Origin of the sequence: Pleurocapsa minor HA4230-MV1 (assembly GCA_019359095.1) — a bacterium.
Taxonomy (GTDB): domain Bacteria; phylum Cyanobacteriota; class Cyanobacteriia; order Cyanobacteriales; family Xenococcaceae; genus Waterburya; species Waterburya minor.
Genome location: JAHHHZ010000006.1, coordinates 1 through 50262 on the forward strand (window position 1 = coordinate 1; position 50262 = coordinate 50262).

Consider the following 50262-nt stretch of genomic DNA (forward strand, 5'->3'; position numbering starts at 1 on the left):
TTTGGTGACAACTGATTGAGTTTTTCTAGTTCGTTTAACTTAGGTTCTTGGTTCATCTTACCGTTACATTACCCAGTTTTCTTAACGAGTGCAACCTTATCTCTCTTTTTAATACCTGAATCCTTACTTAGAAAGCTATGTTCTGGCACAAAAAAACATAGAACAAAATCATCAGAATTCTTAAGGGACTTGTAAAAAATTTTGTAATTCAGGCAATCACTTTTCTTTTTGACTCGATTAATAATGCGATCGCCTTAATAATTTTCCTAATTAGATTATTCATGATTTTAATCTGTTCAATAAAAATAAAAAAAGCTAAGCAACTATTTAGTTTGTCTCAGCTTAAGTTAAATCAATAAAAATATAATAGATTAAGCTATAGTTACATACGCGCCAAAGCAGATATCTTTGATAATATTTCTGGTTTTAAACCTTGTAGATCATCAAGATACAACCATTTTTCTTTAACTAATGCAGCAAAATCAAATATAATAGTAGAAAAATCGCAGACATATTTACCATCTATTTCATATCTTTTAGTACTCAATAGATCGTGTAGATACCATAAATCTTCTAATTTTGTAATTGAATTGGCGCGATCTCGAACGTTAGCAATTAAAGCGGAAGTTTCTCTTTCATAGGCTTTTTGTAAGGCTCTTTGGGCTATTTTTTCCTCCATTTCAGAAAAAGTGTTTTTGCTGGCTTCTAACATTAAGGCAAATTTGAATTTAATATTTAATACATTTATTCTATCGTCAAAATCGTATCATTAAAACAGTCGATCGCATAGTGTTTTTAGCGATCGACTAATTACTAAACTAGTTATTACTAAAGTAATTTTAACGAGCTAGATTGAGTAATTCTTTAGGAGATGCTAATAAATCGATCGCCACAAAGAAAATTTTGTTTTCCGAATTCAGCAAAAATCTCCAAGACATATTCATGCCAACACCCGCACCAAACCAAGGAGTTTGGACTTTTCCTGTAACTTTGATTTGTGTGTAACCATCTTCTACTGGTTCTTCAATACCACGCTCTGGAGCTAATTTCAGATTAGGGCATTCTTCTTTAAAAAACCTTAACACTGCATCTTTACCCACGATTGGCTTTTTAAATGGAGGTTGTAGCGCACCATCTTCGCTAAATAATTTGATTAACTCATCAAAGTCATTAGCATTTAACAGATTCATATAGCTCAATACTGTAGGATTACTCACGCCAGTAATCGCCACCTTAGTTCGCTGAGAAATTTCTGTCGGCGGAGCAACAGGTTCACTCACCCTGTCAAAACTGCCCAATTTACCAGTATCAAAGCCCATATCTACTACGGTGTTACGTAATACGGTGATTTGTTGACCCGAATCTAATCCCTGGAGTGTAGTTAGTACTGCATTGGCATTAGCAGACAGTTTGTAACCTTCAGGAATAGGAGCGACAATTCCTTGCTCCATCCATTCCCCTAATCGATACCAAAAACCCAGCTTAATATTAGGAGTCCAAGTAGCATAAGTACGGCAAATTGGTGTATCCGCACGGTTAGCAAGATCGCACATTGTCTGAGACTGTTCTTGAAAACTCATTGCCTTAATTTGGTCAAGAGTAGGCTCAGCAAACTGCATATTGGCAGCTCCCGGAGCAGCAACGGTAATTGTTTTACCCATTTCCAAGTATGCAAACCAAATCCAGGCTAGTTGGTCTTCTGCACTAAGTTGATTAAATCTAGCTGTCAATGCTGGTACCGCATCAGCAGATAAAGTGTTGGCTGAGAATATATTACGTGCTGAGTCAATAGTGAATGGCATAGATAATTTTCCAATAGGTTATCGTGCAATTAGGTTAAAAACATTGATTGTTTAAAACACCGATTCTATTGTAAACATATATTGAGCAAAATTAATTTTTATTTAGAAACAATTAAAGTTATTTACAAATATCAATGCATATGATAGAGAAATATTTAAGTATAATTAAATAAAAACAAGATCTTTTTTGCTCATTCGTCACATCGAGCAGCATCTTTGATCGATCCACTGTTTAGCTTGACGAACAGCATCCATAGTTGTCATCGCACAAGGGACAGCAACAGCGCAACCTCGATCGTGATTGACCCATGCAGCATAAATACAATGTCCTTCCTCTAATTCATCGCGGTCTATTTCTACCTTGCAGTCACGATAAGCAAAAGAAAGAACAATCTGAGGATAATTTGGCTTCATTATAGTTTTTGCTCAACAAATGAGCTTGAGATTAGGAGTACAGGCGATCCCGAAGCTTATGCTAAAGCACATTGTCCTAAAGGATTAGGAGCTTCGCTCCGTCCGCCTGGGGGCGCGTCCCGCTCCGTATATGGTATATCGCTTTTTTAATCTAAATCTGGGAACAGCGGATATCTAGGAGTAGGATTTGGTTTGATATCCGCTGAAGATTAATTTATGCTTACGCAGCAGCTAGATTTTCAGCCACAAAATTCCAGTTGACTAATTTACCGAGAAAATCATCAATATAAGCAGGGCGTTTATTTTGGTAATCGAGATAATAAGCGTGTTCCCAAACATCCATAGTTAATAAAGGAACTTGGTCGCTCGTTAAAGGATTATCAGCATTAAGGGTTTTAGTAACTTTGAGGGTGTCTCCATCCAGCACTAACCAAGCCCAGCCGCTACCAAACTGAGTAGCCCCAGCATTTTTAAAAGCTTCGACAAACAGCTCGAAACTACCAAAGTCAGCCTCAATTTTTTGTGCTAATTCTCCTGTGGGAGTACCGCCACCATTGGGTTTCATACAATGCCAATAAAAGGTATGGTTCCAAGCTTGAGCAGCGTTATTAAATAATCCAGCTTGACTAGCATCGCCAGCGATCGCTTTAATGACCTCCTCAAGCGGCTTGCTATCTAAGTCTGTTCCCTTAACGGCATCATTGTATTTACTGACATAAGCAGCATGATGTTTGTCGTGATGAAATTCTAATGTGCTTTGAGAAATTGCTGGTTCTAAAGCAGTGTAATCGTAAGGAAGAGATGGTAATTCATAAGCCATGGTCGTTTGTTCTCCTCTCGCTATCAAAAATATTTGGACAAAATACAGGAATATTTCCGTTTGCTACAGTCGCGATCGCTAGCAAAAAACGGGTGTTGAGCCTATTCCTAACTCCATTTGTCAGAGAGACCCCGCCTTAAAAAGACGGGGCTTCCTCTGACTTTGTGATAGTAACGCAGTTTCGAGTAATAAAAAATACTCATCCCCTGGAGGGGGAATAGGTCTATGTGAGCATCGATGAATTGAGACTAACCCTGTTTTAAACAAGTAAAGACTGTACTATTTCCCCGCAGTTAAAATAAATAGGGTGTGTTCCTGCCCAAAATTTAAAATCTTTTAAGATTAAAGGGAAAATAGGCTAAAAGTAATGAAATGGGAATTCCACAACTAGTTATTGGCAATAAAAACTACTCATCATGGTCACTTCGTGCTTGGCTAATTCTGGCTAAACTAGGTATTGAGTTTCAGGAAATTCGTGTACCTCTTTTTAGAGAAGGATATCAAGCAGAAATACGGCGTTACTCTCCAGCAGGCAAAGTCCCCATTTATTTAGAAGACGATCTTACTATTTGGGATAGTTTAGCTATTGCCGAATATTTCGCCGAACAACATCCAGAATTATTGCCTAATGATACCAAGCAAAGGGCTTTAGCTCGCTCACTAGCTGCCGAAATGCACTCTGGTTTTTTTGCCTTGCGATCGCAAATGCCGATGAATTGTCGCGCAACCAACCGAAAAGTAGAACTTACTTCCGAATTAGCTGATGATATTCAACGAATTCAGGCTATCTGGACTAGTTGTAGAAACCAAAATACTCAAACTGGTTCATGGTTATTTGGTAATTTTACTATTGTCGATGCTATGTATGCACCAGTAGTTTTTCGCTTTAATACTTATGGTGTTAAATGCGAGCCAATAGTTACTGATTATATAAGCTGGGTATTAAACGATCCTGATATTAAACGTTGGAATGAAGCTGCCAAAAATGAAACAGAAATAATTCAAACAGCGGAAGTGGGAGTTCAATAACTTATACCTAAAGCGATCGTTTATCCTTTAGGGCTTTTTAATATTTTTGTTGCCAAATAAAAAACGCTCAGAAGCAATCTGAACGTTGGATTAAATATGTAACTTAGCTTAGAGCTTTAAAACTAGCTAATTCGCCTCTAAGATAGATTACAAAGCATTAGCACCTGCAACTACCTCGGAAAGTTCCTGAGTGATTGCAGCTTGTCTGGCTTTGTTGTAGGACAAGGTTAAATTACCCATCAGATCTGTGGCATTTTCACTAGCATTATTCATCGCTGTCATCCTTGCTGCTAGCTCACTCGCTGCTGCTTCCTGTAAAGAGCGCAAAATTTGGTTGTTGAGATACAGAGGTAGTAAAGCATCTAAAATCTGAACTGGATCTTGTTCAAATATTGTATCTTGAGGATATGATTCAACTTCTGAAGTGACGCTTTCTCTTTCTACACCAAACTTTCCACCTTTAGTAGTAAGACGGAAGATTTCATCATCTTTGACTGCTAACCCTTGAGTTGTTAAAGGTAGCAAGGTTTGAATTACAGGTTTAGAAGCAATTAAAGAAACAAACTTAGTATAAATTAGTTCTACTTTGTCTACTTCTTCTGCCAAAAATAAAGACAGCAATTCGTCACCAATTTCCGATGCTTCAGGCGCAGTAGGTATTTGCTCTAAACCAACAAAGCTTTTTTCGATCGGCGCATTGCGGGTTTCGTTACCAAAGTATTGAGTTGCTTTACGCCCAATGACAACGTAAGTATAACCAATACCTTGAGCGGTTAATTCTTTAGCTCTGTTCTCAGCCCTACGAATTACGTTAGCATTATAACCACCACATAAACCGCGATCGCTACTAACTACTAATAAAGCCACTTTTTTGATTTCTCTTTGTTGAAGCAAAGGCAGCTCAACATCTTCAAACTGAAGTTTGCCCTGAATATTATAAAGCACCTGGGCTAAACTGTCGGCAAAAGGACGAGTGGAGTTGACCTGTTCTTGAGCGCGACGAACCTTAGCAGCAGCAACCAGGCGCATTGCTTCGGTGATCTTCTTCGTATTTTTAACTGACGCGATGCGATCGCGAATCGCTTTTAAATTAGCCATATTATATAAAGGAATGAAGAACGAAGGATGAGGAAAAAGTCATAGGTAGTAGGTAGTAGGTAGTCCTAAAGGACGACGCGTAGCTAGTCCTAAAGGACAAGCTTCGCAAATGCTTTAGCATAAGCTTCGTGACCGTAGGGCGACGCGTAGCTAGTACTTTAGTGAATCCTTTAGGGCAAATAGGTAGTAAGTCAATATGATTGATTCTACATGTCCTGCTTCCCCGTTACCTATTACCTATTACCCATTACCCATTACCCTTAAAATCTAGGCTGTTGCCATGAAGGATTGTTTGAATTCGTTAATTCCTTCTTTAAGCAGGTTTTCCGCTTCGTCGGTTAGTTTTTTCTCAGAAGCAATGATCTCACCATATCTAGCTTTGCTACTACCGAGATATTCTTGTAATCCTTGAGCGAAATCACTCGCTTTTTCGACAGGAACATCATCTAAATAACCATTTAAGCCAGCGTATACTTTTGCTACCTGCTCGGCTACTGATAGAGGAGAACCTTGAGCTTGTTTAAGAATTTGACGTAGACGTTGACCTCTGGCAAGCTGATTTTGAGTAGCTGCATCTAAGTCTGAGGCGAACTGAGCAAATGCTTCTAGTTCAGCAAACTGAGCTAGTTCTAGCTTAAGTTTACCTGCTACCTGCTTCATCGCTTTGGTTTGAGCTGCCGAACCGACACGAGATACTGAGATCCCCGCATTGATCGCTGGACGGAAACCAGCATTAAATAAGTCAGAAGACAAGAATATTTGACCGTCAGTAATGGAAATTACGTTAGTCGGAATATAGGCTGATACGTCACCAGCTTGAGTTTCAATGATCGGTAGAGCAGTCATACTACCACCACCCAAAGCATCACTCAATTTGGCTGCACGCTCTAATAAACGGGAGTGAAGATAGAATACGTCTCCTGGATATGCTTCACGACCTGGTGGACGGCGTAATAACAAGGACATTTGACGATATGCCTGTGCCTGTTTGGTCAAATCATCGTAGACAATCAAAGTTGCCTTACCTTGATACATGAAGTATTCGGCGATCGCAGCACCTGTATAGGGAGCAAGGTACTGTAGAGTAGCAGGATCGTTAGCGTTAGCTGCAACAACTACAGTGTAGTCCATTGCTCCTTTTGATTCGAGGGTATTAACTACCTGAGCTACTGTAGAAGCTTTTTGACCGACAGCCACATATACGCAGATTACATCTTCACCCTTCTGGTTGATGATTGTATCGACTGCCACGGCAGTTTTACCTGTCTGTCTGTCGCCAATAATCAATTCACGTTGACCACGACCAACGGGAATCATCGCGTCAATCGCTGTAATTCCTGTCTGCATTGGTTCACAAACTGACTTACGGGCAATAATCCCTGGTGCCATAGATTCAATCAGGCGAGTTTGATCGCTCTTGATCTCACCTTTGCCATCTAGAGGCGCTGCTAAAGAATCGACAACTCTACCAACTAGAGCGTCACCCACAGGAATTGCTGCAATCTTACCAGAAGCTTTGACTGTACTGCCTTCTTGGATTCCAAAACCGTTACCCATCAGTACAGCACCGACGTTATCTTCTTCCAAGTTGAGGGCGATACCTACTGTACCGTCTTCAAACTCTAGCAGTTCTCCTGCCATTGCCTGTTCTAGACCGTAAACCCGTGCAATTCCATCACCTACTTGAAGTACAGTACCTACATTGGAGATCTGAACATCCTGTTCGTAAGATTCGATCTGCTGCTTAATAATGCTGCTAATTTCGTCTGGTCTGATGCTAACCATAGCTTTATTTCGTATGTAATTAGTTTTATTCTGTCTGACTGTTGAGACGCGATCGCTGAGTATAGCTACGTCTGGTTTGTAATTTAGGGATTTAAGCTGATACTAATACGACGGAGTTGTCCGCGAATACTGGCATCAATTACTTTCGAGCCAACTTTTATAATGACTCCACCAATTAAGTCAGAGTCAACGCTGGTTTTTAGCTCTACATCACTAGCATCAGCGATCGCTTTTACTTTCTCAATTATGTTCTGCTTTTGTGAATCGCTTAACTCTGTAGCGGAAGTGACTTCTGCTAGAACGGTTTGATTAAGCTTGCGCAGTAAATTTAGATATTGCTCGACAATTGGCTCTAAAAAGACAATCCGTCTCTTGTCAACTAGCAGCATCATGAAATTAACTAAGTAAGGGTTTGCGTCGCCACCCAACACCTGTTTTAGTACTGCTTTTTTATCTTCCCCTTTAACTACTGGATTAAGCACAAAGTCTTTGAATTCTTTGGACTCTGAAAGTAAAGAATCTAAAGCACGGAAAGTTTCACCAAACTGATTAGTTAAATCACGCTGCTGTGCTAGAGACATTAATGCCTGAGCATAGGGTTCTCCAACTTCACTATTGATTAGAGTTCCACTCATAATGATTAACCTCCTAATTTAGCGATACTGCTATCGATTAGCTTGCGCTGTACGTCGTCGTTGAGCATATTTTCCATTTGGGATCTGGCATTTTCTAAGGCTAATGCCACGACACGCTCTCTTAGTTGGGCGATCGCTTTTTCTTGTTCGGAACTCAGGTCTTTACCTGCAATCTCTTTAAGGCGTTGAACCTCTTTTTCTCCTTGAGCTAAGATCGTTTCTCTTGCTTTTTGAGCGTTTGTAGTTGCTTCAGAGCGAATTTTGGCAGCTGTTTGTTTAGCTTCCTCTAGTTTTTTCTGTTCGTTTGCTAGAGTAACTTCAGCTTGTTTTTTCTTCTGCTCAACTGCTTGAATTTGCTCGGCAATCTTTGAACGTCTTTCGGTCAAAATTTTGCTGAGAACTGGTTTACCAAAATAAACCAGTATTCCTACTAGGAGGGTAAGGTTGATCAGGTTTGTTTCAAAAATGTCTAAGTTTAAACCAAAACCACTTTCAACCTCTGAGTGTGCTTCTGCTAGAAATAATAAAGTCTCTATCATACCCAGTTGAGTTTTGTTATTTTTTTCATTTATGACCGCAATTAATCAGGTTTATTAAACTTATTTGACTAATTCTGGGTCGAGTATTTTTTCTAAGATTTGACGAGACAGAGAATCTACTTGCTGCTCTAAAGTTGCAAAAGCGGCTGCTTTCTGCTGCTCTATTTCTTGAGTTGCTGCTTCTCTTTGGGATTGAACTTCTTGTTGGGCTGCTGCTACTTTGGTTGTCGTAATTTCCTTAGCTTCTGCTTGAGCTTGTTGAATCAAAGCTTGAGATTCTCGGCGCGCTTGGGCTATTTGTCTCTCATATTCTTTGACAATGCTTTCAGCTTTAGCTAGTTTATCCTTAGAACCAGTGTCACCACTGCGAAGATAATCCTCCCGTTCATCCAGCACCTTCATTAATGGCTTGTAAAATACTGCGTTTAACAGTGCTGTTAAGAGCAAAAACTGCACTGCCATTAAAGGCAAAGTCGCATCAAAATCAAACATTTTTTATAGGGCAAATTGGATTGAACAATTAAACCTGTAGAGATACTCAAAGAGTGTCTCTAACAGATTTTAAGCTTAGAAAAATTTATACAAAAGGATTGGCAAATAATAGTACCAAGGCGACTACTAGGCCATAGATGGTCAAAGATTCCATAAACGCCAAAGTTAATAGCAGAGTACCGCGAATTTTGCCTTCAGCTTCAGGCTGACGAGCAATACCAGCTACTGCTTGACCAGAAGCATTACCTTGTCCAATACCAGGGCCGATTGCAGCCAAACCAATAGCTAATGCAGCAGCGATAACGGAAGCAGCTTGAATATCCATGAAATTTTACCTACTTTAAATTTACTGAAAGAACTTAAAAAACTGGCGTGAAGCTATATAAAGCTATATACTTCAACACTTAAACAAACAAAATTTAGAAGTTAGATTGCTTCTAAATTACACCTCTTAATCGTGGTGATCCACTAAAGCTTCGTGTATATATGCTCCAGCAAGGGTAGCAAATACTAAAGCTTGAATCGCACTAGTAAATAAGCCTAGCGCCATTACTGGTAAGGGGATGAATAACGGAACTAAGAGTACTAGTACAGCAACTACTAATTCGTCAGCCAAAATATTACCAAACAGACGGAAACTTAGAGAAAGAGGCTTGGTGAAATCTTCGAGGATTGCAATAGGAAGTAGAACAGGAGTCGGTTCAATATAGTGTTTGAAGTAACTCAGTCCTTTCTTCTTTAACCCAGCGTAAAAATACGCCAAGGAAGTAAGCAATGCTAGAGCCACCGTGGTATTAATGTCATTTGTAGGAGCAGCTAATTCACCCGATGGTAACTCAACGAGTTTCCAAGGCACTAACGCACCTGACCAATTTGACACAAAGATGAACAAAAACAAAGTGCCGATGAAAGGCACCCAGTCACGATATTCTTTTTCGCCGATCTGATTTCTCACCAAATCTCGAATAAACTCTAGGACAAACTCCATAAAGTTTTGAATACCACTAGGAATTTTTTGAATATTCCGCGTGGCAGCTAGAGAAGCTATTACTAAAAGACCGATGACGATCCAAGAATTGAGAAAAACCTGCCCATGAACTGTAAAGTTGCCGATTTTCCAAAGAAAATGTTCGCCAACTTCTAATTCTGCCAGGGTATAAGTATTTAGAAAAGTCAAAGCACCTAGAATTTCCATATGCCTAGATTGAACAAAACATTAAATTAAAACTGTTCTGGTAGTTTCTTTAAAAATCTCTTATTTTAAGCGTCATTTTCTGTTTCTGCTGACCAAAAGATTGACTTCACAGTGTAGATAATGATCGCTGGTTTATAAGTTAGAAATCCAAGAAAAACAGGAAGAATGTGTAACTGTTGCCATTTACTAGCGACTAGTATCAAGATGACAAAAACTCCTAACCCTTTAGCACCAAGACGTTGCTGACCTAGGCGTTCAACATCTTTGGCTAACATTCTCAAATATACAAGCCCGACAGCTGCACCCAATAAATAGTTGCCAGCAGTGTTTAGAGAGCAAAAATACCACACGGGGAAAAAAATGATTCCCATCAATACCAGAGTAGTCAACAACAGCGATCGCTGTAATTGATAAAAATCTGCCATTGAGTCATGAGCTTCTAAAGCATTAGCATCATCATGAGTAATCTGCTCGTCTTGAACTAGTAATGGTTCGGGAGATTGATTAGACAAAGGTACGTTACTCGAATGCGGATCCATTCTTATTTTTGGTTACTGCTACCACTAAATTTTTTTACATATATATAATGTAAATCAATTTAAGCAGCTATTTATCCATTAAAATAATGGAATTTACCTTAGTCCAACAATTGTTTACTAAGGCGCTACTGGGCAATACTACGAACCTTGCAGTAATGCTTTTCAGTCACAGTACCCAGAAATCATATCACGGTACTGTAACCAATTATTAAAAATTTCTGAATGATTGATCCAGAGAAATTTAGTTGAACTTATAGGTTTGAGTTTTTTACGTTCAAGTTCGCGCTCCAAAAACTTCAGCTCAATTTCGAGTTTTGAAAACAGATTACCCAAATGTTCGTTTCGCGATCGCTCGTTGCCGTATTTTTCGTTCAGGAATTGAAGCGAAACCTGTGCATTTACGAGTACTTGATGCGCTTTGATCAGCCAGAATTACGGCGATCGCTAATCAGACTGAATGTTCGCCACATCCAGGAGTAATGGGTTTTATCCAACTGAAATTCGCTGTAACAGAAGTAGTCAATACTATATTTTATTTACAAATAATCTCTAACTTAACAATTAAAATATTTCACAAATATGGAAGAACTATTAGAACTTAGGAACTGTATTCTTAGCCAGGAATACGCAAAAGCGTTATTAATTATTGATGAACTGGAAGAAATGAGTAAAGATGACAAATCAACCAAAATTTCTAGCTACATCATAATTTTGCTCATTCATTTAATTAAACAAGAAGCTGAAAATAGAAGTACTCGCTCTTGGGAAAAATCAATTTTAAATAGCTTAGATAGAATCAAATTCGTTAATAAACGAAGAAAAGCAGGCGGCTACTACTTAAATAATGAAGAATTAAAAGACTTAATCGAAGAAAGCTTTAATTATGCCTTGCGCGAAGCTAGTTTTGAAGCTTTTGAAGCAATTTATAGTTCTGACGAATTATTAGAAAAATTTGACCAAAATAAAGTTAAAGAAAAAGCTTTTGAATTAATTAAAAATAGTTAGCTTTATGGTCTTTCGTAGCTCTAATTACTTTGGATGATGAGTAAAAGCGATCGCTTTAAAGTAAAAATTAGTGGGGTAATTTTGAATTTTGATTGGCAGCTAAATCTGTCAAAAAAGCTGCGATTTCTTTAAAATAAGCTTTAAATCTAAGATAAGTTTTTAAACCATTTTTACAATTATGATGTTATTCTAGAAAAATTTTAAGGTGATAATGAGGTTGAGCTATGGATTCTACAGAACCACCCCAGCAGCGTCCTGAAGAAAGTGTGACTTTTGTTATCAGCAAGTCAACCAGGAACGTGTTTTTTGCGAAAATACTTATACTATTAGGCTTAACCCTACTGGGGGGTTATTGGTTTGCAAGAAAAAGTGCCAATGATTATGAAAGAGGTTGTGAACTAACACAGGAAAAATATTTAGAAAGATTTGACGAGTACAAAGGCGCTTTACTAAATGCCAAACAGTACGATAATCCCTTATATTCAACCTTCCTAATGCTTATAGTTGTGTCCTTCTTCATTGGTTCGTATGAGTTAACTACTTTAATAATTGGTTTTATTATTGGAAAAGTGATTAGAAGGTAAGCTTAGTTCTAACGTAAGTCGCGTGATCTAACAATCCAGTTGGAGCGGATGTGCAAAGTTTCTTTGTATACTGTGCATGTTGCTTAGCCACCGCTCAACCAGAACGTTAATTTATAAATATTTTCCCAGACAATTCTCCTTCGGAGAAGCTTCACCAAAGGTAACTTCAATTGCTATCAAAAAGCGATCGCACTATTGAAAAATAACTTATTTGTAGCGTTTAATGGTTTGCTAAATTGTGAGTATGATGATTTTAGTTCATGGATTTTGAGTGGGATGAAAGGAAAAATTATGAACAATACCTCAAGAACAAACTGGGATAGAATTGATGCAATGTCAGATGATGAAATTGATACATCTGATATCGTGCCTCTTACAAATGAGTTTTTCTCAAAGGCAAAATTGCGAATGCCTTCTTCTTCGTTAGATACTGTTGTTGTTCGTATTGATTCTGAAACTTTATCCTGGTTTCAATCAAAAGGGGAAGAAGCCGCACAACATATGGCTGCTGCTCTACGAATTTACGCAGAAGCACAGAAAAATGCTGCTAATATGCGTCAATCAGCATAACAATTTAAATGCAGCGGATAGTCAGAAATTGTTGGTGTTGAGTTTGAGATAATCTACGATCGAGTTTCATTGCTGCTTAAAATAATTAACTGTTGTTTAAAAAGCGATCGCTTTCAATAGATTACAAAATATTGAATTTAATAATTGATTAATATTTTGGAATCAAAGAAAAAATTGATGGTCGAACACCGAGATATTTGACAGCTAGATGATGTAGCCAAATATTCCAAACAATCATAGTTAGAGACGTAGCGATCGCTCCACCGAGAATTCCCAATAAAGGAATGAGAATTATAGATAAAACTAAATTAATTAATGTTCCGCAAAAATAAACATAGACACATTGATAATTGTGTCCTGTAAGTTGCATAATGTAACCAACACAACCAGAAGCTACATTAACTAATTGTCCAACTACCAAGACAAGCATTGACCATTTGGCTGCTATAAATTCAGTACCAAATAAAGCCAAGACATCATCACCAAAAAGAAATAAATAACAACTGGCAATTAAAGCAGGAAAAAAGATCCAACCGATAATTTTAGTTAGTAAATCTTGTAACTCTTTTTTCTTTCCTTGAACATATAAAGAGCTAAATGTAGTCGCTAAAACTGTAGTACTTGCTGTTAATAAAATATTGATCCAACAAGCCGTTTTAAGAGCAGCACTATAAATACCTACTTGTTTAGCATCTAAAAGAAATCCAATCATAAAAATATCAGTTTGATTGAGAATTAGATAAGCTCCATCACCAAGTACAAAAGGAAGAGATACAGACAACCATTCTTTAGGCACGCGAATAGACTTACAAGCAAGCCATTCTTGAGGTAATTGCTGACAAAACAACCATAATTGTAGAGCTAACAAAACAAAAAGACTAATTATAAAAATAGCGATCGCATCACTACTAGTTATAGGAAAAAGATAGTGTTGTAAACAAAATATCCCCATAACTAAAAATATCGGCAAGATAATAACGGATGGTAAATATGCCAAAATAAATCGATTCAATACTTTGGACATTTCCATTTGCTGTCTTAATAAAGCCAAAAGTGGAATCGTCCAAACTCCTATTAACATTGTTGGCAAATTAAGAGAATTTTTTTGTCCCAAATAAACAATAACTATAGTAACTACAATTGACAAGAAAACACCTGCGATCGCTACATATAGCCAACTGTGACAAATTATGCCTCGCGCTCGTCCCCAATCTTTTTTTACTTCGTATTCAGGAACCAGCTTTAACAAAGCATTTGGTAATCCTAATCCTGCTATATAACTTAAAAATATGCCTAAATTAAGAATATAGTCATATGTTCCGTACTCTGTTGCTCCTAACCAGCGAGCTAGTAGGATTTGAGAACTATAATTAACAACAATTCCTAAGATTTGTAATCCTGAAACTATTCCTATACTTGTGAATAATGGGACTATTGAAACTGGTTGTTTATAACCAGAAAACAGCCAGCTTTTCATATTCAATTGAAAATAAATATTACCTCACAAGTATAATCATCCTTTTAAAAACTGCCATTATTTTATATCTAAATACGCTTAAAAATTGCAAATTATTTTACTGTCAAAAATTTTATTTTCTAATATTCTTTAAGCATTAATTGTCAAGAGTATTTTCACTATACTTTTTTAAAAATTAATGATGAATTGTCGTGCATTTAATTGACTACTTGAAGCAAGATTCTATTCTAAAATTGCCAAAACCTAATTGACTGACAAAAAGTAGATAGCGATCGCTTTAAACTAAAAATTACATTAATCGCCAGGTTCAATTGCTACTTAAAATAATTAACTGTCATTTAAGCTGTGCATATAATAAGTTGTCTACTATTGCCTCACCTTCTGAAGTTAAATACTCAATGGTTGTGGGTATTCTACATAGAGGTAGCATTTGAACCCTGCTTGGGGAGAATTTAGGGGGCTGGTATAGTGGACATTGAATTTGGTTATGTTCAGGAATATAACGTAGAGCGAGGCTTCGGCTACGTGAGCCGTACTTTTGGTAAATCTAAACGTAAATATGGAGATATTAATCGAAGACATAGAGACGGCCTTTGGTTCCACATCAAGAGGGTTAAGCATGATTACCCTGATGTGGCAAAAGAGCTAGACGCTGGATTATTTACAAGCATTAGCTTCTGGTATGAGCTTGACAGGAGCGATAATAATCGCATAAACGTTGGTCAGATCTGGGTAGACCCTAAAGATATTCCCAAACAAAAACGTGACGATTTAATCGCTTACATTGAACAGCAATGGTGTGTTGCTAGTGTCTTTCCTGAATGGTTAGATTCAGTAACGCTCCTCATAGTTGGGGAGGCTCGTAGAAATGAGTTGAAACAACTTTATGACGAGCAAATCCGTCAACAAAAGGAAGCAGAAGAACAAAAACATCTACAGAGACAAGCTCGAATTGAACAAAGGAAGGTTCAAAGTAAAAACGACCTCCTATCAGCCCGCGATCGCTTTCGATCTGAAAGAAATAAGTTGAAAAAACTTTATGACGAGCAAATCCGTCAACAAAAGGAAGCAGAAGAACAAAAACATCTACAGAGACAAGCTCGAATTGAACAAAGGAAGGCTCAAAGTAAGAACGACCTCCTATCAGCCCGCGATCGCTTTCGATCTGAAAGAGGTGTAATTGAGGCAATTTTTGCAAGCAATGAGATGCATGGGTTGCCCCCTGAACTACAAAGAATCGTTCGTCCGTGTCCAAGACGTAGCAGAACAAATCCTCTTTCTCATCAACCTGGTGGTAATGATGTAGTAGTTGCTTATAGTCTCGGTGACGCAATTCTATATGACTGGATCAAAAATGTTAATTGGTATATTAGTTCTTTTGAGCGAGAAGATCCTGGTTTCCATTTGCGCATAACGTCAATATATGGACGTTTTTATGAAGATCCGAATGAACGTAGAATTGGTGTTTTTTGCTCAATATGGACTCGTGAAAGAGATGGGGCGTTACAATCGGCTGTTAAAGCCTGTGTAAGCAGATACCAAAGACAGATGGAGATTGGTCATACAACATTACATCAACAAGCAAAAGAATACTGGAAGAATAAGTACGGTCTTTCTGAGCAGGAGGTGGAAAGTTTGCCAACTCTTTATACGCAATATATGAAAGAGAGAGAAGATGATTTTCTCATTTAAGCAGAATTGTTTTGCACGTTTCACAACCTAACAATCGGGCTGCACCAGAACGTACAAAGTCTTCTAATTGAGTTGCAAGGTTATCTGTGTACGGTGAGCGCGAACGTTAATTTATAAATATTTTCCCAGACGATTCTCTTTCGGAGAGGCTTCTCCAACGCCAAGTTTAATTGCTGCTTAAAATAATTAACTGTCGTTTAAAGAGCGATCGCACTCCTGTTAAATCCAACTGACAATTAGTTAGTATTTCTTGCACCGTCTTTGCTTGGTTTTGTTCACAGGCAAGCATAAATTCATACTCAGCATCAGATAAGTTTGCCATCTGAAATTCAAAATCAAAGAAGGTTTTACTGGGAAAACCTTGCATACAGGGATGACATTCGGGAATGGCTTGATTTAAGACCGTATCATCTGACCAATCTTGTTTACTTAGGGGTGGCTTGCTCAAGAAAAACTCGTAATGGGTCAAACTGGGGTCTAATAATTCAATTAAACGATATAAAGCGCGATCGCTTAAATCTTTTGACCGAGACATCAAATCCTCAGATTCACCGACTAGGCGATCTAATTGCCAATATTTAGGATTAGAAAAGCCGACAAAATCTAACCCTGAAGCTTCAATCAGATCGAATAGCGTCTCCACGTTGTAATCAATTTCTTGGGGATGGACATACATATCAGCAAAGGATTCATCCCGATGATTTTCCAGCGACCAAAGTTTTTTCTCTTGCTGAAGCAAACGGTTGCTTTCAGGTAGGTTGGCAAAAATGTCTCGACCAACTTTTACCCCATCGCGATAGTCACCCCGCTTATTTCCCTGGAGTAAAGCGATCGCTTTTTGCATTAAGCTAATTTCCCAACGTCCTAATTCGGCATAAACGAAGATATGTAAAATACCTCCTGGCTTTAATTTCTGTGCCAACGCCTGAATTCCTTTGACTGGTTCTGGTAAATGATGTAGCACACCCACACAGTTAATAAAATCAAACTCGCCTTCTAGTTGGGTTGCTTCTTCCAATTTAAGGTTGAAAAACTGGACTGGTTTAGCGTGTTTAGCGATTACTCCCGAACGCTGACAACGTTCTTTGGCAACTTCTAAGGCTTTTTCACTCAGATCGATCGCTGTAACTGCTGCTTCTGGATTAAGGTGAATCAGATAATCTGTACCCGAACCTGTACCGCAACCTGCATCTAAAATACGGATATCTTGAGTTGTCGGTTTTATTCCTGTACAAAAACTATAAGCCGCCGTCCAACTCCAACGCCAGTTATAACCAGGAGGCTCTAGATCGGAAAGGGGATCGGGAGGAAAAGGATAGGTGTTGTATAAATTGGCAACGGCTTGGTTAATCGCTTGTGAATCAGACATTAAATAACTTATTTTTTATTGTGTTAAACCAAAGTAAGTACAATGTAATTACTCAAATTGTCATCATGAAAATTGACATTATCAAAACAGGTAATTCCCAAGGAATTAGAATACCTAAGACAATTATGGAGCAATGCGGTTTCAGTGAGTCAGTTGAGATAAACTTGTTGAACAACCTTTAAAATTAAAATGCGATCGCTCTATTCTGTCAGCAAAACCTGTATATCGTTCCAACCATAAGCTATTTCCGTAAATTCAATCCCGCTAATTTTAATCAGCTTTTGTCCTATTCTTTGACCATCAAGAGCCTGATAAAAATGAACCGCTGGATTACCTGCTAAAACCCAAACCATAATTGAGGTTAACCCAGATTGAGATAATCTCAAGGCGATCGCCTCAATCAGACTTCTACCGATACCTTTTCTTTGATAAGCTTCTAAAATATATAGAGCGTAAATCTCGCCTTGATAAGTAAAATCGCCTCTAACTAAACCACCATCTACAAAACCGACAATTTCGCCCACGGAATTTTCAGCTACATAAATGAAATAGTTTGTTTGGGCTTGAGTATTGTGGCTAAGTCTATTTTCCCAGTTATTTTTACGCTTCTCGTAAGATCGCTTTTCGATATAATCATGGGGCAATAAGTCACGATATGTAGTCTGCCAAGAGTCAACATGGACAAAGGCGATCGCTGCTGCATCTTCTAATTTGGCTTCACGAATATTCATCTTCAAAACTTTAAAAATTCATGCTGATTGTAATTTGTGGAGCGACGGCTAGTGGTAAGTCGCGGTTGGCGTTAGAAATTGCCCAGCGTTTAAATTCAGTCATTATTAGTGCCGATTCTCGTCAGATCTATCGGGAATTTAATATCGGTACGGCAAAGCCAACTGTAGAGGAACAAAAGTTAGTTCCTCACTATCAAATAGATATTTGTGACCCAACAGAGGTATTAACCCTGGCAGAATATCAACAGCAAACACAGCAATTAATTGCTAACTATAAATCGAGTATTCCCTTGCTAGTTGGTGGTACAGGACTATATTTGGACTCGATTACCAAAGGTTTGAAAATTCCGCGAGTATCCCCGCAACCCGAATTGCGATCGCAACTAGCTGCTTTAGGACAAACTCAAATTCACGCTTGGTTAACTCAAATTGACCCTGTAGCTGCACAAAAAATTCATCCTAACGATCAATATCGTACCTTAAGAGCCTTAGAAGTCTTTTACACTACAGGGATACCTATTTCGGCTCAACAGGGTGAAAATCCCCCAAATTATCCCATTTTGCAGATTGGTTTAGATTGTGAAGTTGAGGCTTTAGATCGGCGTATTGCATCCCGTGTTCAACAGATGATTGAGCTGGGATTAGTTCAAGAAGTTCAACATCTCTCGGATAAATATGGCAACGATCTGCCACTACTAAATACTTTGGGTTATGCCGAAATTAAACAATATTTAGCTGGGGAGTTGAATTTAGAACAGGCGATCGCTTTAATCATTACCCACACTCGCCAGTTTGCTAAACGCCAGCGTACTTGGTTTAGCAAGAATCAACAGATTAGTTGGTTCGATCATACCAGTCCCGATCTTATAGAAAAAGTTTGGTGTCAAGTTCAAGAATTTATTGCTAGCTAGTTGGCGATCGCGTAGCGTATACCCATTCGGGTACAAGGGCTTGGAGCCTAATCGCACTATGATATTTTTTGGAGTTATTTGTATTACTGCTTGAAGTTTAGCATCACACTTACTCTTTGATTATTGTCACTGTTACTTTTAAATTATGAAGAAATTATTAAGTAACACATAAAACAATTGCTTTTTTATAACAGGACAAAGGGAGATCAGATAGATGCAATCTTTAACTAACAATCAAATCCGAACGAATTTTACTGTTGAAACTGAGTGGGACAAGGGATTTACAGGTAAACTAGATCTGACTAACATGGGCGAAATTTTAGTAGATTGGACAATAGAATTTGAATCTCAGTTTAAAATTACCCCAGAAGAGATTTGGGGTGCAGAAATTGTCAGTCGTTCGGGGAATGTCTACACTCTTAAGCCAGTAGAATACAACAAAACTATTGATTCACAACAAAGTACGTCAATTTTTTTTAATGCCAACAAAATTAACGGAGAAATTCTTCAGCCACAAAAAATTAGATTAGGCAATATCGAGTCTGATGAACTGGAGGTAACACCAGCTAAAGATTCCGACGTAGTAACTCCAGTAGATCCAGTAGTTGAAGATCTGCCCCCAGAAATCTCGACAAATACTGCGCCAGCTACAGAAGCCTCAGATAACCTACCTGCCGAAGTAAACTTTTCTTTAATTAACGATTGGGGTAGTGGTTTTCAGGGTTCAATCTCGATTACCAATAATAGTGAGAGCAATATTGATAGCTGGAGTCTAGAATTTGATTTTCCCAATCAAATCAATAATATTTGGGATGCGGCGATCGAGCAAAATCAGAACGGTAGCTATGTCATTTCTCATAATGCTTGGAATCGAGAAATTGCAGCAGGAGAAACTATAACTTTCGGGTTTACAGGAGATGGTTCTGTCACCACAAAACCCCAAAACTATGAACTAGATGGCTTTACTTTTGATAGTCCTAGTATTCATGAAAGTATTTATACTTATGAAAATCCCGATTTGACTCCAGAATTAAAGCTTAATCAACCATATCAAGGACGAGCTACATTTTTTGATGCAGCAAATCCCGCTGGTGGTTTAGGTAATTCAGGGTTCGATATTCCTACTCAAGACCAACTACACAAAGTTGTAGCTATCAATAATATTCAGTGGAATGGTTCAGAAGCCAGTGGTGCTTTTATGGAAGTATCTGGCCCTAAACAAAGAGATGGCGCAGCACCAATTATCGTCCAAGTGACAGATCAGTTGGCAGAACGAGCGGATGGTATGGATATGAGTGCCGAAGCATTTGCCTTGGTAGCAGATCCCGCTGATGGGATAGTCAATATTAATTATCAGCTAGTTGGCCCTCCTGATGATTACGTAACAGCTTATGGTCACAGAATTGGTGATGGTATTGTCGTCGAAACTATTGCAGGTACTAGTCCCTACTATGCAGCGACCAGATTAAATAATCATCGTTATCCGATTGAAAGCGTGGAGTTAATTGAAGAAGACGGTGATTTGGTCGAACTCAACCGCGAGTCTGATAATCGCTTTGTAATGGAAGGCAACTATCCTCTTAATGGTGTGCAGGATCTTTTAGTCACAGATATCTTCGGTCAGCAAGTAACGTTAGACAACATTGATATCACTAACGCCTCAGCTCCCGATACGATTACTGGCGAACAGTTTACGCTGATCTAAATACGGATGATTGTATAAGTAGGTGGGTGTAATTAAATTATTTTACCTACTTACTTATTGAGTATAATTCTATTTATTGTGAGATGAATCTTATTGCTTTGATCATGAAAAAGATATTCCAGATTTAGCAATTGAAGTGGTTTTTAGTAGTGGTGGAGTAAAAGATCTTGAAAAATATAAAGCTTTGAATGTCAAAGAAGTATGGTTTTGGGAAAATAATCAGCTAAATATTTATTTTAAAATAGATTCTAATTACACTAAAGCTTTGTCGAGTTCTTGTCTTCCTAAATTATCAATAGAATTTTTAAGTAAATATATTAGTCAAGGATTCAATCTGGATAATTTAACTATCCAAAATAAATTTGTGAAGGAGTTACAAAATTTGTAGATAAGCAAATTTTCGCTTATTTTAACCACAATTTAGCCACAGTACAGTACAGGACAACAAATTCTGGCTTTTACCAATAGTTCTATCGATAAATATAGTTGCTGCCCTGATACTCTAGCTAATCCTGACAGACTTAAAAACTACTTTTTGCCTCGTTCAAAAGGATTGCTCAGATTTTTCAGATTAACTGTTCAAAATTAACATGCTGAAAATTGAACTCCAGTTCCACCCAAACCACAGTAGCCATTCGGTACTTTACTGAGATACTGCTGATGATAATCTTCAGCGTAGTAAAATTCAGGCGCTTCAACGATTTCAGTAGTGATCGGATCGTAACCAGCCTTGCTCAATTCTTGTTGATAGGCTTTGAGAGATGCTTCCGCTAGTTTTTTCTGTTCAGGAGTGTAAGTATAAATTCCCGAACGATATTGAGTCCCGCGATCGTTACCCTGACGCATTCCCTGGGTAGGATTATGGCTTTCCCAGAATACTTTTAGCAGTTCTTCGTAGCTAATTTTTTCAGGGTTATAAACCACCAACACAACCTCATTATGCCCTGTCATGCCAGAGCAAACTTCTTTGTAGGTAGGATTAGGAGTATGTCCCGCTGCGTAACCTGCTGCTGTGGTATAAACTCCTTCTTGTTGCCAAAATTTTCTTTCTGCACCCCAAAAACAACCTAAGCCGAATACTGCCTGTTCCATGTTTTCGGGAAAAGGAGGCTTGAGAGGATTACCATTGACGTGATGCTTATCTGGTACGGGCATTGTCTGTTCACGTCCTTTTAATGCTTCATTAGCAGATGGAATAGAAGCTGGTTTGCCTAAGCCGAATAGTCCCATAAGAATTAATATCTAGTTTTTGTTAATTTTTTTTACGATATTTATATCATAAGAGAATCATTAAATTTCCGAATTCGGCTAACCCTACTTCTATTTATCAATTTAAGTAGAAATTCCCACTTTATTTTGGACTTAAGATGAAGAGCATGGTTGAAGCTTGATTGTTGTTCCTTATTTGCTTACGATACTATAGCCAGAAGGCGCAACTATTGGTGAAGTTATATCATTTGTTACACAGTCATTTTAGTTATTTTAGTCAAGTTTAATTAGGAAAAGTTCATGAAAATTTTAGTAGTAGAAGACGATGAGCGGATTAGCGATGCGATGGTCGAGTATTTAAGTGACCTCCACTATGCGGTTGAGGCAGTATACGACGGTCAAAGTGCGTGGGACTTGCTGGATGTATTCACCTACGATTTAGTATTGCTCGACGTGATGTTACCTGAAATGGATGGAATTACACTCTGTAATAAACTACGAAGCCGAGGCTTTGATATTCCGATCCTGATGTTGACCGCTAAAGATACTTTAGAAAACAAAATTGAAGGGTTAGATGCTGGAGCCGATGACTATTTGGTCAAGCCGTTTGAACTCGATGAGCTGTCAGCACGCATTCGCGCTTTGCTGCGTCGTGGTACAGGTAGCCTACCACCTGTTTTAACCTGGGAAAATCTGCGTTTAGATCCCAGTAGCTGCGAAGTATTTTATCAAGAGGAATTATTACCCCTTAGTCCGAAAGAATACAAGCTGCTAGAATTTTTCTTGCGTAATGGTCGTCGTGTGTTTAGTCGCGCCCAAATTCTGGAACATCTTTGGTCTTTTGAACAGGTGCCTGAAGAAGCCACGGTTAAGGCTCATATTCGAGGCTTGAGACAAAAATTAGAAGCTGCTGGCGCACCTCACGATTTGATTGAGACAGTGTATGGTTTAGGCTATCGTCTCAAAGAAGAACCCCAACAGGTTAAATAACCAGCTTGAATTATTATCATTATGCATCAGAGCTTGCGATCGCGTCTACTGCTGTACTATCTGATAGTTATGGCAGCTATCTTGGGTATTTTTGGCTCAGGGGTTTATTTTGTTTTTCGGCGTAGTTTGTACGATCAACTAGATAAGAAATTATTGACACTGGCTCAATCGGCTACCCCCTCCTTTGCCCCAGTACGCGATCTTGGTAGTAAGTATCTAAATGAGGTAGAGGAAGTTCCCTGGCGGGACATTTTTAATCGAGATCAGCAGAGTCTAGAATGGTTTGACGCTAAAGGTAAGTTGCTTGGTCGAAAAGGAATCATTGAGATCGATGCTCCGCCAAAGTCAGGAACTTCTTTTATTCAAAATCTAGATACAGGGGAAGTGTTTCGCACTCGTACTATAACTGTGTTTATTGGTAAAAATGGTGAGACTGGAGTGGCGAATGGTTTTGTTAGGGCTACTCAGTCTAATGCAGAGATCGAAGAAGCCGAATCAGAACTCTTTTGGATTCTAGTGATTGGTGGAATGTTTACCTTAATTTTAAGTGGCTTGGGTGGATTTTGGTTGACACAAAAAGCAATTGAACCAATTGAAGCGAGTTTTCTACAGCTTAAACAGTTTACTGCCGATGCGTCCCACGAATTGCGCAGTCCTCTGACCGCAATTAAAGCTTCGATTGATATCATGCGTATCCATCCCGAGCGAGTTCATCCCAAGGATGTGAAAAAGTTAGAGGCGATCGCTGGTGCTACACTACAAATGAATGAGATGCTGGGAGATCTGCTGTTTCTGGCTCGTGCTGATGCCGATGCTGATTTATCCACCAATGAACGTAAACTTACTCCCGTATTACTTAATCAAATTCTCCAAAATTGTTTTGTTTTGTTAGAACCCCTGGCGAATGAAAAGAAAATTGTTTTTCAGTCTAAATTCAGAGAAGAATTAAAAGTATTGGGTGATATGCCCCAGCTTTCTCGCTTATTCTCGAATTTATTAGAAAATGCTCTTCAATATACTCCTGATGAAGGTCGGGTGAGCTTAGATCTATATCGACAAAATCGCTTTGCAATAATTAGTGTGCGGGATACGGGTATTGGTATTGCAGCAGATCAAATTAATAAAGTATTTGATCGCTTTTGGCGGGCAAATAAAGCGCGAAATCGTCGAGAAGGAGGCACAGGATTGGGTCTGGCTATTTCAGCAGCGATCGCTAAACGTCATGGCGGCAAGATTTCGGTGACTAGTGAACCTAACATCGGTACTTGCTTTTTAGTGCGTATCCCCTTAATCGATCAGCGCAAATCCCCTCTTATTCAAGTGGAAAAATCCGAGTCAAGCAAGGGACATTAAAGGTTAGACTAAACTAGATTAAGCTGCTTCAGCTTTTTTTCTTCCCAAGCCAAAGCCGAGCGAACAATTTCATCGAGGGAATTGTGCCGAGGATTCCAGCCGATAACCTCGCGAATTTTCTTACCTGAAGCAATGACACAAGCAGGATCACCCTCTCTGCGAGGAGTTTCTACTACAGGAAAATCTATCCCAGAAACTTCTTTAATTTTTGATAATACTTCCTTGACGCTATAACCATTACCATAGCCACAGTTGAGAATTTGGCTTGTGGACTCTCGTTCTAAATATTTTAGAGCGTCTACATGAGCAGCAGCTAAATCTTCGACATGAATATAGTCTCTAATTCCTGTCCCATCTTTTGTTTGATAGTCAGTGCCATAAATGCTCGCAAAAGGACGAATGCCTAAAGCAGCATCACACCCTACTTTGATTAAATGAGCAGCTTTCTTGCCCATTTGACCGATTTTGCCCGAACTGTCGGCTCCTGCTACGTTAAAGTACCGCAAAATGACATATTTAAGCTCTGAAGCTTGAGCATAGTCACGGATGATACTTTCGCTCATCAATTTAGACTTTCCGTAAGGGTTAATGGGTATAGTAGGAGACGACTCATCCACAGGAGATTCTTGAACTTCTCCATATACCGCTGCCGTACTGGAGAAAACAAATTGATTAACATTAAAGTTTTTACAGCATTGCAAGACGTTAATTACGTTGCTGGTATTGTTGGCATAGTAATCTAAAGGTTGCTCTAAAGATTCGGGAACAGAAATACTCGCAGCAAAATGTAGCACCGCATCAAAACTATGCTGCTCAAATACTTGTGACAGATGTTGTCGATCGTTGAGTTCTCCTTCACATAACTCACCATAGACAATTGCTGCTGCCGATCCTGTAGATAAGTTGTCATAGATCACAACTTCGTAACCAGCTTCTCCTAGTTTTTTTACCGTATGAGAACCGATATAGCCTGCACCACCCGTCACTAAAATTTTAGCCATAGTAATTTATACTTAGTTTTTCTTGATCCACCGTTTATTATAAGAAAAGATTTAATCTTTAATTTTAAAGTTTACTCAAAAACATTTAACAATAAGATAAAGCATAATTTATTGCTAAAAGTATTATGCAATAATGCACAAAATTCAAGAAAACTAATTTTAGAATACTGCGATCGCTTAATAAACAAATTTGATCTAGTTTATTTGTTAATAGCGTATTACCAAAATATTTTCGGTTACTTTACTGAAAGTAGTATTAAGAATATATTGCAATTGGAGTACTCAAAGCGTTAATTTGATTAGAAGTAATAATCATTTTATTGATTTTATCGCTCTGTTAATTATTAGTAAGTTATGCCTCGATCGCCCAAGCTAAAATTTGATCGCGGAACGTTACTGTTACATCCACCGCCAAAGGGTAGAGCCTGGTTAGACTATGCCACCTGGGACGATCGCGTAGAGAAGTTTCGTATTCCTGCAATTTACTATCGTTCTCTACTAGAAGCTCTCCAAGCGGATGATCAAAAGATTATTGATGAAGCGAAAGAATTTTACAGCTTAGAGCTACAATCCGTATCTCAATTTGAACCATACCCGCATCAAGCAAAAGCTCTACAGGCTTGGAAGCAGTCTGGTAGAAAGGGAGTAGTTGTCTTGCCTACCGCAGCAGGAAAAACCTATTTAGCACAGTTAGCCATGGAGGCTACTCCCCGCACCACCTTAATAGTCGTGCCGACGTTAGATTTGATGCATCAGTGGTATGCTCAGATCGAATCTGCTTTTCCCAATACAGAGGTAGGTTTACTGGGAGGTGGTTCGCGCGATCGCACACCAATTTTAATTGCTACCTATAACAGTGCAGCAATTTACGCCGAGACTTTAGGTAATCGTTATGCACTGCAAATTTTTGATGAGTGTCATCATTTACCCACCGACTTTTTTAAAGTGATTGCCGAATATGCGATCGCTCCCTACCGTTTAGGATTAACCGCTACCCCCGAACGCAGCGACGGTACTCATCGAGATTTAGATACTCTGATTGGTAAAATTATCTATCGCAAAACTCCTGAAGAATTATCTGGAGGAGCATTAGCCGATCATAAGATCGTCCAGATGCGGGTTAAATTGACTGAAGCGGAACAACTAAGATATGAGGAGGCGATCGCTATTCGGCGTAAATTCTTACGCGAGTCAAATATTTCTTTAGGTAGCCTCGAAGGCTGGCAACTATTTGTCCAAGCTAGTGCGCGCTCGCCCCAAGGTAGAAAAGCGATGTTAGCTCATCGTCAAGCCAAAGAGATTGCTTTAGGTACAGATGCTAAACTGCGTGTTTTGATCGATTTAATTAACAAACATCAGACAGAAAGGATCTTAATTTTTACCAACGATAACGCTACCGTATATCGTATCTCCCAGCAGTTTTTGATCCCTGCCATCACTTATCAAACTGTGGTTAAAGAGCGTCATGATATTTTAACTAGATTCAAAGCTGGAGAATATAAAACCCTGGTTGCTTCCCACGTACTGAATGAAGGAGTTGATGTACCCGATGCGCGAATTGCGATTATCCTTTCAGGTACGGGTTCTACCAGAGAATATATTCAACGGTTGGGTAGAGTTTTAAGAAAGGGCAATACATCCAATAAACAGGCAATTCTCTATGAAGTTGTGACGGAAAATACTAGTGAGGAAAGAACTTCCGAACGTCGCCGAGGTGAACAAAATGAGCAAAATGAACAGCAGCCAGAATATCGGCAGTTAAAATTAATTCCCAATCAACCTAAACCCATCAAAAAACGAGAATTTAAAGCAGCAGAAGAATCTAAGCAGTGGAACCAAGAAGAATCAAAAAATGAATAAATTTCATGACATTTTCAGCACCACCACTCTTAATATTATTTTGCTAGGATTTGGGTCACTAATTTAAGCTTCCTGCATATTAAACTTAATAAACACCAAAACACTGCCAATTAAAAAGCCAATAATAAAACCAAATAAGTGAGCATGAAAACTAATCTGAGGAATTAGATTATCAAAAATAAATTGCACAATAACGATCAAAATAATCTGCTGTAGCCGACGTTTAGCAGTAACTGAGTGTCTTCTCTTCAGCCAAATCTGCAAAAAAATAGCTAAGATTGACCCAATTAAACCCATGATTGCTGCCGAAGCACCAACTAAAAAAACATTATTTAATCCCAATCTAAAAGCTAATAGCGTAAAGGTTAACATTGAACCGATACCGCTAACTAAATAAATCGTTAAATAATACTTTACTCCTAAACTTAATTCAATCAAACGTCCTACAAAAAACAGCGACAACATATTTGTTGCCAAATGAAATAATCCATAGTGGAGAAAATTAGCCCCAATCAATCGCCACCATTCCCCAGCTAAAACTTTTTCAGGAATTAAAGCCCCCAAACGTTCTAACGTCAGAGAATCTTGGCTTCCTCCGAGTTTAATCTCTAATCCGTAGATTAGTAAATTTAGGCCAATTAATATATACGTCGTATAGGCTATCTTGTTACTGCTAGTTCTCATGCAAAATATTTAGATTTAATACTATTCAATAGCTTGAGCAGTCTGAATTTAAGCTGAATATTAAAATAATTACGAACAGGTCTAATTTTGTTAGTCAAATTTTTTCAATTGATTTGAGCGGTTAATCTAAGAGATAGAAATTATATTTCAGCTAATACCGTGGAGTAATCATAGCGTTTTGTTTTACTCCAGCAGGACAAATACAATACTTTTATCATAAGCAAGTAAAATTACTTAATCCTTTTTTAAGAATACAGGAGTTATTGAAAAGAAAAAATTTATGCTTTGGGCTTATTTTTTTTGAGACTAAACTTTTAATCTAATTAAAATTAATCAAAGTCGTTAATATAGGTAAACTAACTCTGTTCTGCCTAACTGCACCATGCCCCTGTTTCGTATAGTAGCTCTATTCCTTGGTCTGAGCGTAATTCTCGGACTATCGATTTGGTTGGTGACATCTTTGTCTCACCTCTATATGCAGATCTCTTTTACTGCACCTATTCTGGCTAATTTATTGCTGCTGTTGGTGATAGTTTTAATTGGCTCTTTAGTGGGCGGTTATATCTATTACATCAATAAGTATACGCGCCGAGGCTCTAGGGGGAAGCCAGTCAAACGTCGAGTTAATCGAGTTACAATACCAGAAGAAAAAACCCAGGTAGCAGCACAGAATCTTCAAGCGTTAAGACAACAAGTAGGGCAAATACAGGACAAAATTGCTCAAAAAGCCTTATTGGGTAGATCTCGGCAAATCGAGGCAGATCTCCAACGGGGAGAAGTCAAAGTTGTGATTTTTGGTACAGGATCGGCAGGGAAAACTTCTTTAGTCAATGCCCTCGTGGGTGAAATCGTGGGGGAAACGAATCCGATCATGGGAACAACTACCCAAGGAGAAACCTATAGCCTCAAGCTGCGTGGCGTAGGTAGAGAAATCCTAATTATTGACACCCCTGGTATTTTAGAAGCAGGAATTGCAGGAACAGAGAGGGAAAAAGTAGCGAAACAGCTAGCCACCGAAGCCGACTTACTGGTATTTACCGTCGATAATGATTTGCGTCAGTCAGAATACGAGCCTTTGAAGACTTTAGCCGAAATTGGCAAGCGATCGCTTTTGGTGTTTAATAAAACAGATCTTTATACTGATGAAGATCGTGAAATGATTTTAGGTAGGCTCAAAGAAAGAGTAAAACCCTTTATTGCGCCTGGTGATGTTACGGCTATTTGCGCTAATCCCCAACCCGTACAGTTAGCTACGGGAGAAATTATCGATCCTCCTGTAGAAATCTTGCCCTTGATCAAAAGACTAGTGGCAGTATTACGGGCGGAAGGAGAGGACTTAATAGCTGATAATATTTTGCTTCAGTCGCACCGCTTAGGAGAAGAAGCCCGCACTATCATTGAAAATCAGCGACGTAGGGAGTCAGATAAAATCATCGATCGCTATCAGTGGATTAGTGCTGGGGTAATTGCGGTAACTCCTGTTCCCATCGTCGATATGTTAGCTACCGCTGCGGTTAATGCTCAGATGGTGATTGAAATTGGCCGAATCTATAACATTGAACTAGATCTTGAGCAGGGTAAAGAACTAGCCTTATCTTTAGGAAAAACTTTAGTTAGCCTGGGAGTAGTTAAGGGTGCAGTAGATATCTTAGCCAAAGCCCTTCAGCTTAATTTTGCTACTTATATCGTCGGTAAAGCCATTCAAGCTGTATCTGCGGCTTATCTAACCCGTATTGCAGGAAAAAGCTTTATTGAATACTTTAGGCGTAACCTCGACTGGGGCGACGGTGGCATCACAGAAGTAGTCCAGCAACAGTTTCAACTTAGCCGACGAGATGAATTTGTTAAATCCTTTGTACAGGACGCAATTTCTAAAGTGGTGCAACCTCTATCAGAAGCTTGGGGAGATGAAGATCTAGCAGAAGAAGAGGAAGCCCAATTAGTATCAGAAATGGTAGCTGAGTTAGAGGATGATTGGTAACTGATTAGTGATTACTAATTACTGATTACTGATTACTGATTACTGATTACTGTTCATTGTTCACTGTATATTATCTAACAATCATTAATCTTACCCACTCTGTACTTTGCCAAATCATAAAAAACAAAATAGAAGCAATCAAAGCACCAAGATTCCACTTAAGACATTGCTTTAATAATAAAGAACTTTTCTGCGCTCGAAATACTTCTATTTGGCTCGTAATGTTATCTTGATGATTTTGTAGGTTGGCGATGATATCTGTTTTTAGTTTCTGAAGATTGACAGACTCGGGAATATTTACCGTTTGTTTGGCTTGCCGTTGTAGGATCGCTGCAATCTCATTTTTAGAGTCGGCTGCTGCTAACTGTTGCTGAAACTGCTGAAGATTATCTTTTTGCCTCACAAACTGAGCATTAGTCGTGGTGTCGTGTTGCTTATAAATTTGCCAACTGCTGTTAATGTTTAAAGGGATTACTAGAATTAAAACAACTGCTGCAATTAAGGAAACCCAAGAGAAAACCTTGAGCATAATTACTTCTATGAAAGTGCGATCGCTTTTTGGCCCAGAGAAAATCAAGACCATCGCCAGTAAGATAAAAGGAGTTTTTTCAATAATTGCTCCCATCGTCTTCAACTGCCACAGGGGGTATATTTGAGCTGGCATCCGCAACCATAATAAATCGACTACCGCCAGCAATAGTAAGCCATAGCCAACTAGACGTAAAATACCTGAAGGAAATACTTGTCTTTCTTGACTTTGTAAAGTGGTCATCGACTTATTTTAAAGTTTTAGTTGAATTGAAACTTGTCTAGTATAGTCCTGCCACTTGCAGATCGTATACCTCTGTCTAGATCTAATCTCAATTCTCAAAAACAGCAAGAATTTCAGTGGCAAGGGATTTACAAGCGATCGCCACTTCTTTTAATACTAGAAATCTTTAATTATTTCTAGAGCTTAGTTGGATACTTCTGCCATTTCAATAGTTTGATTATCAATATCTTTAACTAAGAAATTTAATGGCTGATCTCGACGAATCTTATACTTCAAGCGTCTAGACTGTACCCTCAACAATAAAGCCTCTAAACAGTCACGGTCAAAACAAACATGGCGTTGACGCTCTTTATAGCCACCGCTAGCACCCGCAATAATATGCAGCTGGGTATTTTTTCTCAATTGATACCAAAGTCCATCAGCACCATTAAGAGTATTACTACCAGGAGTTGCCGACATATACAGAGGATCCAAACCTCCTGCTCCCATGGCCTGTTCGTAGTTATAGTAATAGTGCAAGGGTACATCTGCTGCGGGCAGATCTAACAACCCTTCATAAAATCTCTGGGCATTTTGTAAGTCCGATACCATCACCGTATATACTTTTGGTGCGCTACTAAGGAACATCCACATTGCCCCTGCATAAGCCACCAACAGCATTACCATTACCCCCTGAGTAGAAAAAAGGCTATCCAAAGCGATCGGGGGTAAAAACGCGCCTAAATATTTTGTCGTCACCATCTCAAAGTAAATAGTATTAGCTATCATTTTGGAATTTTAAATTTTTAGCAATCCAGTTTTACATAATTTACATATATAAATTAGTTTTATAACATCAAATAAGTACTAACTGCCTATTTTCGATCATTGGGTTAAGCCATGCTGTAGAGCAAAGCGCACTAGTTCAGTACGGCTATTAGTACCTGTCTTGCCAAACAAACGGCTAACATACTTCTCAACGTTTCTGACACTAGTATTTAGCTCGCGAGCAATTTCTTTATTCATTAAACCCTGAGCCACTAAATCTAAAACGCTTTGTTCTCTAGGGGTTAAGTCTATTTTGATTGGGGGAGGAGTTACGGTAATTCCACCACTACCCCCTAACTTATCGTCTAATTTAGCTTTGATTTCCACTAATTCTTTGGTAATCTTTTCTAATTCCGCACTACTATCACCATTACCGCTACTAGTAGGGATTTTAGACAGCAAATTTTTGACGATCGCCTCTAATTCTTCTGGATCAAAAGGCTTAGACAGATAAGCATCACATCCAAATTCATATCCTTGAATGCGATCGCTAGTCATGCCTCTAGCCGTCAGAAAGACTACGGGAATAGAACGATAACGGGGATCTTCTCTCAGTTTAGCTAGGAATTGATAGCCATTAACCTCTGGCATCATAATATCGGAAATAATCAGATCTGGAGTCTGAGATTCAATATTTTGCCATGCTTCGTCAGCATTGCTGGCTGTGTTAACGTTCCAGCCTTCGGTATCTTCTAAATACGCTTGGACTGATTCTCTAATCCCAGGCTCATCGTCTACTAATAATAGTTGTTTTTCTGACATCAGGTTGATTGATTATGCTGTTAAAAACTGATTAACTTTTAATGCTAGGCTAATCAAACTAAGAATCGCCTCACTACTCAACTTGTAAGGTTGCGTTTTGAATATTTTAAGATATAGCGATCGCAACTTATTTAGTCTAGAGCCAGTGACTCATTCATAGTTAGTAGCCATACTGATTATTAACTATCTCCATAATAAGACTTCTGAGCCAAAGTAGTAGATCGTCAAGTTTGAATTGATGGGTTGAGATTAGGTAGTAGGTAGTAGGTAGTAGGTAGTAAGTAGTAGATAAAAACTAATGATAATGCGTGACTTCTATACGCACTATCCCTCACAACAATCTTGACGCACCAGTAGAAAATCACTACAAAAATTCCCCATCATGACGTGACAGGGAACATACAATGAGCAATAATCAGTAATTATTTTGCTTTATTTGCTTTGAATTGTATTTAATTTTGTCTGAACTTTCTCAACAACAGCTGGAGGTAAGGGAATATAACCTAATTCATCGGCAAAAGCCTGTCCATCAGTCAGTGACCAGTTGACTACATCTTTAAAAGCCTTAAGTTTATTGGGATCGTCATAATTCTGATATGCTAGCAACCAAGTATAGGTCACAATAGGATAAGAATTTTGTCCATCGGGATCGGTAATAAATGCTCTCAAGTTCTCAGGTAAAGTTACTGCACTCAAAGCACTAGCAGCAGTTTCGCTAGAAGGAGCGACATATTGTCCTGCTTTATTTTCTAACGTTGCAGTCGCAATATCTTGCTGTTTGGCATAGCCATACTCAATATAACCCAAAGAACCTTCTGTTTGTAGAATCTGTGCCGTCACACCTTCATTACCCTTGGCACCCACACCTGTAGGCCATTCTACGGTTTTACCATCACCAATCTGCTTAGACCATTCAGGACTAATTGCGCTTAGATGCTTGGTAAATACTCCAGTAGTACCACTCCCATCAGAGCGATAGACTACGGTAATGTCCGTATCTGGTAGTGTAGCATCAGGATTGATTTTAGCGATCGCTGGATCATTCCATTTTGTAATCTTGCCTAGTAGTATGTCAGTATATACTTGACGGGAAAGCTTAAGCCCAGTTACATCTGGTAGATTGTAGGCCAAAACAATACTTCCTGCGGTCATGGGTAACAATGCCACCCCTTTTTCTACCGCAGCAATTTCTTCGTCATCCATCGCCACATCACTAGCCCCAAAATCTACCGTACCCTGGGTAAACTGCTCAACTCCAGCACCGCTACCGACGGATTGATAAGAAACTTGAACATTGGGATTTATCTTATTGTATTCAGAAAACCATCTTTGGTATAAGGGAGCAGGAAAACTTGCCCCAGCACCAGTTAAAGATACGGACTCACCACCACTATCTTCAGTTGGAGTCGGAGTTTGAGTTGCATTTGGAGCCTGAGTCTGAGTGCCACCGCAGGCGGTAAGACTGAAAGTTAAAGCGAGAAAAGGAATAAATAAAGCTTTACGTTTAAAAGAAACTGTAGAAACCATATATATAGGTCTGGTTGTTAATTGTTTGATTAGGTGAATTGATAATTTATTGAACAACTATTGAAGAAAAAACTTGGTAAAAGAACTTTTTGTTTAATCGGCTACATTAATTTAGCTCTTTTTCTTTGCTTCTTAATTAAGAAAAAGTTAATAACAAGTTAACAATAAGTAATTTAAATCACCAGACATGAAAAAAGACAAGGTTGATTAACCTTGCCTTAAGTGAAAATAAATTGAATTAGATTGAATCTATTTTCTAGAATTTAAATCTCAGAATTCTTAGAATTCAAAGGTAGTACGAACTACACCAACATAAACAGTTTCGTTATCTGAATTGTGATCTGGATTAAGTACAGCATATGCACCAGGAGTGATCGAGATGTTGTCGTTAAGAGGGAACTTGTACAGTGCTTCAACTAGGTAAGATGTGTCTTCATCATCTGCTACATCATCAGAACTAAATTTAGGCAGCATACCACCACCGATGGATAGTACAGAACCTTCTTTAACTAGGTCAAGCAGAGAAGCGTTAGCTCCCCAAGTCCAGACATCACCAGATTGTTCTTCTCCAGCCCCTAGACTGCCGATATTGGCATAGCCACCATTAGCGCTTAGGGCAATTCTTTCACCAACATTGAAAGTAGCACCTAGACCAATTTTGTCGGCATTAGTAGCAACACCTGCACCAAAAGGTTCAACTACTTGTCCGCTAACAGTGCCACCGCCATAATCAACAAGACCTTGTGCATCACCATCTTCATTCAGTGTACTACCACTCTGATAGTCACGAACATAGGTTGCAGTTAGTTCTAAAGCTTCAATTGGCGCGAACTCTAGCTGTGCGCCAGCACTATATGAACCGTTGAATAAACCTTCGCCTTCGTCTGGGGAACTAGCATTATCAGTTAGATATGCAACGTTAACCCCTACTTTGTCTTCAATGATGTCTAGATTAACACCAGCACCAGCACCTTCAATACCACGGAAAAGTAGTGGATTGTAACGGCTGAAGCGAGATAATGCACCTGTACCACTATCTGCAAGCTGAGGGTTATTAGGATTGAAAACATCATCTAGGTCTAAGCCTTCAGCTCCAACCCAAACATCTGCTTTTTCGCCTACAGGGAAACGATAGTGTAAGTCAGAAATTTCAACTGAGTTATCAGTAGTATTGTCATAACCTAAACGAGTCGAGTTAGTACCAGTGACATCATCATCTAATTGAGTAGCATTTCCAGTTTGTAGTCTAGCTCTCAAACGGTCTTCACCAGTAAAACTAGTATCAAAATTCAAGCGACTACGGTAGCTTAAGGTAGTTTCAGCATTGATATCATCATCATTATCGTCGTCGTCATCGTCGTCATCATCAAGACCGCCACCAAAGACATCAGAAACAGAGAAGATAGCTTCGCCTTTGAGTTTAGTAGTAGTAGAGAACTGACTGTCTTCTAGTACCGCAGTACGGCTTTCAATCTCGTCAACTCTACCGCCAAGGGTAGCTAATTCTGCTTCAAATTCTTGTTGCAGACGGTTAATGGTGTCTAGTTGTTCTTGGTCAACACCACTTGAATTGCTGGCAATCAAACGTTCAATTTGATTTAAGCAGGAGTTTAAACCAGCAGCAAATTCGTAACGAGTTAAGGCCTGATCGCCACGGTAAGTTTGGTTAGGAAAACCAGCAATACAACCGTAACGATCTACTAAACTACGTAGTGCTTCATATGCCCAGTCAGTAGGGGAAACGTCTCTTAATTGATTGACGTTTGTAACCTGAGACTGATTGTCTTGATTTAACTGTTGATAGTTATTGATTTGTTCTAAAGTCTGGTCAACTGCTTCTTTGTCCGCATTAACACTTTGCGCCGATGCACTATTAGCGGAAAATAAACAGGCTGCAAATAAAACGGGAGCAATTTTAGCTGCTTGCCAAAATAATCTAATCATATGTATCCTCACACACCTAAATATAAATTAAGCTACGTTTTTGTAGTCTTTTAACAGTTAAACCTGGTCGTTAATTACAAACGTTTTAACTGACTTATATCATCAGTATAATCAACCCTCAGATGAATGAACCTTAATGTGGTGACATTTTGTTGACCGCACACCTTTAGTAGTTGATTTTACCTAAATAAACATAGATTGAAAATTTATCTTAAAGTAACAACTTAATCGAACAGTTAAAATAAGATAAAATCCTGGTTAACTCTGGAATAATTTGCTTTTGCAGGATGATTAAATGCCAGAATGCTTGCTTAGTTCCTTTTGCCTGTCACCATGTAGGTAACGCGCTGACTAATGTTAGTAGCGTGGTCTGCCATTCTTTCTAAATGACGAATAATTAAGCCCAAAAGTAAAACTGGTTCGACTACTCCTGGAACATTTTTCTGCATCGCGATCGCATTGTAAATGTGATCGTAAGCATTATCAACAATATCATCATATTCTTTAACTCTAGCCCCTGCACTAGGATCTAAGTCGGCCAAAGCTACCAAGCTAGTGGCTAACATGAGTTGGGCGTGTTCTGACATTTGGGCAATTTCGGGCAAAATCGCAGCAGGTGGGTATTTTACCAGCTTGATTGCCATTTCACTTAAGTCTTGAGCATAGTCACCAATTCTTTCGAGATCTCGTACTAACTGCATAGAGGCACTAAGCATCCTTAAGTCTTGGGCTACGGGGGCTTGAAGCGTCATTAAGGTTGCACAGTCTGACTCAATTTGGCGGTAGTAAATGTCAATCTGCTTTTCTAAAACCAGCAATTTGGGAATTGCATCGAGATCTCTCTCAAACAAAGCCTGATGACTTAAGCGAAACGACTGTTCGACCAAAGTACCCATCCGCAGTACTTCTTGCTGCACTTTTCGTAGAGAACGCTGCAATTGGTTTGCTTGTGAAGACCTAGAACTATCATGAGAAGTTAAAGTCACTGTACTTAGTAGTGTATATGTTTAAATGTGTATTTATATTTGGCTAGATATCATAATTTGGAGTTTATTTTATATTAATAGCAAAAAAAGCTTGAGTTTGATAGAGCGAATGTATTCAAACTAACCAAAATGGGTCAGGTATTTTACACTTGATCTATAGGTAACAAAATTTCCAACCATGCTCCACCTATTTGAGGATGATTTTTGGCGGAGATTGTACCACCATGAGCTTGAATAATTTGCTCGACAATAGCTAATCCCAGACCACTACCGTCGGCAGAAGTATTTTGTGGTTCTCTAGCGCGAGATTTATCTCCTCGATATAGTCTTTCAAAAATATAAGGAAGATCTGAAGTATTAAATCCCGACCCTGAGTCAATTACATCAATCTTAATTTGTTTTCTAGAATCGGATTGTCTTGAAGACTGAGCAAGTACTTGGACTAAGATCTCATTGCCTACTGAACTATGCTTGATAGCATTGTCTAGTAGATTGATAAAAACTTGAATTATGCGAGAACGATCGGCAGAAATGACCAACTGGCGATCGCCTTGATAAGAGAGGGTTACTTCTTTGCGTTTAGCGATCGGTTCTAGGGTTTGCCACACTGATTGCACTAAATCGTATAGCTCGATCGTTTCATATTTTAAAGCTTTGTTTGGTGCAGCCTGAAGCTGAGTTAGATCTAACCACTCTTGAACTAGTTCAATCAGCCGATTAGTTTCTTGCAGCATCTTTTCAACCCAACGGCGTTCGGGATCTTGTAAACGTCGGAGCAAATTTTCGGCGACTAAAGAGATAGATGTCAGAGGGGTGCGTAGTTCGTGAGTGAGATCGGCAAAAGTGCGATCGCGAGACTGGGACAATTCCAGCAGAGGTTGACGGTTTTCGATAAACACACCTACCTGCTGCTTTGGTAAAGGAAATCCAGATCCTTTAAGAGCGATCGCTTCTACTACTTTCTGTAGTGGCTGAGTATCATCTGTTTCCCACTCTGATTGTTGAGGCGAGACATAGCGAGTGAAGTAAAAGATCCATTCTTTCGTTTGAGAACGTTGAGAATTGCGAGTTGATTCAATTAACTGATCGAGATCGTAGGAACGAACTAACTCTAGTAGTAAGCGCACCCGCAGCGCTCGTCGAGAATCAATGTGGAGAAGTTGCTTTGCCGTTTGATTACAGCCTAAAAGCTGATTTTCAGCATCTACCTGCAAGTAGCCGATTGGCGCTTGTTCAATTAACTCTTGCCAAGCTTGTTTATCTTGTTCTAGTTGTTGACGCTGGCGAGCGAGTTCGCTTAATTCTCGGCGGATCAAAGACTCTAAGGGCAAAGATACGTCTTCATCTTTATTTCCCACACAGGAACGGAGAGTTTTCTTCAACTGTTGCTTAAATCGGTATTGCTGAACTACATAAATTCCTAGACCAAGCAATAGCCCTAAAAAAAAACTAAAAGTTGCCACAAAAAAAATAGTTGCCCAATTGATACTGAGGTAACTCTAATCAATTTTACAACTGGCATCAATTAAATTTAGACGTTTTGCGATCGATCTTTGATTGTTAAGCTATTAGTTGTCAGCTTTTCTAGCTAAAAAAGACCGAAAAAAAAGGTTTTAGCCAAAACGATAGCCGAAACCTCTAACTGTGATCAAATATTCTGGCTGACTTGGTTCTAACTCTAGCTTTTCACGCAACCAGCGGATATGAACATCGACGGTTTTGGTATCCCCTAAAAAATCTAGTCCCCAAACCTGTTCAATTAGCTGTTCCCTTGACCAAACTCGACGGGGATAGCTCATAAATAATTCCAACAACCGAAATTCTTTAGGGGATAAATTAACTTCGATTCCCCTTACTATGACACGGCATTCTTGCGAAAACAAGCTAATCTCGCGGTATTTTTGGACTGAACTAGGAGATAAGCTGGTGTAGTTCTGACGACGCAGTAAGGCGCGACAGCGAGCAATTAGCTCTCTCATGCTAAAGGGTTTAGTTAAATAGTCATCTGCTCCTACTTCTAAACCCAATACGCGGTCTGTTTCACTACTTTTGGCACTAATTACCAATATAGGCGTTATGTCTCCTTGATAGCGCAGCAAACGACAGATGTCTAGTCCATTTACTTCGGGCAACATTAAGTCCAAAATGATTAAATCTGGAGTCAATTTATCTCGGCTAAAATCTGGGCTTTGAAGAATGTTCAAAGCAGCCCTGCCATTACTGGCGGTATAGACTTCATAGCCTTCTTCTTCTAAAGCTACCTTAACCATATCTCTAATTAAGTCTTCATCTTCGACTAGCAGAATGCGATTGATCTGGGCTAGTTTTGATTGTTCGGAAGTCTGAGGATTTTGCAAGGAAAGCATAAATAGATACTTTAATTTGTCCGTACTATTACATATACACTAATATCGCCCTAGATAGAATATTGAGCAAACTATTTTGTGAATTGTTCAATAAGAGCTAATAGCTTAATCTGGATCAAAGTCATCTGGAATAAAAGAATAGATTATGGCATCATGAAATTTGTCATGGATTAACAGCTTGTTTCTACTTATTCCTTCCTTACAAGCACCTGCTCTTTCTGCAACACGCTGACTATCAATATTCTCTACTGAGGCTATAATTTCAATACGTTTTAACTGCAATTGTTGAACCCCAAACCTAGCTAATAACTTTGTCGCTGTCGTCGCATATCCTTTTCCTGTATATCCAGTTCTTAGCCAGTAACCTAGATTAACGTACCAAGGCGACGAGCTAATACCTATGCCACAACCGCCGACTACTGTACCTTGGCGATCGCGTATACTAAAACCAAACTCTTTACCCTCATTCCAACGTTGAGGTCTTGTTTTGATCCATGCTTCAGTTTCGGCAATTGTATAGTTAGGATGACACCAAGGTAGCCAAGGATAAACACGATCTATTGAAATCTGAATAGCTTCAAATAGCAGAGGAATATCTTTGGGAGTGTATTTTTGGAGAACAATTTGATCGGACTCAAGCATAAAGAATAAAGATGCTCAGAGTATTAAATATTTTTGTCTCTAATGTGCGATTAATCAAAAAGAGGCTAGTAAAAAATTAATAGACCTCTTGCATGAATAGCAGATTAATGTTTTTCCCTTTAACCTTTCCCCTTTTCCCTTGTAACAAGGTATTTAGTTGTGATTAGGGCAAGAAGTCTAATGTTTTTCTTTGCCTCTTCTGTCTTCTCTACCCGAAAATTATTCAGTTATTACTTAACCACCGCAGGTAAAGATCATTCCCATCAGCTGATGAGTAACAGGCAGAGTATCAACAATCATGCCTACGCATAAGAGCATCATGTAAAAGATCGAATACTTAAACATCCCCTTGGCTAATTGATTGCTAGTAGGATCTTGTTTTAATTCCCAGGCTTTGTAGAGAAACTTAGATCCTAAATAAAGAGCGATCGCGCCATAAATAATTCCTAAGTTACCGATTGGATACATTAACAATAGACTACAAGGAACTACTAGTAAGCTATAGATCCAGATTTGCTTGACGGTGGCTTCTTCCCCTTCTACAACAGGCAACATTGGTATCCCTACCTCTGCATAGTCTTCTTTGATCATTAATGCCAAAGCCCAAAAATGAGGAGGAGTCCACAGGAAGATAATGCCAAACAATAACCAGGGAATTAAACCCAAATCTCCTGTTACCGCAGCCCAACCTACTAAAGGTGGGATTGAACCTGCTGCACCACCAATTACAATGTTCTGAGTCGTGTGTCGCTTCAGCCAGTGGGTATAAATCAACATATAGAAGACAATGCCCGACAATGCCAACATTGCAGCTAATAGATTAGCAAATATTGTTAGCAGCGAAAAAGACAATACTCCTAAAACGACGGCAAAAATTAGAGCATGACGAGGCTGTACTCTCCCTGAAGGAATCGGCCGTTGGCGAGTCCGCGTCATAGTGTAGTCTATATCTTGGTCGTAGATACAGTTCATTACTTGCGCAGAGGCTGCTGCTAATGTTCCACCTAATAAGGTTATCAGTAGTAAAAACGGATCGACTCGACCATCAGAGGCAATCCAGATTGATGCTGCAGTGGTAATCAGTAGTAAGGGAATAATGCGCGGTTTTGTTAGTTGATAATAGCTTTTTATTACTTCAGTTATATTTTGATTCTGGCGAGCAAGACTTGTCCCTGTCATTACGATTATTCCTGTAATTGGTCTAGATGTATGTGTGTCGGTGTATTTGAAAAATGATGACTACATCATTGATATTGATTCTTGGGTGCGATCGCGCTGTCTCTCATGGCTAGTACGGTAAAAGCAATTAATACTCCCAGTAAACTTGCTCCTACTGCTTGATGCGTTACGGTTAAAGGTTCAACCTGGAGATGTAGCCTAAAAGTAGCGATGCCGAGTAAAATTTGTAGACTAACTAATCCTGCTGCTGCGTTAGCCAGAGTGCGAAGATTTGCATTTAAGCCAGGGGTTTTCCAAGCAAACCAAACTACGGCAATGGTAGCTAGAGTTGGGGGTACTACACCTAATATGTGAGCATTCATCACGTTACATAGCTGCGATCCGCCAAAACACTGATGTAACGCCCAGCGTGAGCCAACTAATCCCCCCAAAATGCTCTGTAGATAGACTAAGATGGCAGCACTCAAGCCCAACCAACGTAGTTTCCCCGCTACACCTGTACCCTGATAGGGAGTTAGTGCCGTGCCGATAATGATCAAGGTACTAAAAAATAATAATGCTGTACCCAAATGAGCTGTGACAATATCAAAACGTAGTAATTGAGTTACCGTTAATCCCCCTAAAATCCCTTGAAAGACAATTAAAAATAGGGCGAAAGTTGCAGCCCAAGGTAGCCATTGGGGTAGTTGTTTGCGAAACCACCAGGATAAGCTAGATAAAGCGATCGCACTTACGCCAATCAAAGCTGCATCTAAGCGATGAAACCATTCAAGAAATACCTGAAGGTTCATTTGTCTGGTGGGTATCAGCTGACCATAACATAATGGCCAGTCAGGACAGGCTAATCCTGCATTCATAACTCTCGTGGCGCTACCCACCGCCATCAGCAATAAAGTTGCGATCGCAATTTTCCAGACTAAACGACGTATCCATACTCTTGGTTGATATACATCCTGTAGTCTTGCATTGGACGATTGAAACAATGATTCGGTCATAGCAAACTTAATCAAAATAAAAAAGATAAAACTTGGTTGAATATAAAGTGCAATATTTTCTGCTAATGAGTGCGATCGCCTTAATAGTAAATTAGATTTTTATCCCTCAAGTTTTAATTTTGGCTATCTATACTCTAGCTATCTTTTTATTTGTAGCTTTATCTTTATTAGATATTCTTCAGATTGCTCGATTAAAGTAACCAATAAAATCTAACTTCATAAAGAAAAAATTAAGTTTGAGTAAATAATTAAATAATTAAGCTAGCCAATCTGGCTCTGGTTTTCAAGATCCCAAATAAAATCTAAAGAAACTTCAAGATTTTCAGTGGCTTTATTTTGATGCTTGCCTATTTATTAGTAATTTGATCTAACCTATTAGATAGACTAAACAATAATTTTGTAACTGAAATTTTAAGGGTAAATTCCCACTGCACTGCCTAGATCTTGGTAAAGAATTGTAAAATTTAAGCATTTTAGACTGACCAATATACTAGTTAGCAGCAAACCTAGAAACCAATAACTCAAACTATTACCGTGAATATTCCCAGCAGCATACTTACCCTAATCGCAGGCGTGGCAATGACCTTGATCAGTCTTTGGTATGGTCAAAACCATGGACTTTTGCCAATAGCAGCATCCAGCGATGCGGGAGATGTCGATGAACTCTTTAATTTTATGATGACCATCGCTACTGGTCTATTTCTTTTGGTTGAAGGTGTTTTGGTCTATTCTGTGATCAAATTCCGTCGCGCTAAAGGAGACTTTACTGATGGGCCGCCAATAGAAGGTAACGTGCCTTTGGAAATTGTCTGGACTGCTATTCCGACAGTGATTGTCTTTATCCTCTCTATTTATAGCTTTGAGATTTATAACCGCATGGGAGGACTAGACCCAATGACAGCAGGAGATCCTGGCCCCCAAATGGCTCATGCTCATCATCATCATTCACAGTTAGTCGCTCTAGATCCCAATCGACAAAATATTGCTTTAGGTTTAGGTGCCTCTCCAGACTCTAAACAAGGTATTAATCCATTGGAAATTAAGGTAAACGGAATTCAATATGCCTGGGTGTTTACCTATCCTGAAACTGGTGTCATCTCAGGAGAAATACATGTCCCTGTCAATCGTCCAGTAGCATTAAACATGACGGCAGGGGATGTAATTCATGCTTTTTGGCTACCTGAATTTCGGATTAAGCAGGATGTAATACCTGGCAGAGAAACTAACTTAGTCTTTACTCCCAATCAAATTGGGCAGTACCCCGTAGTTTGTGCCGAATTATGTGGTGCATATCATGGTGGGATGAAAACTCAGCTTTATGTCCAAAGCGAAGAAGACTATCAAAAGTGGATTCAGGAAAACACCTTTGCCATGAATAGTGAGAACAATCAATCCGTCGCCATGAGTCCAGTGCCTAACTCTCAGGCTGAATTTTTAGCATCCTATGCCAAAGACTTGGGAGTCAACAGCGATACTTTAGCTCAGTTAAAGCCTACTGAAAATAAATCACAAGCGCAAAGCTTAGAACTATTCAAATAGACCAATTAAATTTCATAAATCACATTAAGTAATGAGTACAACCCTAGAAAGAAATGCTCCAATAGCACCACCAGAGCATGATCGACATCCTCAAAGAAAGTGGCAGGACTACTTTGGCTTTAGCACGGATCACAAAGTAATTGGGATTCAATACCTAGTTACTGCTTTCTTTTTCTATTTTGTCGGTGGTGCATTAGCTGAGGTGATGCGGACTGAACTTTCCACTCCCGATCCAGATTTTGTGCAACCAGAATTTTATAACCAGCTTTTGACGATGCATGGAACAATTATGTTGTTTCTGTGGATTATTCCTGCTGGGGCAGCATTTGCCAACTATTTGATTCCTTTGATGGTTGGGGCAGAGGATATGGCATTTCCTCGTCTTAACGCCGTGGCATTCTGGATGATTCCTCCAGGTGGGATCTTATTGCTGAGTAGCTTCTTCAACGGTGCGCCTCAAGCTGGTTGGACTTCCTATCCTCCTTTGAGTTTAATCAGCGGTAAATCGGGAGAGGAGATTTGGATTCTGAGTGTCTTAATTTTAGGAACATCTTCGATGTTTGGGGCGATTAACTTTGTCACCACTATCCTGCTAATGCGGATGCCCGATATGGACATTCACAGTATGCCTTTGTTTTGCTGGTCAATGTTAGCTACTTCAGGTTTGATTCTAATTGGTACTCCTGTGTTAGGGGCAGCATTGATCTTGCTTTCCTTTGATTTGCTAGCGGGAACAGCGTTTTTTAATCCTGCTGGGGGTGGAGATCCAATTGTTTACCAGCATATGTTTTGGTTCTATTCTCATCCTGCGGTATACATTATGGTTTTGCCCTTTTTTGGGGCAATTTCCGAGATTTTGCCAGTTCATGCCCGTAAACCAGTTTTTGGCTATCGAGCGATCGCCTATTCTAGTTTAGCAATTAGCTTTCTAGGATTAATTGTTTGGGCGCATCATATGTTCTCTAGCGGTACTCCTGGCTGGTTACGGATGTTCTTTATGGCAACTACTATGATTATTGCCGTACCCACAGGGATTAAGGTGTTTAGCTGGTGTGCGACTATTTGGGGTGGCAAACTAAGTCTCAACAGTGCCTTTATCTTTGCCGTTGGTTTTCTTTCTTCTTTCTTAATTGGTGGTTTGAGTGGCGTCATGTTGGCTGCTGTGCCGTTTGATATTCACGTCCACGATACCTACTTTATTGTGGCTCACTTCCACTATGTCCTTTTTGGTGGTTCCGTATTTGGCTTGTTTGCAGCGGTCTATCATTGGTTCCCGAAAATGACTGGGCGGATGGTCAATGAAACTTTAGGTCAAATTCACTTTGTCATGACCTTTATTGGTTTTAATATCACCTTCCTACCGATGCACCAATTAGGTTTACAGGGAATGAACCGTCGTGTTGCCCTCTACGATCCTCAGTTTCAGACCTTAAACATGGTCTGTACGATTGGGTCTTATATTCTGGCATTATCTACCTTCCCGTTTATTATCAACATTATTTGGAGTTTATTGAAAGGGAAAAAAGCTGGTCGTAATCCTTGGCGCGCTTTGACTTTAGAATGGCAGACTGCTTCGCCCCCAATCATTGAAAACTTTGAAGAAGAACCTGTTCTTTGGGCAGGCCCTTACGATTATGGTATTGATACCGAAACGATCGATGGTAATGAAGATGTTGAAGATATGTTAGCAGCAATTAGCGCTGAAGGAAGTTAAACAGAATTAGGGATGAAGGATTACAGGATTTATTGATATTTAATTGAAGCGTTCTTTCTTTCTTCCTTCCCTAATTTCCCTATTTAGACAATTAACTATTAACAAAGATTGATATATGCAAGGTTCAACCGTAGATAATAAATCTCAAATAGCGATCGCTTCTGAGCAAGAGGCAGTAGAACAGGTCGGACATCACGGGCATCCCGATCATCGGATGTTTGGTCTATATATTTTCCTAGTTTCCGATAGCATGACCTTTCTGGGCTTTTTTGCTGCGCTACTCATTTATCGCGCAATTATGCCCGTTTGGCCCCCCGAAGGAATGCCAGAGTTTGAACTACTAATTCCTTTAATTAATACTTCGATTCTAGTGGCTAGTAGCTTTGTCATGCATGAAGGGCAAAAAGCTTTAAAAAAAGACGACGTTAAAGGCTTGCAAAAGTGGTTTGGGATTACCGCAGCGATGGGTGCAATTTTCCTGGCGGGACAAGTCTATGAATATTCTCACGCCGAGTTTGGCTTAACTACTAATCTATTAGCCAGTTGCTTTTATGTCCTAACAGGATTTCACGGTTTACACGTAATGACAGGTGTATTACTGATTCTGTGTGTGCTTTGGCGATCTCGTGAAGCAGGGCATTATTCAAGTGGTAGTCACTTTGGAGTTGAAGCCGCCGAGATTTACTGGCACTTTGTAGACGTGATTTGGTTAGTTTTATTTGTCTTGGTATATCTGCTTAATTAATCTCAATGAGTCGATCGGTTTAATTAGTAAGGGGCGTTTCATGGAGCGTCCTGATTCTTTTTTTTAGTAAAGAGGATTAAATGAAATACTATTGCAATTTTTTGACTCTTAGCTTAATTTCAGTTAGCACGGTTACTTTATCTTTAGTTAACGAAAAAAGAGTCTCTGCCATTGGCTGTGATACGTACTACCGAGTAACGGGGCAAATTGCTGGCTGTACTGATGTATCTACGGAAAATGCTCAAGATCTTTGGCTACAAAAATATAGCATTTGTTTAAATCAACAATTAGACCAAGAAATCTCTATCTACAGAGGCAAATTGAAAACTAATTATGCTCAGGAGAAATATAACTCTGAAGAAAACAAAATAGGTAACATTTGGCTTCAAAATACAAATACACCTTTTCTCTCTTTATCTAACAATCCTGCGATAACATATCGAGGAAATGCCGATTTTTGCCATCAAGAATCAAAATAATTTTGCTTATTTTAAAAGTTGTTTAAAAGCTGTTTAAAAGCGATTACGCTCCGCGCGACGCGAAGCTAGTCCTTTAGGATACCCTTACGGATCGCTCAAAAAATCCTGCTTAATCTGCTCAGACTCAACAGTAAGAAACCATTCTTTAATTCCTTGAGCTAGAGTTTCGGCTAATTTTTCTTGTTCTTGTTCATCTGTAATCCATTCAAACTCTTCAGGATTAATCATGAAACCCAGTTCCAGCAAGATAGCAGGTGCAGTGTGAGGACGAGTTAAAGCTAAATTGTTCCAGAAAGTGCCTGCATTAGGCCGATCTAATTTTTCGATCAAATAGTTGTGTAAAAACATTGCAGGTGCCTGAGCTTGAGTGTTGTACCAAAAAGTACTAATTCCTTGAGTCTGCTCGGCATCTCCATCATCAGGTAAGGCATTGTAATGAATTGAAATAGCCAAATCGGGCTTAATTTTGTCAATCATTGCCACTCTTGCTTCTAAAGCTAGATCTACATCTTTTTCTCTAGTTAAGTAAACTGTTGCGCCTAATTCTTTCAATTCATCTCTAACCAATTTAGCAATAACTAAATTAATCGTTTTTTCAGGGTATCCTGTTGCCCCTCTTGAACCTTTTTCTTCACCTCCATGTCCAGGATCTAACAGTATTTCGATATTTTCTAAAGGCTTTTGGCGATCAGACTCAATTACATTGTCTTCAATTAAATCATCTAAATCATCATATTTAATTGATTCTGCGACAGGCATTGATAAAGTTTCAGGAGGATGGCGTAGAGACAAAATCAAATTAGAACCTTCATAACGCAAATCGTAACCCCACTGCTGTCGATGATGAAGTTCAAAAGTATAATCAATTTGAGTTGGTGACACCTGCTGCCAATCAAGACGTTTAATTAGAGGGTCGGTATCCAGACGAATTGTGTCAGTCTGAGCTGTTGTATTATGTAAACTAAGAGTGATAGTATCTTCTTTCTGCTCGATTTCTACGGGTACAGGCACCTGTAGTGGGAAGACAATTTCGGTTGCTGATTTTACTTGTCTAGATGTAACTCCCCTAATTATGGACTGAGGCGGAATATTTTCGGGGATAGGCTTGGTTTCCTCGGCTCTAATCCAAGCACCATAATCAAGTCGTAGCCATTCACCCTCCTTGCCTGTCACTCTAGCTCTTACACCTTTGGGCAGAGGAGTTAAACGAGAATAATCAGTACTTGCTCCTGTTCTAGCTACACCAGCATCAGCGATTACTTCTATTACCCTGATATCTTTCGGCGAAAGAATGCTAATTTGTCCTTGACTTTGACTAGTTACTGTCTGATTATTTTGTTCCAAAGTAAATATTGGCTTGCCATAATTATCAGCCAGATCCAGTGTGGTACAACCCTGATATTGACCCAGGTTTTGCTGCTTTTGGGATCCAGTTTTTGATGTCAATACCGCAGAATTAGTAGGTAACTCAACCGACTCAATTTGAGGCATGAGCAAAATTTTGCTTTGACCTATTTGTGCTGAGACTTTAGCATTTGGTGGGGCAACGGCACCGAGACATATCGGTTCATCGGGTAGGCGAGCCAAATCAACAGCTGGGATCAAAGAGCCAGGGGCGAAAGTTAAAGTTTTAGGTATTTCTGGCTGATTATTGATACGAGTGACTTTGAGCTTTATTTTCTTGTTTCCTTGACGAATAACAAAAATATTTTCTCCAATTTTCAAGGGCAAGCTAGGGGCAAAATGTCCAGAAGCACTACGATTTTCAACTTCTTTACCGTTGATTAAAACAGGTTCTTGAGGTGATGCTGTACCAATAAAAAATATTTTCTCGGCAATAGTTTCGTGTTTTGGAGGTGGATAAACTATCGATAAAGTTGACTCAGCTTTGACAGACAAGGCAGTTCCTATCATAGTACCTACCAGCAGAACATTAGTTAAAACTGCTAAACCGAGAAATCGTTTCATTTATTTATCTGAGGACTGAGATTATTTCCATCCTGATTGATCCATAATCTTAACCGCATTGGCATTATTTTTTCCGTAGGCAGAAACATTAGTGGTGTCATCTTTAAACTCCCCAAAACTCTTGATTACAGAGTTAACTGGTATACCTTCCACTACTGGGTATTCATTATTACCTAAAGCGAAAAACTCTTGAGCTTCGGGGTTGGCAAGATATTCCAGAAAAGCGATCGCATTTTTTTTGTCAGGAGCATTTTTTAATACCCCAGCACCACTAACATTAATGTGAGTTCCTCGATCCTTTTGATTAGGAAATATTACGCCAATTTTGCTAAATATTTCTGGTTGCTCTTCATACCTAGCCAAGTAATATGTATTGGCAAGGGTAATATCTCCAAGTCCCGCTGCTACCGCCTCAATATTTCCTGTATCTGTACTTTGTGGAGGACGAGCAAAATTAGCTACTAATCCCTTGATCCATTCTGAGGTTGCTTGCTCACCTTTTTCTTCAATCATACCTGCGACCAAAGATTGATTATAGATATTACTTGAAGAACGCATGATTAATTTGCTTTTCCATTTGGGATCGGCTAAATCTTCGTAAGTAGCTAGATCCGTAGGGTCTATTTTATCTTTGTTATACATAATAACTCGCGCCCGTTTACTAAAAGCAAACCAAAGATTATTAGGATCTCTTAAATTAGCAGGAATTTGTTTATTTAAGACTGCTGAATTTACTGGAGCAAAGATCCCCGCTTGCTCAGCACGCCACAACCTTCCTCCATCAACGGTAATCAAGATATCTGCGGGACTATTTGCACCTTCACTTTTAATTCTTTCAATTAGTTCGTCATCTTTACCTTCAATCAAGTTAACTTTGATACCCGTTTTTGTAGTAAAACCGTCATATAGCTGCTCGTCGGTATTGTAGTGGCGAGAGGAGTAAATATTCACCTGTCCAGCCTGTTTTGCTGCTGTTTCTTCTGTTTCGGCTTGGCTTTGTGGTTGTTCTGGCTCTGTTTGGCTACAGGCAACAACTATAGCTGCCGTACTAGCACCTATAAAAAAACGCCGAGAAAGCTTATTTATTTGATTATTCATCTGAATTTATCAAGACTATAATTTTTCTGAAAGAGAATATTTTAGACTTCTCATCATACAGCTTTTGCTATTTATTCTCAATAAGCATAGTAGTCAGTCATTTTATTTGTAATGGAAAACCAAGACTTTCTCTTTGCTCTAGATATAGTTGGGCGACTTGTCTAGCCATACTGCGGATTCTGCCTATATAACGAGTTCTTTCTGTTACGGCGATCACTCCCCGAGCATCTAATAAATTAAAGCTATGAGAACACTTAAGAACATAATCTAAACTAGGAACAACCAAACCGCGCTCAATCAATTGTTTTGCTTCTTGCTCATAAAGACTGAATAGGCTAAATAGCAAATCAGGATCGGATGCTTCAAAGTTATAGGTACACTGCTCGATCTCTGCCTGTAAGAAAATGTCTCCATAATTAAGGCGATCGTTCCACCTGATTTTAGTCATTGCATCCACATCTTGTAAATACATAGCCAATCTTTCCAAACCGTATGTAATCTCAATCGAAACAGGATTACAATCAATTCCACCACACTGCTGAAAATAGGTGAACTGAGTAACTTCCATGCCATCTAACCAAACTTCCCAACCTGCACCCCAAGCACCAACGGCAGCATCTTCCCAATTATCCTCTACAAAGCGAACATCATGATCTGCCGAATTAATGCCCAAAGCTTTTAAAGACTCTAAATATATTTCTTGTATATTATCTGGAGATGGTTTAATTAATACTTGGTATTGATAATAGTGCTGAAAGCGATTTGGATTTTCGCCGTATCTACCGTCTGTCGGTCTTCTACATGGTTCTACATATGCCACAGACCAGGGTTCTGGGCCTATAGCTCTCAGAAAAGTACTAGGATTTTTTGTTCCTGCACCTTTTTCGGTATCGTATGGTTGAACAATTACACAGCCGCGATCGCTCCAAAAATTGTTTAATGTAGCTATTATTTCTTGAAAAGATAAAGACATACGAAAAATACTCTCTAAATATCTGCTCAAACACCATAGCATGACTGACTTTGAGAAAAATAACGAAAACCATTCAAAAATAAATTTCCAAATAGGGTTGACAAACAAAAATAGAAACCCTATATTGGTAAATGCGCGGTTGAGAGGGGCTTTGGTCACTCAAAGCGTGAGAACCAAGACAATACAATAGTTTGACAGTTTTAAAGCCCCCAAGTTTTTTGGATAAAAAGTCAATTATAAACCACTCCAAGTGAGAGGATAGAGCAAGTTTTAACAAACTTAATCAAAACTTCACA

Annotated in this window: 48 protein-coding genes; 16 read left to right on the forward strand and 32 right to left on the reverse strand. The window is 39.0% G+C overall.

What is annotated here, in order from left to right:
- Nucleotides 1-382: 382 nt before the first annotated feature.
- The 4 genes from KME09_01465 to KME09_01480 form a co-directional block, all read right to left on the reverse strand.
- Nucleotides 383-712 (reverse strand): hypothetical protein, encoded by a 330-nt coding sequence (locus tag KME09_01465; protein ID MBW4532582.1) that lies wholly within the window; start codon nt 710-712, stop codon nt 383-385.
- Nucleotides 713-839: 127 nt separating this feature from the next.
- A complete protein-coding gene (locus KME09_01470; protein MBW4532583.1) occupies nt 840-1802 on the reverse strand; it encodes an orange carotenoid-binding protein in 963 nt (320 codons plus the stop codon).
- 198 nt (nt 1803-2000) lie between these two features.
- Complete coding sequence (locus KME09_01475; GenBank protein ID MBW4532584.1) at nt 2001-2219, reverse strand: hypothetical protein; 219 nt, start codon at nt 2217-2219, stop codon at nt 2001-2003.
- A gap of 217 nt (nt 2220-2436) precedes the next feature.
- On the reverse strand, nt 2437-3036 hold the full coding sequence (locus KME09_01480; protein MBW4532585.1) for a superoxide dismutase: 600 nt from the start codon (nt 3034-3036) through the stop codon (nt 2437-2439).
- A 372-nt stretch (nt 3037-3408) separates the two neighbouring features.
- On the opposite strand from KME09_01480, the gene KME09_01485 reads away from it, so the two are divergent.
- Nucleotides 3409-4065: a glutathione S-transferase family protein gene (locus KME09_01485; protein MBW4532586.1), complete on the forward strand. Its 657-nt coding sequence runs from the start codon at nt 3409-3411 to the stop codon at nt 4063-4065.
- Nucleotides 4066-4212: 147 nt separating this feature from the next.
- Here the strand turns inward: KME09_01485 and KME09_01490 are convergent, their stop codons facing one another.
- The 8 genes from KME09_01490 to KME09_01525 form a co-directional block, all read right to left on the reverse strand.
- The gene (locus tag KME09_01490) at nt 4213-5163 is read right to left on the reverse strand and encodes a F0F1 ATP synthase subunit gamma (protein MBW4532587.1); all 951 of its coding nucleotides are present in this window, start codon (nt 5161-5163) and stop codon (nt 4213-4215) included.
- Nucleotides 5164-5430: 267 nt separating this feature from the next.
- Complete coding sequence (atpA, locus tag KME09_01495) at nt 5431-6948, reverse strand: F0F1 ATP synthase subunit alpha (protein ID MBW4532588.1); 1518 nt, start codon at nt 6946-6948, stop codon at nt 5431-5433.
- Nucleotides 6949-7031: 83 nt separating this feature from the next.
- Nucleotides 7032-7583 carry a F0F1 ATP synthase subunit delta gene (locus tag KME09_01500; GenBank protein ID MBW4532589.1) on the reverse strand — a complete coding sequence of 184 codons (552 nt, stop codon included), beginning with the start codon at nt 7581-7583 and terminating at the stop codon, nt 7032-7034.
- Between the two features lie 5 nt (nt 7584-7588).
- Nucleotides 7589-8122 carry a F0F1 ATP synthase subunit B gene (locus tag KME09_01505; GenBank protein MBW4532590.1) on the reverse strand — a complete coding sequence of 178 codons (534 nt, stop codon included), beginning with the start codon at nt 8120-8122 and terminating at the stop codon, nt 7589-7591.
- A 60-nt stretch (nt 8123-8182) separates the two neighbouring features.
- Nucleotides 8183-8614, reverse strand: a complete 432-nt coding sequence (locus KME09_01510) for a F0F1 ATP synthase subunit B' (protein MBW4532591.1) — start codon at nt 8612-8614, stop codon at nt 8183-8185.
- Between the two features lie 85 nt (nt 8615-8699).
- Complete coding sequence (atpE, locus tag KME09_01515) at nt 8700-8939, reverse strand: ATP synthase F0 subunit C (protein ID MBW4532592.1); 240 nt, start codon at nt 8937-8939, stop codon at nt 8700-8702.
- A 126-nt stretch (nt 8940-9065) separates the two neighbouring features.
- Nucleotides 9066-9809 carry a F0F1 ATP synthase subunit A gene (locus KME09_01520; GenBank protein ID MBW4532593.1) on the reverse strand — a complete coding sequence of 248 codons (744 nt, stop codon included), beginning with the start codon at nt 9807-9809 and terminating at the stop codon, nt 9066-9068.
- Nucleotides 9810-9874: 65 nt separating this feature from the next.
- On the reverse strand, nt 9875-10348 hold the full coding sequence (locus tag KME09_01525; protein ID MBW4532594.1) for an ATP synthase subunit I: 474 nt from the start codon (nt 10346-10348) through the stop codon (nt 9875-9877).
- A 579-nt stretch (nt 10349-10927) separates the two neighbouring features.
- Between KME09_01525 and KME09_01530 the strand changes: the two genes are divergently transcribed.
- The 3 genes from KME09_01530 to KME09_01540 all read left to right on the forward strand — a co-directional run bounded on the left by KME09_01530 (nt 10928) and on the right by KME09_01540 (nt 12507).
- Entirely contained in the window at nt 10928-11353 is a 426-nt protein-coding gene (locus KME09_01530) for a DUF29 family protein (protein MBW4532595.1), read from the forward strand.
- Between the two features lie 224 nt (nt 11354-11577).
- Nucleotides 11578-11937, forward strand: a complete 360-nt coding sequence (locus tag KME09_01535; protein MBW4532596.1) for a hypothetical protein — start codon at nt 11578-11580, stop codon at nt 11935-11937.
- A 276-nt stretch (nt 11938-12213) separates the two neighbouring features.
- Nucleotides 12214-12507 carry a hypothetical protein gene (locus KME09_01540; protein MBW4532597.1) on the forward strand — a complete coding sequence of 98 codons (294 nt, stop codon included), beginning with the start codon at nt 12214-12216 and terminating at the stop codon, nt 12505-12507.
- Between the two features lie 148 nt (nt 12508-12655).
- Here the strand turns inward: KME09_01540 and KME09_01545 are convergent, their stop codons facing one another.
- A complete protein-coding gene (locus tag KME09_01545) occupies nt 12656-13984 on the reverse strand; it encodes an oligosaccharide flippase family protein (protein ID MBW4532598.1) in 1329 nt (442 codons plus the stop codon).
- Nucleotides 13985-14452: 468 nt separating this feature from the next.
- Here KME09_01545 and KME09_01550 point away from each other — a divergent pair, with 468 nt between their 5' ends.
- On the forward strand, nt 14453-15676 hold the full coding sequence (locus KME09_01550) for a hypothetical protein (protein ID MBW4532599.1): 1224 nt from the start codon (nt 14453-14455) through the stop codon (nt 15674-15676).
- Nucleotides 15677-15842: 166 nt separating this feature from the next.
- Here the strand turns inward: KME09_01550 and KME09_01555 are convergent, their stop codons facing one another.
- Nucleotides 15843-17045, reverse strand: coding sequence for a class I SAM-dependent methyltransferase (locus KME09_01555; protein MBW4532600.1), 1203 nt, complete (start codon nt 17043-17045; stop codon nt 15843-15845).
- 200 nt (nt 17046-17245) lie between these two features.
- Entirely contained in the window at nt 17246-17776 is a 531-nt protein-coding gene (locus KME09_01560) for a GNAT family N-acetyltransferase (protein MBW4532601.1), read from the reverse strand.
- A 20-nt stretch (nt 17777-17796) separates the two neighbouring features.
- On the opposite strand from KME09_01560, the gene miaA reads away from it, so the two are divergent.
- The 3 genes from miaA to KME09_01575 all read left to right on the forward strand — a co-directional run bounded on the left by miaA (nt 17797) and on the right by KME09_01575 (nt 20780).
- Nucleotides 17797-18687, forward strand: coding sequence for a tRNA (adenosine(37)-N6)-dimethylallyltransferase MiaA (gene miaA, locus KME09_01565; GenBank protein MBW4532602.1), 891 nt, complete (start codon nt 17797-17799; stop codon nt 18685-18687).
- Between the two features lie 214 nt (nt 18688-18901).
- Nucleotides 18902-20392, forward strand: a complete 1491-nt coding sequence (locus KME09_01570; protein ID MBW4532603.1) for a cellulose binding domain-containing protein — start codon at nt 18902-18904, stop codon at nt 20390-20392.
- A 136-nt stretch (nt 20393-20528) separates the two neighbouring features.
- Entirely contained in the window at nt 20529-20780 is a 252-nt protein-coding gene (locus KME09_01575) for a hypothetical protein (protein ID MBW4532604.1), read from the forward strand.
- Nucleotides 20781-20977: 197 nt separating this feature from the next.
- Here the strand turns inward: KME09_01575 and msrA are convergent, their stop codons facing one another.
- Complete coding sequence (gene msrA / locus KME09_01580; protein MBW4532605.1) at nt 20978-21622, reverse strand: peptide-methionine (S)-S-oxide reductase MsrA; 645 nt, start codon at nt 21620-21622, stop codon at nt 20978-20980.
- Between the two features lie 279 nt (nt 21623-21901).
- Here msrA and KME09_01585 point away from each other — a divergent pair, with 279 nt between their 5' ends.
- Both KME09_01585 and KME09_01590 read left to right on the forward strand, forming a co-directional pair.
- Nucleotides 21902-22591 (forward strand): response regulator transcription factor, encoded by a 690-nt coding sequence (locus KME09_01585; GenBank protein ID MBW4532606.1) that lies wholly within the window; start codon nt 21902-21904, stop codon nt 22589-22591.
- 21 nt (nt 22592-22612) lie between these two features.
- Nucleotides 22613-23944, forward strand: a complete 1332-nt coding sequence (locus KME09_01590; GenBank protein ID MBW4532607.1) for a HAMP domain-containing histidine kinase — start codon at nt 22613-22615, stop codon at nt 23942-23944.
- Between the two features lie 8 nt (nt 23945-23952).
- Here KME09_01590 and galE read toward each other — a convergent pair whose 3' ends face one another.
- The gene (gene galE / locus KME09_01595; protein ID MBW4532608.1) at nt 23953-24945 is read right to left on the reverse strand and encodes a UDP-glucose 4-epimerase GalE; all 993 of its coding nucleotides are present in this window, start codon (nt 24943-24945) and stop codon (nt 23953-23955) included.
- Nucleotides 24946-25299: 354 nt separating this feature from the next.
- On the opposite strand from galE, the gene KME09_01600 reads away from it, so the two are divergent.
- Complete coding sequence (locus KME09_01600; GenBank protein MBW4532609.1) at nt 25300-26805, forward strand: DEAD/DEAH box helicase family protein; 1506 nt, start codon at nt 25300-25302, stop codon at nt 26803-26805.
- Between the two features lie 63 nt (nt 26806-26868).
- Here KME09_01600 and KME09_01605 read toward each other — a convergent pair whose 3' ends face one another.
- On the reverse strand, nt 26869-27489 hold the full coding sequence (locus KME09_01605) for a rhomboid family intramembrane serine protease (GenBank protein MBW4532610.1): 621 nt from the start codon (nt 27487-27489) through the stop codon (nt 26869-26871).
- Between the two features lie 382 nt (nt 27490-27871).
- Here KME09_01605 and KME09_01610 point away from each other — a divergent pair, with 382 nt between their 5' ends.
- The gene (locus tag KME09_01610) at nt 27872-29470 is read left to right on the forward strand and encodes a GTP-binding protein (protein MBW4532611.1); all 1599 of its coding nucleotides are present in this window, start codon (nt 27872-27874) and stop codon (nt 29468-29470) included.
- Nucleotides 29471-29540: 70 nt separating this feature from the next.
- Here the strand turns inward: KME09_01610 and KME09_01615 are convergent, their stop codons facing one another.
- The 11 genes from KME09_01615 to KME09_01665 all read right to left on the reverse strand — a co-directional run bounded on the left by KME09_01615 (nt 29541) and on the right by KME09_01665 (nt 41450).
- A complete protein-coding gene (locus KME09_01615; protein MBW4532612.1) occupies nt 29541-30242 on the reverse strand; it encodes an HpsJ family protein in 702 nt (233 codons plus the stop codon).
- Between the two features lie 183 nt (nt 30243-30425).
- The gene (locus tag KME09_01620) at nt 30426-31010 is read right to left on the reverse strand and encodes a glyoxalase-like domain protein (GenBank protein MBW4532613.1); all 585 of its coding nucleotides are present in this window, start codon (nt 31008-31010) and stop codon (nt 30426-30428) included.
- Between the two features lie 96 nt (nt 31011-31106).
- Nucleotides 31107-31811, reverse strand: coding sequence for a response regulator transcription factor (locus tag KME09_01625; protein ID MBW4532614.1), 705 nt, complete (start codon nt 31809-31811; stop codon nt 31107-31109).
- A gap of 432 nt (nt 31812-32243) precedes the next feature.
- A complete protein-coding gene (gene pstS / locus KME09_01630) occupies nt 32244-33338 on the reverse strand; it encodes a phosphate ABC transporter substrate-binding protein PstS (protein ID MBW4532615.1) in 1095 nt (364 codons plus the stop codon).
- A 279-nt stretch (nt 33339-33617) separates the two neighbouring features.
- Nucleotides 33618-35282, reverse strand: a complete 1665-nt coding sequence (locus tag KME09_01635) for an iron uptake porin (GenBank protein MBW4532616.1) — start codon at nt 35280-35282, stop codon at nt 33618-33620.
- Between the two features lie 311 nt (nt 35283-35593).
- Complete coding sequence (gene phoU, locus KME09_01640; protein ID MBW4532617.1) at nt 35594-36178, reverse strand: phosphate signaling complex protein PhoU; 585 nt, start codon at nt 36176-36178, stop codon at nt 35594-35596.
- Nucleotides 36179-36411: 233 nt separating this feature from the next.
- Nucleotides 36412-37731 (reverse strand): HAMP domain-containing histidine kinase, encoded by a 1320-nt coding sequence (locus tag KME09_01645; protein ID MBW4532618.1) that lies wholly within the window; start codon nt 37729-37731, stop codon nt 36412-36414.
- A gap of 150 nt (nt 37732-37881) precedes the next feature.
- Entirely contained in the window at nt 37882-38634 is a 753-nt protein-coding gene (locus KME09_01650) for a response regulator transcription factor (GenBank protein ID MBW4532619.1), read from the reverse strand.
- A 105-nt stretch (nt 38635-38739) separates the two neighbouring features.
- A complete protein-coding gene (locus KME09_01655) occupies nt 38740-39276 on the reverse strand; it encodes a GNAT family N-acetyltransferase (protein MBW4532620.1) in 537 nt (178 codons plus the stop codon).
- Nucleotides 39277-39510: 234 nt separating this feature from the next.
- A complete protein-coding gene (locus KME09_01660; protein MBW4532621.1) occupies nt 39511-40455 on the reverse strand; it encodes a heme o synthase in 945 nt (314 codons plus the stop codon).
- Nucleotides 40456-40520: 65 nt separating this feature from the next.
- Nucleotides 40521-41450: a heme A synthase gene (locus KME09_01665; GenBank protein MBW4532622.1), complete on the reverse strand. Its 930-nt coding sequence runs from the start codon at nt 41448-41450 to the stop codon at nt 40521-40523.
- Between the two features lie 534 nt (nt 41451-41984).
- Here KME09_01665 and KME09_01670 point away from each other — a divergent pair.
- The 4 genes from KME09_01670 to KME09_01685 all read left to right on the forward strand — a co-directional run bounded on the left by KME09_01670 (nt 41985) and on the right by KME09_01685 (nt 45927).
- Nucleotides 41985-42989, forward strand: a complete 1005-nt coding sequence (locus KME09_01670) for a cytochrome c oxidase subunit II (protein ID MBW4532623.1) — start codon at nt 41985-41987, stop codon at nt 42987-42989.
- Nucleotides 42990-43020: 31 nt separating this feature from the next.
- Nucleotides 43021-44703: a cytochrome c oxidase subunit I gene (gene ctaD, locus KME09_01675; protein MBW4532624.1), complete on the forward strand. Its 1683-nt coding sequence runs from the start codon at nt 43021-43023 to the stop codon at nt 44701-44703.
- Between the two features lie 115 nt (nt 44704-44818).
- Entirely contained in the window at nt 44819-45448 is a 630-nt protein-coding gene (locus tag KME09_01680) for a heme-copper oxidase subunit III (protein ID MBW4532625.1), read from the forward strand.
- Nucleotides 45449-45528: 80 nt separating this feature from the next.
- Entirely contained in the window at nt 45529-45927 is a 399-nt protein-coding gene (locus tag KME09_01685; protein ID MBW4532626.1) for a hypothetical protein, read from the forward strand.
- A gap of 84 nt (nt 45928-46011) precedes the next feature.
- Here KME09_01685 and KME09_01690 read toward each other — a convergent pair whose 3' ends face one another.
- From KME09_01690 to glyQ, 3 genes are all read right to left on the reverse strand, one after another.
- On the reverse strand, nt 46012-47895 hold the full coding sequence (locus tag KME09_01690) for an N-acetylmuramoyl-L-alanine amidase (protein MBW4532627.1): 1884 nt from the start codon (nt 47893-47895) through the stop codon (nt 46012-46014).
- A 21-nt stretch (nt 47896-47916) separates the two neighbouring features.
- Nucleotides 47917-48993: a Fe(3+) ABC transporter substrate-binding protein gene (locus tag KME09_01695; protein ID MBW4532628.1), complete on the reverse strand. Its 1077-nt coding sequence runs from the start codon at nt 48991-48993 to the stop codon at nt 47917-47919.
- Nucleotides 48994-49090: 97 nt separating this feature from the next.
- Nucleotides 49091-49966, reverse strand: a complete 876-nt coding sequence (gene glyQ, locus KME09_01700) for a glycine--tRNA ligase subunit alpha (GenBank protein ID MBW4532629.1) — start codon at nt 49964-49966, stop codon at nt 49091-49093.
- Nucleotides 49967-50262 lie beyond the last annotated feature (296 nt).

Bases quoted from the DNA above. Each gene is read 5' to 3' on its own strand.
- KME09_01505 (MBW4532590.1), bottom strand. From the start codon at position 8,122: ATGATAGAGACTTTATTATTTCTAGCAGAAGCACACTCAGAGGTTGAA.
- KME09_01480 (MBW4532585.1), bottom strand. From the start codon at position 3,036: ATGGCTTATGAATTACCATCTCTTCCTTACGATTACACTGCTTTAGAA.
- KME09_01610 (MBW4532611.1), top strand. From the start codon at position 27,872: ATGCCCCTGTTTCGTATAGTAGCTCTATTCCTTGGTCTGAGCGTAATT.
- KME09_01465 (MBW4532582.1), bottom strand. From the start codon at position 712: ATGTTAGAAGCCAGCAAAAACACTTTTTCTGAAATGGAGGAAAAAATA.
- KME09_01660 (MBW4532621.1), bottom strand. From the start codon at position 40,455: ATGACAGGGACAAGTCTTGCTCGCCAGAATCAAAATATAACTGAAGTA.
- KME09_01650 (MBW4532619.1), bottom strand. From the start codon at position 38,634: ATGCTTTCCTTGCAAAATCCTCAGACTTCCGAACAATCAAAACTAGCC.
- KME09_01545 (MBW4532598.1), bottom strand. From the start codon at position 13,984: ATGAAAAGCTGGCTGTTTTCTGGTTATAAACAACCAGTTTCAATAGTC.
- KME09_01500 (MBW4532589.1), bottom strand. From the start codon at position 7,583: ATGAGTGGAACTCTAATCAATAGTGAAGTTGGAGAACCCTATGCTCAG.
- KME09_01690 (MBW4532627.1), bottom strand. From the start codon at position 47,895: ATGAAACGATTTCTCGGTTTAGCAGTTTTAACTAATGTTCTGCTGGTA.
- atpE (MBW4532592.1), bottom strand. From the start codon at position 8,939: ATGGATATTCAAGCTGCTTCCGTTATCGCTGCTGCATTAGCTATTGGT.
- galE (MBW4532608.1), bottom strand. From the start codon at position 24,945: ATGGCTAAAATTTTAGTGACGGGTGGTGCAGGCTATATCGGTTCTCAT.
- KME09_01490 (MBW4532587.1), bottom strand. From the start codon at position 5,163: ATGGCTAATTTAAAAGCGATTCGCGATCGCATCGCGTCAGTTAAAAAT.
- KME09_01590 (MBW4532607.1), top strand. From the start codon at position 22,613: ATGCATCAGAGCTTGCGATCGCGTCTACTGCTGTACTATCTGATAGTT.
- KME09_01470 (MBW4532583.1), bottom strand. From the start codon at position 1,802: ATGCCATTCACTATTGACTCAGCACGTAATATATTCTCAGCCAACACT.
- KME09_01570 (MBW4532603.1), top strand. From the start codon at position 18,902: ATGCAATCTTTAACTAACAATCAAATCCGAACGAATTTTACTGTTGAA.
- KME09_01625 (MBW4532614.1), bottom strand. From the start codon at position 31,811: ATGTCAGAAAAACAACTATTATTAGTAGACGATGAGCCTGGGATTAGA.
- glyQ (MBW4532629.1), bottom strand. From the start codon at position 49,966: ATGTCTTTATCTTTTCAAGAAATAATAGCTACATTAAACAATTTTTGG.
- KME09_01680 (MBW4532625.1), top strand. From the start codon at position 44,819: ATGCAAGGTTCAACCGTAGATAATAAATCTCAAATAGCGATCGCTTCT.
- KME09_01620 (MBW4532613.1), bottom strand. From the start codon at position 31,010: ATGATAGCTAATACTATTTACTTTGAGATGGTGACGACAAAATATTTA.
- atpA (MBW4532588.1), bottom strand. From the start codon at position 6,948: ATGGTTAGCATCAGACCAGACGAAATTAGCAGCATTATTAAGCAGCAG.
- KME09_01520 (MBW4532593.1), bottom strand. From the start codon at position 9,809: ATGGAAATTCTAGGTGCTTTGACTTTTCTAAATACTTATACCCTGGCA.
- KME09_01605 (MBW4532610.1), bottom strand. From the start codon at position 27,489: ATGAGAACTAGCAGTAACAAGATAGCCTATACGACGTATATATTAATT.
- pstS (MBW4532615.1), bottom strand. From the start codon at position 33,338: ATGGTTTCTACAGTTTCTTTTAAACGTAAAGCTTTATTTATTCCTTTT.
- KME09_01525 (MBW4532594.1), bottom strand. From the start codon at position 10,348: ATGGATCCGCATTCGAGTAACGTACCTTTGTCTAATCAATCTCCCGAA.
- miaA (MBW4532602.1), top strand. From the start codon at position 17,797: ATGCTGATTGTAATTTGTGGAGCGACGGCTAGTGGTAAGTCGCGGTTG.
- KME09_01665 (MBW4532622.1), bottom strand. From the start codon at position 41,450: ATGACCGAATCATTGTTTCAATCGTCCAATGCAAGACTACAGGATGTA.
- KME09_01485 (MBW4532586.1), top strand. From the start codon at position 3,409: ATGGGAATTCCACAACTAGTTATTGGCAATAAAAACTACTCATCATGG.
- KME09_01535 (MBW4532596.1), top strand. From the start codon at position 11,578: ATGGATTCTACAGAACCACCCCAGCAGCGTCCTGAAGAAAGTGTGACT.
- KME09_01540 (MBW4532597.1), top strand. From the start codon at position 12,214: ATGAAAGGAAAAATTATGAACAATACCTCAAGAACAAACTGGGATAGA.
- KME09_01635 (MBW4532616.1), bottom strand. From the start codon at position 35,282: ATGATTAGATTATTTTGGCAAGCAGCTAAAATTGCTCCCGTTTTATTT.
- KME09_01555 (MBW4532600.1), bottom strand. From the start codon at position 17,045: ATGTCTGATTCACAAGCGATTAACCAAGCCGTTGCCAATTTATACAAC.
- KME09_01560 (MBW4532601.1), bottom strand. From the start codon at position 17,776: ATGAATATTCGTGAAGCCAAATTAGAAGATGCAGCAGCGATCGCCTTT.
- KME09_01600 (MBW4532609.1), top strand. From the start codon at position 25,300: ATGCCTCGATCGCCCAAGCTAAAATTTGATCGCGGAACGTTACTGTTA.
- KME09_01585 (MBW4532606.1), top strand. From the start codon at position 21,902: ATGAAAATTTTAGTAGTAGAAGACGATGAGCGGATTAGCGATGCGATG.
- ctaD (MBW4532624.1), top strand. From the start codon at position 43,021: ATGAGTACAACCCTAGAAAGAAATGCTCCAATAGCACCACCAGAGCAT.
- KME09_01530 (MBW4532595.1), top strand. From the start codon at position 10,928: ATGGAAGAACTATTAGAACTTAGGAACTGTATTCTTAGCCAGGAATAC.
- KME09_01695 (MBW4532628.1), bottom strand. From the start codon at position 48,993: ATGAATAATCAAATAAATAAGCTTTCTCGGCGTTTTTTTATAGGTGCT.
- msrA (MBW4532605.1), bottom strand. From the start codon at position 21,622: ATGGGACTATTCGGCTTAGGCAAACCAGCTTCTATTCCATCTGCTAAT.
- KME09_01655 (MBW4532620.1), bottom strand. From the start codon at position 39,276: ATGCTTGAGTCCGATCAAATTGTTCTCCAAAAATACACTCCCAAAGAT.
- KME09_01685 (MBW4532626.1), top strand. From the start codon at position 45,529: ATGAAATACTATTGCAATTTTTTGACTCTTAGCTTAATTTCAGTTAGC.
- phoU (MBW4532617.1), bottom strand. From the start codon at position 36,178: ATGGGTACTTTGGTCGAACAGTCGTTTCGCTTAAGTCATCAGGCTTTG.
- KME09_01510 (MBW4532591.1), bottom strand. From the start codon at position 8,614: ATGTTTGATTTTGATGCGACTTTGCCTTTAATGGCAGTGCAGTTTTTG.
- KME09_01615 (MBW4532612.1), bottom strand. From the start codon at position 30,242: ATGACCACTTTACAAAGTCAAGAAAGACAAGTATTTCCTTCAGGTATT.